Raw genomic sequence first — 57011 nt, 5'->3', positions numbered from 1 at the left:
ACTGCAGGTAGATGCCAAAGTTCGGATAGGTCAGGAACGCGGGTCCCTTGCGGCCCTGCGGCAGAACGAGTGCTGCCGGCAGATTGCCGAAGGACGTGACGCCGTCGCGCGGCGTGACGCCATAGGAAAACCATTCGCTGGCCGGGATCTCGTTGCCGAGGCCGCTCTTTTCGAAGGGCAGGCTTTCCGGTAGCGTCACTTCCTGGATCCAGGGCTGGCCGGGCGTGAAGCCCATGCTCTGAATGAATTTGGCCGCCGTCAGGATGGCGTCGGGACCGCTCGTCTTGACGTTGATATGGCCGCTGTTGTCGCCATCGACGCCGTGCGCGATGATGTCTTCCGGCAGCATCTGCACCTGGCCGATTTCGCCGGCCCATGCGCCGGTGTTGGTGGCCGGGTCGAGATCGCCGTGCTGGACCATCTCGATCAGCGCGATCAGCTGCGGCCGGAACAGGCCAGGACGGCGGCAGTCATGCGACAGCGTCACGAGCGCGTTGCGGGTGTTGAAATCGCCCTGAACGGCACCGAAATCGGTTTCCATCGCCCAGAATGCGGTGATGACTCCAGGTGCGACGCCGAATTCGGTCTGGGCGCGGCCGAAGACATCCGAAAGCTGCTTCATCTTCTGACGACCGATATCGAGGCGGCCCTGGCTGACGGTCCGCTGCGAGAATTCGAGGAAAGTCTGGCGGAAGACGCCCTGCGCGCGGTCGCGTGACAGAACCTTCTGGTCGATCTCGGCGCCTGCAAATGCCTGATCCGCGGCGGCAGCGGTAGCGCCGGCCTTGATCGCATCGGCCTTGACGCCTTCGAGGAAGGTCGCAAGATCGCCGCCGCAAGGCGCTGCCGGGATCGGCGGAGCAGTCGGCTGAGCGGCTGTCTGGGCAAGGGCGGTGGAAGAGAGGCAGGCGGCGAGAGCACAAGCCAAAGCTGCGCGGCGGACAAGTGTCGAAGACATCAGCGGTTTCCTAAAATCGATTTCTTCCGCGCGACATGGTCACTGGTGGACATGGGCGCAGACCCTCAGGTCGCGCCGGTTTTAGCGTAACGTCAGATACATTGCCAGAGAGCTTGTGCGGGTTAGCACATCAGTCGGCCGACGCAATAAACGTCTTCCACGCTTTGCTGTTTCCGGCAAAGACATTGATATCGGTTGCGCCCTTGACGCCCGGGACAACGCCTGTTGCCGTGTATTGCCAGAACGCCCACTTGCGGTCCGTATAGATCTTGGTCGGATGGGCGGCGACCGAGCGAACCCAGAAATGGTAGTTGGGGAAGGCGCCGACGAGGTTGTCGCGGTGGAAATCGACCGACGTGTAGATGATCGGCCGCTTGCCGTAATGGGCCTCGATCCTGTCCATGAAGCGTTTCATGCTGGCGCGTACAGTCACCGGATCTGGCTTCAGCTTGCAGGTGGGCGAGGCGTGGTTCCATTCCATGTCCAGCACCGGCGGCAGCATGTTTGCTTCCTTGGGAACATTGGCGATGAACCAGTCTGCCTGATCTTCCGGTGTCGAGCAGAAATAGTAGAAGTGATAGGCCGCGTGCGGAATGCCCGCATTTGCGGCGTTGCGCCAATGGGTGGTGAAGGCGGAATCGATGCGGTCCTTGCCCTCGGTGCCCTTGATGAAGACGAAGGCGACGCCGGATTTCTTCACCGTCTGCCAGTCGATGTCGGTGCCGTTCCATTTCGACAGGTCGATGCCGTGAACCTCGTGGCGACCCGGATGGTTGGCGCCGAAATCCTGCGGATCCGTGTCCTTGAACTTCATCTGCCGGACAGAGCCAGTATCGACCAGATCGTAGCTCGTGGACGTACAACCGGACATCAGAAGCGCGGCAGACAGGACGGCAGCAGAAAGAACGGTTGGAAGCCGGGGCATGAAGGTTCCGTGTTAGGGCAGAGACAAAGAGCCTTGTCCGCGATCGAGTGGGCAAAAGGGAGGCGTAGCGTCCCGTTTACCATAAGCTCGTAAAAATTCAGTTAGAAAGCAAGATCTGGAATCCGCTGAGTGATTATCCGCGGCGGCGAAGGATCGCCCGCCAGGCATAGCCGCTACCGATCACCTCGAACATCATGTCGGCCTTTGCCGGTGCGAGACGCTTTTCCAGCGCCTGTTCGAGAGTGGCGCGCGGGGTCACATGAAAGCGGGCGAGCCAGGATTTGAGCGCAGATCCCATGACGTTCGGCAGGTTTTCCTGCTGTCCGAAGTCGATGATATGCAGCGACCCTTGAGGCGACAGCGCCGCAAGGGCGGCGTCGATCGCCTTCTCCCAGTCTGGGATCATCGACAGGGCATAGGAAATGAGGATCCGGTCGAAACCGTTGACGCCGAACTCCTCCGCCGTGAATGTCGTGGCATCTGCGACCTTCAGAATAGGCTTTATTCCTGTGCCGCGGAAATTCGCGTCTGCCGTCTGGAGCATCTGCGCGGAGATATCGAGGCCGTAAAGTTTCGCGTTCGGGAAAAGCTTGTGGGCGAGGAGAAGGTTGCGACCGGTTCCGCAGCCGACTTCCAGCACGCTTCCGCCGACTGGCGGGGCAAGACCTGCGATCGTGCCATCGCGTCCCAGGAGATAGTATTTGCGGGTGAGGTCGTAGATATGCCGCTGGTAGCGGTACATCCGGTCCATCCTGCCGGCATGGCCGATCTCTTCACGATTGGCCGGTCCGAGGTTGCCTGCGTCGGTCTCTGCCATCAGTCGGCCTTCGCGTAGACATGGAAGCCGCCGTAGATGGCGGAGCGGTCCTGCAGGTTGAGGGCCTGCGAGCGCTCGTCGAGATAAGTCCAGCGCGCGGCAAGCGAGGGCGAGAGGCGCCCTTCGATGACGCTGCGCTCGGCGGCCGTCCGGAAGATCACCCGGGCGCCGACAGCGGCCGTCCGGTCGATCTCCGACCAGAGGTCGTTGATCTGCTGGTCGTTCATCCAGTCCTGCGCGTCCAGCAAGACGTAGCGATCGACGGAGCCCGCCGTCTTGCGCTTGAGGAGAGCGGTGAAACTCTCGTGGTGAACCGCGACCCGGTCTGTGGCGGCACGGATCGCCTTGTAGTTGCCGGCCTTGAGATAGGTGGGCAGCGTGCCTTCGTGGGCGGCGGGATAGCGGCGGACAAACGCCTGCCAGGCGAAATAATTGTCCTTCAGAGGAAAATGACAGGCGAGCTTTTCGAGACGCTCCCGCAGCACGGTCGCGATTGAGCCGTTATCGCCGCCGCCGGTCGCCATGCCGGCCAGCTCGTCATACTGCTGCGGCGGAATGCCAAGGCCGAACAGCGAACTCTTGTTCGAGGTGATCCAGCGGACCAGTTTTCTGTCGAACAGGGGCGCGATCTCTTCGTCGAAGAAGCGGCGCTGATCTCGGACCGATTTGGTCTGCGCCATCTTCGTCAGATCGACGCCATGCAGGCGCGCCAGAAGGTGTCCCGCGCCGATGAACCGGCCGAGGAGCCCGGTGCGGTAGATGTTGCGGTCGAACACGGAGATGCGGCGACGGCCGGTGATCGAGCGCTTCTGCCAGTAGCTGCGGGTTGCCCGATCCAGATTCGGCGCGATCAGTCTGTCGAAGGTGATGCTGTTCGATCGTGTACCCTGCGCCGAGAGAAACCTGACGACATCCATATGGCTCGGCAGATGACGGAATGCCGCGAGCTTCAGCCGGTTCAGCGCGACATGGTGGGGGTTAAGATCCACGGCATCGATGCTGCGCGGATTGCGGGAGAGGTAGGCCAGCATGTTGCAGCCACCGGAGCCGATGGTGACGATCGCATGCTCCGATGAGAGCTCCATTGCTTCCATGTCGACGTCTGGATCTTCCCAGATCTGCGGATAGACGAGACCGGAAAACAGGAGCCCGAACAGCCGTTCCGACAGCCCTTCGCGCGAAAATAGTTTGTGCTGGAGCAGCGCATCCTTGAGCTTCTGATTGCTGGTGAAACCGGTTTCCCTGACGACGTCGGCCATTGCGTCTCTCGCTGCGTGAATTATTTCGCGATCTGTAGAACGCAGGCCTAAACCCGGCATGCTACAGCTGGATGACGCGGGCTGTTGGTGAACAAGGACATTTGACATATGCGCCTGATGAAGCGGATTGTGACGGGAACTGCCGGGGCATTGGTACTTGGTATCGTCGGGGGACTGGCGTGGATCACCATTGCGCCGCCGCAACTGCTTCGGGTCGGAAGCGGCTATGCGGCAAAGATCGTCTGCTCCAACGTGTTTCTCGCCGGGCGGGAGGCGCAAGAGGTGCTGGCGACGGATGTGCAGGCGCCCGGCAATCCGCTGCTCCTGATGATGCGGGTGACCGTTGACCGCGATTCCGGCCGGGTCGACGCCGGGCTGCTTGGCTTCATCGGAACCAATCAGGCAACCTACAGGCCTGGCCTCGGCTGCACCGTTTCGCCGGATGGTTCGGCGTTGCCGCAAGTCGCGCTGCCGCCGCGATCATCACCTTCCGTCGATGAAGCTCCGGCCTGGCCGGTGGGGCAGGGGGTCGAACGCGATCCGCGCGTGATGGCGGTTCTAGAGGATAAGGCACTGACCGGGCCTGGCATGCGGGCGGTGGTGGTCGTCAAAAACGGGCGCATCGTCGGCGAGGCTTATGGAGAGGGCTTCTCGAAGGACACGCCGTTGCTGGGATGGTCGATGACGAAAACCGTCAATGCGGCGCTGATCGGCACATTGATGAACAGCGGCCGGATGTCGCTCGGAGATCGTGATCTTCTGCCCGCGTGGAGCAACGACAAACGACGCGAAATCACGCTTGCCAACCTTCTTGCCATGGAGAGCGGGCTTGGTTTCAACGAGAACTACGGTGCGGTCGCCGATGTCACACGGATGCTCTACCTCGAACCCGACATGGCCGCCTTCACGGAAACGATCCCGCTCGAGGCCGATCCCGGTTCGCGTTTCAGTTACTCGTCGGGCTCCAGCGTATTGCTGTCGAAGATCTGGATGGACAGGATCGGTGATCGCGCGACGGCTCTTGGCTATCCCTCTCGCGCATTGTTCGATCCGCTCGGCATGACAAGTGCCGTGATGGAGCCAGATGCGGCGGGGACGTTTGCCGGCAGTTCCTATCTCTATGCGACCGGGCGCGACTGGGCACGGTTCGGCCTGTTTCTGGCGCGCGACGGGGTGTGGAACGGGATGCGGCTGCTGCCGGAGGGGTTCGTGCACCTGATGCAGGAGCCGAATGCGCATTCAAACGGACGGTTTTCGAAGATGCAGACCTGGCTGCCGAAGCCCGACGACGTAGCCATGCCGGCAGATACGTTCTATCTGCAGGGCCATGATGGGCAGACAATCGCTGTCATGCCGTCGGCGGATCTCGTGGTGGTACGGCTTGGGCTGACGCCCCGGTCGCTGGGTTACGAACCGGGCTTGCTGTTTGGCGCAGTCGCGAAGGCGACGGGTGTCGTGGGGCTCTGATCGGCCTTCAGCACATGCAGCATGTCGCGACGCTTGGCGTCGTAGTAATAACCGCGGGCATAGAGGCGGATGGCGTTGTCGTTCTTGTTGTCGGCAACGAGCCAGGCGCCGCGGAGATATCGGATCGCGTATTTAAGATTGGTCTCGGCGTCCAGCAGGCCTTCCGGCTTGCCCTGATAGCCCATCGACTTCGCGGTCGAGTACTTGATCTGCATCAGGCCCCAGTAGCCATTCTTGTGGTAGGCCTTGGGATTGTATTTGCTTTCGCGATGGACGACGCGGTGCACCAGCGATTCCGGCACGCCGTAGAGACCGGCATAGCGCTTGATGAGCTTCTTGAGGTCTGCGGGCGCGTTCGACGCGGTATCCGGCATCGGCTCGCCGGGAGCCGGCGGAAAGTCCTTGATATTGCCCATGGCCGAGACCGCAGCCACAGCGCGGGGTGCGGCTGCATAGGCAAGCGTGGAGCTTGCGGCAGCCGGCGTTGCAGCACCAGCAATAGCGCTCGATGTAAGCGTGGCTGGACGCGGTGTCGGCACGACCGATTGCAGCGCCACCATATCCGGCGTCAGTTCTTCCTCGTCGAGCGCGATGGCCTGCGCCGCTGCCGGCTGGATCTGGCCAGACGCAACGGCGGTCGCGACCGGCGGCGACACGAGACGGCTCGACTTCTGGGTCATGACCGAACCGGCTGCCGGCTTGAGCGGCTGCGCCGAAGCAAGGCTCACGGGCTGGACCGCGGTTGCGATCGGCGGCGGCGTGAAGGCAACGATCGGCGCCATGGTCGGAGACGCCATGGCGGCATTCTGAGCCGATACGGTTTCTACGGTCGGCGGAACCGGAACGGCAATGCGACCGCTCTTGGCGATCTGCGCCATTGTCTGGCCGGGCGCCATTTGTTGAGATTGATCGGCGGCGGAAGAATTGTACTGGATGACGAGCTGACCGTCAGCTGACGTGGTCTGAGACGGCTGACCGGACGCGACTTTTGTATCGCGCTCAACGCTGGAGCATCCAGCCAGAACGGAAGACATCGCAAGCGCCACAGCAGCTCTACGGCTGACGAATCTGACCACCGTCATCAGGTTGCTCTCATTTGAAATGGTTACCGTACCCGCCAAAAAGTCACCGATTGTGGATTTCCATTAACGTATAAGGCGGCGCCCGGCAAGTCGAAGGACGCTTTCTGTTTCCTCAAGCAGCGATTCGCCGGAAACCAGCCGTCACAGCACGCCTGGCGATGAATACCGTGCCGGGCTTGTTCAAGGCTGGATTGCGCCTCGAAAATCGCTTTGTGCCCCGCAGCGCAAGGCTGGGGATGAGTGCCTGTGCCAACGCACTGCCAGCGATGGAGGCGAGAAAAATCGCCGTCAGCACTTCGGCCTGGAGCGAGAGCGACAGCGAAGGGCGCAGAAACTGTGCAGTCAGCGCGGCAAGAATGATCGCGTATCTGGGGGTGCGAACGCATCGAACGAAGACGTCTGCGAAGATCCGGTCAAACCGCCGCGTCGGCAGATTGTCATTGTCGGCGAGCGGCGCGCGGACCTGTGGGTCCTGGTAGCACCAGAGTACATAGACCATGGCGTAGGCGATGCCGACCCAGCCGATCGCGGTCATGGCCGATGGCGCGTAAAAACAGACAAGCAGTAGCGGCGCGAGGCCCGCGGTGAAGGCGAGACCCAGTCCCAAGGCCAATGCGGGGACCGTCACGACTGCGCTTAGACGGCCGCGCTGCTTGGAATAGAGCGCGACTGTCCTCGTCAGCGGGTTGGGAAGGATGACGAGGGCCACAGCGGTCGCGGCAAATGCGAACCATGTTTCGATCGTCATCACATTCCTCCGGAGCCCACGGCTCTCGTTTGTCGCTCAGCGCGACGCGTTATACGGTTTCGTAGGGCTGGCCGATATGGTCCATCACCTCGCCGAACCATTTTGCCGTCAGATCGAAATGTTTTCCACCCTTGATTCGGGGAAATTCGATGGTTCTCAGTTTTCCGCCTTGGTCTTCATCATGGCCGGTGACGCCGGACACCTTGTTGAGAGCGCTTTCGACCGCAAGATCGACCATGCCCTGGATGAGGCGAAGATCATCACCATTGGCCGGGGCGGAGCGGGCGAAATAGCCTGACTTCTGGACCATCGAGCGTTCGGCGCCGATCAGGCCCGCAAACTGGTTCTGGAACCAGCCGCCGACATTGATCGTGTCGAGCTTCACATGGCCGAACGCATCGCGCTTGACGGTGTCGCCGGCGGCTTCCCGTTCCGCGATGATCGTATTCATGCCGGCACCTTCCGAGACGAAGATCGTCACGGTGCCGCGTTCTTCCATCACGCGCTTCAGGCGTGCAGACTCTTGTTCGAGGTCGAACTCCAGTTCCGGCAAATAGAGGCCATCGATGCTTTTCAGCTCGGCGTTCATCATGAGGCCGTCGACATACTCGTTGCCGTGGCTCTGCTCGATATAGGCGCGCGCCGTTGCGGCCGTCAGCCAGCCGCAGTGGCGACCCATGACTTCGTGGATCACGAAGGTGCGGGGGGCGGCGGTCTGCTCGTTGCTGACATTGTCGAAGAAACGCGCGCCGACTTCGGCCGCCGTCCAGGCGCCGAGCGACTGGCGGATTGGCACGACGTCGTTATCGACGGTCTTCGGAAGACCGACGACGGTGAGGTCATAGCCATTGGCACCGAGGTAAGCCGCGAGATCGGCTGCCGTCGTGTTGGTGTCGTCGCCGCCGATCGTGTGAAGGATCGTCACGCCGTCCTTGGCGAGTCGTTCGGCTGCGACCTGCAGTGGGTTGTCGCCTTCCTTGACGAGGCCACGCTTGACGCAATCGGCGGCGTTGGTGAGCTTGACGCGGCTGTTGCCGATCGGCGAGCCGCCGTAACGATGAAGGAGAGGAGCCTTTTCACGCATCTCGGATGTGATCGCGATGCTGTCGCCCAAGAGCACGCCCTGGTAGCCGGAGCGGTAGGCAATGATGTCCAGATCAGGGGCAACATCCGAGTAGCGCTCGATCAATCCGCCGACGGCAGACGAGAGGCAGGGCGCAAGGCCACCGGCGGTCAGCAGTGCGACTTTCTGTTTGGACATCGATCCTCCTTGATGCGCTCAGGGCGCAAGAAACTGACAAAACGGGATGAATGGATGCGACACCAGCTAGAGCCTGTAAAGTGAATTTCTCAAGAAAATTCCGTCGCTTCGAGGTTTTTCCTGTCCGTTCCCCGATCTAATCGTTTCAAAGAAATCACCAGCCTCGCGGGCTGCCGTGGCACACGGCAGGACGGGTCGTTTTGGTCGGCGTTTCGACCCATTGGCCGTCAACGACTTTGTGCCGTTGCCGGACAGACCGGGCTTCAGCATGATTGTTCGAAAAACATGAACAGAGTTTAATCTTCAGCGGACCGTCCTCAGCTTGCCAAAACGTCGGTTATCTGGTCATTTAAGGGATGATTTTCGATTTCAATTGCCTCCAATTGTCCTCCCTGTGGGAAAGGTTGCTCGGTGCCGTCGGCGATGCCGCGGGCGGTGTGCTCAACCGAGTCGTCGATGCGATCCGCACCATGTTCGAGGGCGATCCGGAAACACGGCGCCAGGTTTCCTTCTCGGTGGCGATCATCGCCCTGTCTGCAAAGATGGCGAAGGCCGATGGCGTGGTCACCGAAGCCGAAGTGAGTGCCTTCCAGCAGATTTTCGATTTCCCGGCCGAGGAAGCGCGCAACGTTGCACGTCTCTATAACCTCGCACGCCAGGACATTGCCGGCTACGAGGCGTATGCCACGAAGCTTTCGGGGCTGTGCAGCAGCGGCGACATGGAAAACTGCCCGATGCTTGAGAGCGTCGTCGATGGTCTGTTTCATATCGCCAAGGCGGATGGTCTCGTGCATGAGAGCGAGCTGGCGTTTCTGGCGCGCATCGCCGAAATCTTCCGGATCGACGAGGAACATTTCCGCCGCATCATGGCCCGCCACGTGCATCTCGACGGTCGTGACCCGTATCTGGTGCTCGGCGTTTCGCGTGACGACGATTTCTCGGCAATCCGCAAACAGTACCGTCTGCTGGTTTCGGAGCATCATCCCGACCGGCTGATCGCACGCGGCGTGCCGGCAACACTGCATGCGGCTGCGACCGAACGGATGGCCGCGCTCAACGCGGCCTATGAAGCGATCGAGAAAGAGCGCCGCGCGGCATGACAATTCCGGCTTCCTTTGCCGCCGATCATGCCCGCGCCACGGTCGAGCCTTCGCCAAATCATGGGGAAAGGGCAGGCGGGCGCCAGCCGGACATGATCCTCCTGCATTATACCGGCATGCCTGATGCCGATCAGGCGCTGGCATGGCTTCGCAACGAGGCGAGCCAGGTCTCCAGTCACTATTTCATCCATGAAGACGGCCGGATCGTGCAGCTTGTTCCCGAGGCGCGGCGCGCTTGGCATGCGGGCAAAAGCAGCTGGGCCGGCGAAACGGACATCAATTCCTGCTCCATCGGGATAGAAATCGCCAATCCCGGACATCCCGGCGGACTTCCCCATTTTCCGGATATCCAGATCGATGCGGTCGTCGAATTGTGTCGAGACTGCGGCAATCGCTGGGGAATATCCCGCGAACGGGTCGTCGGACACTCGGATGTCGCCCCCATCCGCAAGCTCGACCCGGGCGAAAATTTCCCCTGGCAGAAATTGTATGTGGCGGGGATCGGTCACTGGGTCGAGCCAGGTCAGATCAGCGGCGGCCGGTTTTTCCAGCACGGCGAAAGTGGTCAGCCGATCGAGGCCCTGCAGTCGATGCTGTCGCTCTACGGATACGAGATTGAAATCACGGGCACATTCTGTGATCGCACGAAGGGCGTCGTCGAGGCTTTCCAACGGCATTTCAGGCCCGCGCTGGTCGATGGGATTGCCGATTTTTCGACGATCGACACGCTGCATCGGCTGCTCAAGGCACTGCCGAAATACAGCTAGGCGCAAGCTTCGCGAAACTGTCGGAAGCGTTTGCGGACAGGGCTTTTTTGCATTGCCACATGATCTCCTTATTGCGGCTTTCTAAAGAGTTGCTAACGCAGCGTCCCCAGACGGGGGCTGCCAAGATAAACCTACAGGTCTTGTAAAACCTCGCGTCGTCGTCCGGCGTCGCGACGAGGGATGTTTGCGCATCACGATATCCCGCGAGCCTGTTGTTCCGGAGATACTTTAGAATTGACTAAGATGACTTGTGCGGTCGCGGCAGGCATTGCCATGCTTTTCGCGGAATGTGGATCTGTGCGTGCCGAAGACGGCGGAGACGTGGTTCGGGTTTATGTCAAACCGCTGACCATTCCCTGGGAGACACGCGAAACCGGGTTTGCTGCCCCGACGGCCACCGAGAGGCAGATGGTTCGCCGGATGCATTATACGACGCTGATCGCCAAATATGCCGATCAATACGATGTGCCGTTCGACCTTGCTGAGGCTGTCGTGCAGATCGAAAGCAATTTTCGCCCGACCGTGAAGGGCAGTGCCGGCGAGATCGGCCTGATGCAGGTGAAGCCGGCGACCGCAAGGCTGATGGGCTACAAGGGCCCTGATTATGGCCTCTACGATCCGGAAACCAACATCCGCTACGGCATGAAGTATCTGGCGGGCGCCCACGATCTGGGTGGCGGCAAGATTTGCGGCACGATCCTTAAATACAATGCGGGCCACGCCGCCAAGCGTATGAACCCGACGTCCAAGCGCTACTGTCAGCGCGTCGAGGCGGTTCTTGAAGACAACAAGGACGATGTGATCGAAAAGACCTTCGCGTTCGATTTTCCACCGAAGGGGTATGCCGTTCTGGCGCCTCTGGTATTCTGATTCCGGAAACGGTTAGAACTGCCTGAAAAGAGCGGCAATTCGAGCTAGGGAATCGAAAGGACAGGGCATGGCGGCGCGGTTCAAATACATCATCATCGGAAGCGGCATGATGGGGGCGGCAGCGGCCCGGCATCTTTCCAAATGGACCGATGGTGTGGCGTTGATCGGGCCGGGCGAACCTGACGATTACCAGCGTCATGACGGCGTGTTCGCAAGCCATTACGACGAGGCGCGCATCACCCGGACGATCGATCAGGATCCAGTCTGGGCCCGCCTCGCCAATCGTTCGATTGAACGCTACGGCGAGATCGCGTCCGAAAGCGGTATCGATTTCTACTCGGAAGTGGGCTGTCTGATGGTCGGGCCTGGGCGCGCCGGGCAGCAGTCCTATGCGCCCGGGCGCGCCGGGCAGCCATCCTATGTCGGTCGCGTGCTCGATGCCGCCGGGCGGCTCGGGGTCGAGACCGAAACGCTGGGGCATGATGCGCTTTCGAGCCGGTTTCCGTATTTTGCCTTTCAGGATGGCGCCGAAGGCGTCTGGGAGGAGAAGCGGGCGGGGCACATCAATCCGCGCCGGCTGGTGAAGGCGCAATGCCTGCTTGCGGAGCGGCAGGGTGCCACGCTGATTGCCGAGACCGTTTCGGCTGTTCGTCAGGACGGGGCGATCGTGACCGTGACGACGGCGGAAGGGCGCAGTTACACGGCCGACAAGGTGCTTGTGGCGGCAGGCGGCTTTTCCATCAACGAGGCACTTGTCGGCGCTCGTCTCGATCTCTCAGTCTATGCAAGGACCATCGCGTTCTACGAGGTCGGCGAGGGGGCGATGGAGGAGCTGAAGGCCATGCCATCGCTGATCTGGAAATGGAACGAGGAGGATGACGGGATCTACCTTCTGCCTCCGGTCCGTTATCGTGATGGCAAAACCTATGTGAAGATCGGCGGCGATCCGGACGATCTTCTGCTGCCGTCAGAGCCCGAGATACGGGACTGGTTCAAGAGCGGCGGACGCGAGACGACCCGGCGCCACCTGACCGACGTGATGGAACGGCTGATGCCGAGGCTCGATCTGACGCGATCTTCCATGGCAGCCTGCGTCACGTCTTTCACGCCGAACAACTATCCGGCCATCGCCATGACGGCGTCCGACCGGATCGGTGTTCTGACCGGCGGTTGTGGCGCTGCCGCCAAGAGTTCCGACGAGATCGGCCGGCTCGGCGCCGAACTGATTTTCCACGGGTCGATCATCGACGATGGCTATCCGGTCGATTTCCATGCGGAATACCGGTAGGCCTATGGCCTTATCCGCGCATCTCGGCTAAGAGCCGCGCGACCAGTTGGCCGGGCAGCCGCACTTTACCAATGCCGAAAGGCGGTAGGGTGAGGAAAGTCCGGGCTCCACGGAAACACGGTGCCGGATAACGTCCGGCGGGGGCGACCCTAGGGACAGTGCCACAGAAAGGAAACCGCCCCGCTTTCTGATCGACCGGATGACGCATTGCGGCGAGGGTCGATGAGATAGCGGGGTAAGGGTGAAAGGGTGGGGTAAGAGCCCACCGCGCGACCGGTAACGGAAGCGGCATGGTAAACCCCACCGGGAGCAAGACCGAATAGGGATGACGCGGGACGTGCGCAAGTACGTCTACAGCCTGTTTCCGGGCCAGTCATCCGGGTGGGTTGCGCGAGGCGACGTGTAAACGGCGTCCCAGATGAATGGCTGCCACGTTCCGGTGTTCGCACCGGGGCCATACAGAACCCGGCTTACAGGCCAACTGGTCACTACTCTCTTCTGATTCGTCAATTGTGCCCGTCCCCGACGGGGCAATCTGACATGCAAATTGCCCGATTTCGGTGCCGCTTTTTATATGAGCAGGCTGGAAAGCGCCTTGCGTTTCCGGCTCTTAGCAACTGTCAAAATATCACTTGCGAAGGGTCGCAAAGGCAGTTTCTCCAAAGCGCTCAATAACCCTTTGTTAAACTTAACAGCTTATAAATAAATCCGAACATGGAGGAGCTTGCAGGGCCTCTCCCATTGACGCCCATATGGTCCCATGGTATCCCAAATTCGCACTGCACAAGGGCTTTTTGCCCATCAAATCAAGAGTTTCGATCTCACAATCGGGCAAGCATCTGCTTATCCGCACGGAGCTTCCTTGTTTGAATCTAAGCAGTCTGGCGGGAGGTTTCCCGTGTCTTTTGCGAACGGGGCGGGTGTTTGTTGCGATGAGCCGCTTCCTGTCGAATGCGACGAACAGGATCGATACGAAGGGGCGGGTCTCTGTGCCTGCCGGCTTTCGCGCGGTTCTTTCCGAGCGCGGAATTCAGGAGCTCTACTGCCTCCAGGATTTCATTTATCCGGCGATCAGCGTCGGCGGTCCGGATCTGCTCGATCGCTACGAGCGGCAGATTGCGTCCGTCGATCCGTTTTCACCGGACGCCAACAGGATGTCGCTGCTGATTCACGGCGGCGGTGTCTTCATGAGGCTCGATGCGGAAGGCCGGCTGATGGTCTCGGATTTCATCCGGGATTTCACGGGTATCAGCTCGGAAGTCACTTTCGTCGGGCGTTCGGATCATTTTCAGCTTTGGCAGCCGCAAGCATTTCACGAGGCGCAGGCGGCAGCACGGGAGGGACGTTTGAGTTCACGTCCCGCATAGTACAGGAGAGCGGGATGTCGGCGAATCCAGGCGAAGGTCAAACTGAGCCCGAAGGCGGACCGGTTCGCCATATTCCAGTTCTTCTGCACCAAGTGGTGGAGGCGCTTCAGCCTCTTCCTGGCAAGGTCATCCTTGATGGCACCTTCGGGGCGGGCGGTTATTCGTCCGCCCTGCTGGCTGCTGGTGCTGACGTCATTGGCCTTGATCGCGATCCTTCCGCAATCGCCAATGGGCAGGCTCTTGTTGCCGCGCATGCCGGTCGCCTCTCTCTCATTCATTCACAGTTCTCGCAGCTTGCCGATCATGCGCCGGAAGGCGGGCTCGATGGCGTCGTGCTCGATATCGGCGTGTCCTCGATGCAGATCGATGAGGCCGAGCGCGGCTTCTCGTTCCAGCGCAACGGTCCCCTCGACATGCGCATGTCGAGCAATGGCGTATCGGCGGCCGATGTCGTCAATCGCGCGAAGGTCGGCGATCTCATCCGCATCTTCGGCTTTCTCGGCGAGGAAAAACATTCCGGTCGTATCGCACGTGCCATCGAAAAGCGCCGCGTGACCGAGCCCTTCCGCACGACGCGCGATCTCGTCAACCTCATCGAGAGCGTCAATCCGCGTAAAGCCAAGGACAAGATCCATCCGTCGACGCGTGTTTTCCAGGCGCTGCGCATTTTCGTCAACGACGAACTCGGCGAGCTGGCACAGGCGCTGTTTGCCGCCGAGCAGGCCTTGAAGCCCGGTGGTCGGCTCGTGGTCGTCACCTTCCATTCGCTGGAAGACCGGATCGTCAAGCAGTTCTTTGCCGATCGCTCGTCCAAGACCTCCGGCTCCAGGCATCTGCCGATGGTCGCGGTGAAGGAAGCGATCTTCGATCCGCTCGGCAAGGCGATGGTAGCGGCAAGCGAGGAGGAGGCGGAGATCAATCCGCGCGCCCGTTCCGCCAAGCTGCGCGCCGGTATCCGCACCGAAGCAAAATCGCGTGGTTCCGACATGTCGATCTTCGACCTGCCGAGCCTCGCAAGCCTTTCGACATTGGGGGTCTGACGGATGTTGAGAAGCTTCGATCTCGTGCTGATCGGCGTCATGACGGCAACGGCTGTCGTGACCTATTCGATCAAGCATCGTGCCGATGAGAAACTTGAAGAGGTTCGGCGTCTCGAAACCGAGATCAGGCTCGAGAAAGATACGATCGATCTCTTGAGGGCTGACTGGGCGCTTCTGACTCAGCCAAACCGTCTTCACCGGCTGATCGGCGTCTATGGCACCGAGCTCGGCCTTGGCGCGACCGATACGACGCAACTCGCCATGCCCAAGGAATTGCCGATGATGAAGTCGCGTCTGCCGCAGCCCGAGACCACCATCGAGGACATCATTTCCGGCAAGGACAGTGAAGTCGCAGCGGCGCTGAAGGGCGTCGAGGCTGCAAAGTCCAGGCCTCCGTCCAAAATACCGGTGCCGAAAAACCGTGGTGCTTCTTCTCTTGATGTTCATTCAACCGGATCGGTGAGACGCTGATGTCCTTCCTGTCACGAATCATGGTTTTGAAGAGCAGGGCGCATTTTTCGGCCGGTGGCCGTGGCCGCCCAACGATGCGCGGCGCGTCCTTTGAAGGTACGCGCAAGCGCAAGTCCGCCCAGGCGAAAAACCGCGTCGGCCTCCTGATCGCCGGCTTTGTCGCGTTCTACGGCGTCATCGGCGGACGTCTCGTGCAATACGGCTTTGCGATGCCGGAGGTAACGTCGAGCATTCTGCCGGCAGACCGGTTCATGGCGTCGCGCCCGGATATTGTCGACCGCAACGGCGAGGTGCTGGCCACCGACATCCGCACCGTCTCGCTGTTTGCCGAGCCGCACAAGATCGTCGACGCCGACGAGGTGATCGAAAAGCTCGCGACCGTGCTGAACGATCTCGACGTGAAGGGCACCTATACGAAGCTTCGCTCCAATTCGCATTTCCAGTGGCTGCGCCGCCAGCTGACCCCGAAGCAGCAGAGCCAGATTCTGGCACTCGGCATCCCGGGTATCGGTTTCCGGCCTGAGAAGCGCCGTTTCTATCCCGGTGGCAGAACTGCTGCGCATCTCGTCGGTTACGTCAATATTGACAACCGCGGCGTCGCCGGAATGGAACGCTACATCGATTCCCAGGGTCTCGCGGACCTTGCGGCCGTCGGCATGACCTCCGATCAGCCGCTTGAGCCGGTCAAGTTGTCGATCGATCTGCGCGTGCAGGCAATCGTTCAGCAGGTCGTTGCCGAATCGATCGGCAAATACTCGGCGATCGGTGCAGGCGCCGTCGTCATCGACGTTCACACCGGTGAAATCCTCGGTATGGCATCCGCACCGGATTTCGATCCGAACGACCCGAACGGCGTGGACGCTGAAAAGGGCTGGATGAACCGCATGTCGAACAGCACGTTCGAAATGGGCTCCACCTTCAAATCCTTCACGCTCGCCATGGGTCTCGATGACGGCAAGATGAACCTGCAGAGCTCGTTCGATGCGCGCTTCCCGATCCGCATCGGCGGTTTCACCATCAAGGACTTCCATGGCAAGGGGCGCGTGTTGAGCGTTCCGGAAATCTTCCAGTATTCTTCGAACATCGGCACGGCGAAGATCGCCGACATGGTCGGCATTGCGGGACACAAGGACTTCCTGACGCGGCTTGGACTTCTCAGCCGGATGAAGACCGAACTGCCGGAAATCGCGATGCCAAGTCAGCCGCGTGAATGGAAGAAGATCAACTCCATCACCATCTCGTTCGGTCACGGCGTGTCGACGACGCCGCTACAGACGGCTGTTGCCGGTGCGGCACTGGTCAACGGCGGCAAGCTCGTTCCGCCGACATTCCTGCCCCGCACCCAGGCGCAGGCCGACGAGATCGCCACCCAGGTCATGAAGCCCACGACCAGCAAGGACATGCGCTTCCTGTTCGAATGGAACGGCATCAACGGATCGGGCCGCAATGCGCGCGTGGCCGGCTTCAATGTGGGCGGCAAGACCGGAACGGCGGACAAGGTCGTCAACGGCCGCTACGCCCACGACAAGAACTTCAACGCGTTTCTGTCTGCCTTCCCGATGGACAATCCGCGCTATGTCGTCCTGTCCTTCAGCGACGAGCCGAAGACCGACAAAGGCAATGGCGCCGCGCTTGCTGCAATGTCCGCAGCACCCATGGTCAAGGAGATCATCGCGCGGTCTGCTCCCATTCTCGGTGTAAAGCCAAAATTCGGCAATGACGGTTCTGCCCTGCTTGTGTCTTATTGAGGATCAAGAACGGGCCCTCGATTCGTGAGGGAGCCTGCTGTTAGATGGAAAGATTACCGATGAAACTGCGCGATCTTGCCGGAGACGATTTTCCGGAAGCGGCCGATATCCTGGCTGGACCAGCCGGTGATGTGGATATTCTCGGTCTTTCCTCGGACAGTCGGCAAATCGCCGAGGGCATGCTGTTCGCAGCTCTTGCTGGATCCAAGGCTGACGGGTCGCGCTTTGTCGACGATGCCGCCGCCAAGGGCGCGGTTGTCGCCATCGCGTCCCATCCGGCAGACAGCAGCATCCCGGTTGTGGTCGTGGACAATCCACGCCGCTTTCTAGCAATCGCTGCCGCTCGGCTGTATGGCGCTCAGCCGGAGACGATGGTTGCGGTAACAGGCACTGCCGGCAAGACTTCGGTTGCCTCTTTCACCCGGCAGATCTGGGCCTATGCCGGCCATGCGGCTGCACAGATCGGCACCACGGGCGTCGTCTCGCCTGATCGCAACGACTACGGCTCGCTGACCACGCCTGATCCCGTCGAGCTTCAGAAGCTGCTGGCGGAACTCGCGTCCGAAGGCGTCACCCACGCGGCGATGGAAGCGTCCAGCCACGGTCTCGACCAGAGCCGTCTCGACGGCGTCAAGCTGTCGGCTGTCGGTTTCACCAATCTTGGCCGCGACCATATGGACTACCATCCGACCGTCGAGAGCTACATGGCCGCCAAGATGCGGCTGTTCGATACGCTGGCACCTGCGGGCGCTCCGGCCGTGATCTTTGCCGACGACCGCTGGACTGAAACTGCGATCGAGGTGGCACTTGCTTCAGGCCTCAGCATCCGGACCGTCGGGCGCAAGGGCGGCTATCTCTGCCTGAAGCGTGTCGAACACTTCCGTCACAAGCAGACCGCGGAGATCCATGCGGACGGCAAGATCTATGAGGTCGATATCCCGCTCGCGGGCGACTTCCAGGTGGCCAATGCGCTGGTTGCCGCAGGACTTGCGATGTCGACCGGCGTTCCGGCCGCTGTCGCCATGGCAGCGCTTGAAAAGCTCGTCGGCGCGTCCGGCCGGCTCGAGCTTGTCGGCCAGACGAAGGATGGCGCGCTTGCCTATGTGGATTACGCCCACAAGCCCGATGCGCTCGAGAACGTTCTGAGCTCCGTGCGTCCGTTCACCACCGGCCGCGTGGTCGTTGTGTTCGGCTGCGGCGGAGATCGCGACAAGGGCAAGCGTCCGATCATGGGGGAGATTGCCACCCGCCTCGCGGACGTGGTGATCGTCACCGACGACAATCCTCGCTCCGAGGAGCCAGCCACGATCCGCTCCGAGATCATGGCGGCAGCGCCGGGCGCGGAAGAGATCGCCGACAGGGCAAAGGCAATCCGTCACGCGGTCGGACTGCTCAAAACTGGCGATACGCTGATCGTTGCCGGCAAGGGGCATGAGGAAGGACAGACGGTTGGGGCAACGACATTGCCGTTCTCCGATCATGTCGAAGTGCGCAAGGCATTGCAGGACCTGGCGGAGGGCGTAGCATCGTGAGCTTTCTTTGGACCTCGCAGGAAATGGCCACCGTCATGGACGGCCGGCCGATCGGGCAGATGCCGGAAGGCGTCACCGGTCTTTCGATCGACAGCCGCGGAATCACCGAGGGTGAAGCGTTTTTCGCCATCAAGGGTGACCGGGTCGACGGGCATGACTATGCCAGCATGGCGATTGCCAACGGTGCATCGCTGATCGTCGTTTCAGAAGCGAAGCTGCCGGCAATGGGCCGTCTGACGATCCCGATGATCGTCGTCGAGGACGTGCTGGCCGCACTCGTCAAGCTCGGGATCGCGGCACGTGACCGCAGTCGCGCCCGTATCGTTGCCGTGACCGGTTCGGTCGGCAAGACGACGACCAAGGAAATGCTGCGCCATGCGCTTGCCCCGTCCGGCAAGGTGCATGCGGCCGTGGCCTCGTTCAACAATCACTGGGGCGTCCCGCTGACGCTCGCACGCATGCCGTCCGATACGGATTTCGGCGTGTTCGAGATCGGCATGAACCATGCCGACGAGATCCGGCCGCTGGTCAAGATGGTGCGCCCGCATGTGGCGATCATCACGACGATCGCGGCTGCCCATCTCGGGCATTTCAACAGTCTCGAAGAGATCGCGGCTGCCAAAGCCGAGATCCTTGAGGGTATCGAGCCCGGCGGGGCTGCCATCCTCAACCACGACAATGCACAGTTTGCGCTGCTGGAACAGAAAGCCCACGAGTTGGGCGTCAGCCATGTCATGACCTTCGGCCAGCATGCAAAGGCCGACTATCGCCTTGCCGATTTCGAGGGCAATGCCGAGAGCTCCGTTATCTGGGCCGTTCTCAATGGCGAGACGAAGGAGTTTGTGATCGGCGCACCTGGCCGCCACATCGCCGAAAATGCCATGGCAGTTTTAGGAGCGGCGCTTCTCCTCGGTGCCGATATGGGCTCGGTGGGGCAGGCGCTGGCCGAACTCAAGGCCGTCAAGGGCAGGGGACAGCGCCATCGTCTCGGTATTGGCGAAGGCCATCTGACGCTGATCGACGAGAGCTACAACGCTAATCCTGCCTCGGTTCGGGCCGCGATCTCCCTGCTCGCAGCGACAGCACCGGAACTCACCGGTCGCCGTATTGCCGTCCTCGGCGACATGCTGGAAATGGGCGAGTTCTCGGCCCAGGTGCACGAAGAGCTGGGCGGGCCATTGCTCGCCTCCGGGATCGAGCACGTCTGGCTCGCCGGCAAGGAAATGGCCGCTCTGCGGGATGCGCTGCCTGATAGTGTCGACGTACAGTATTTCGAAACGACGGACGCACTGACTGAATACGTCGTGCGCTCCGTCATTCCCGGCGACGTGCTGATGGTGAAGTCGTCACTTGGGCTTGGTTTCGGCAAGATCGTTGCCGCGCTGCTTGACAACTACCCGGCTTTTTCCGACACGGACCGCCAACCTTAAGACGACGCGGCTTTTTTGAAAGGGCCCTTTATGCTGATCTGGCTCGTGGAACTGGCAGACAAGATTCAGTTCTTCAACCTGTTCCGATACATCACGTTCAGGACGGGAGCAGCGCTCTTCACCTCGGCGTTCATCGTCTTCATGTTCGGGCCACGGATGATCAATTCACTCCGAATCCGTCAGGGCAAGGGTCAGCCGATCCGCGCCGACGGACCGCAGACCCACTTCAAGAAGGCCGGTACGCCGACCATGGGCGGGCTGATGATTCTCGCCGGCATCGTCGGCGGATCGCTGCTCTGGGCCGATCTTTCCAACATCTACGTGGTCGCCACGCTGCTCGTGACGCTCGGATTCGGCGCGATCGGTTTTTATGACGACTATCTCAAGGTCACCAAGCAGACCGACAAGGGCTTTTCCGGCAAGGCGCGCCTCGGCATCGAGTTCCTGATCGCCGGCATCGCCGTGTTCTTCATGATGCGACTAGCGATGGTGACGGAGCCTGCGGGAAACCCGCATCTGGCAACCTCGGTCGCCTTTCCCTTCGCCAAGGATTTCCTGATCAATATCGGCTATTTCTTCATCCTGTTCGGTGGCTTCGTCATCGTCGGCGCCGGCAATGCGGTCAACCTGACTGACGGTCTCGACGGGTTGGCGATCGTGCCGGTCATGATTGCCGCCGCGTCGTTCGGGGTGATTGCCTATCTCGTCGGTAACGCCGTCTTTGCAGGCTATCTGCAGATCAATTTTGTCCCCGGAACCGGTGAGCTCGCCGTCATCATGGGCGCGGTGATCGGGGCTGGCCTCGGCTTTCTCTGGTTCAACGCCCCGCCGGCTGCGATCTTCATGGGCGATACCGGTTCGCTGGCACTCGGCGGCCTGATCGGTTCGGTTGCCGTCGCCACCAAGCACGAGATCGTCATGGCGATCATCGGCGGCCTGTTCGTGATGGAAACGATGTCCGTGATCATTCAGGTCGGCTTCTTCAAGATGACCGGCCGGCGTGTGTTCCTGATGGCGCCGATCCATCACCATTTCGAAAAGCTTGGCTGGACCGAAAGCCAGGTCGTGATCCGGTTCTGGATCATCGCCGTCGGCCTCGCGATGCTCGGCCTCTCGACCCTCAAGCTGCGGTGATCCGATGATCCCGGTCACGACGTTCAGCGGAAAACGTGTCGCACTATTCGGTCTCGGTGGTTCGGGGCTGGCGACCGCGCAGGCGCTGGTTGCCGGCGGTGCCACGGTTCTGGCCTGGGACGACAATCCTGACAGCGTCGCCAAGGCAAACGTTGCCGGCATCGAGACGGCGGACCTGAGAACCATCGACTGGAGCGCGCAGGCGGCCTTCGTCCTGTCTCCGGGTGTTCCGCTGACCCATCCAAAGCCGCATTGGAGCGCCGATCTGGCGCGTGCTGCCGGCGTCGAGATCATCGGCGATGTGGAGCTTTTCGTGCGCGAGCGCCGGGCGCATGCGCCGGATTGCCCGTTCATCGCCATCACCGGCACCAACGGCAAGTCGACCACGACGGCGCTGATTGCGCATATCCTGCGCTCAAGCGGGCGCGACACGCAGCTGGGCGGCAATATCGGGACGGCGATCCTGACGCTCGATCCGCCGAAGGCCGAACGGTATTACGTCGTCGAATGCTCGTCCTACCAGATCGATCTGGCCCCGACGCTCAATCCCACGGCCGGCATATTGCTCAACCTCACACCTGACCATCTCGATCGTCACGGCACGATGCAGCACTATGCCGACATCAAGGAGCGACTGGTTGCTGGGGCGAAGACCGCCGTCATCGGCGTCGACGACAGCTATTCGACACTGATCGCCGACCGGGTCGAGCGCACAGGCGTCAAGGTTCGGCGCATTTCCAAGCGTAATGCGGTCGCCGATGGTATCTATGCCGAGACAACCCGCCTCATCGAGATGAATGGCGGCGTTTCGTCTGCGCTCGTCGACCTCGATGGCATCCCGACGTTGAAGGGCAGCCACAACGCTCAGAATGCGGCGGCGGCGATTGCTGCCTGCCTGGCGGTCGGCGTCTCTGCCGATGACATCCGCGCCGGTCTGCGGTCATTCCCGGGCCTCAAGCACCGCATGCAGCCGGTCGGGAGACGGGACCATGTTGTTTTCGTCAATGATTCGAAGGCAACGAACGCCGAAGCCGCGGCCCCTGCGCTTTCCAGCTATGAGCGGATCTACTGGATTGCGGGCGGTCTTCCCAAGGAAGGCGGCATCGCAAGCCTCGCACCACTCTTCCAGAATATAACAAAAGTCTATTTGATCGGAGAAGCAGCACCGGCATTCGCAGCAACTCTTGGAGACACGGTCCCTTACGAAATTTCGGGCACGCTCGAACGGGCCGTTACCCATGCAGCCGCAGATGCGGCAGCCGACACTGTTTCGTCGGCAGTGATGTTGTCGCCGGCATGCGCCAGCTTTGATCAGTTTAAGAATTTCGAAGTGCGCGGCGATGCGTTTGTCGCACTCGTCGCAGCTCTCGACAGTGTGGACATGCTGGTCGATACCGGAAAAGGAAACTGAATATGGTAAGCCGCGCAGACCGTGGACCGCTCGCAGACTGGTTCTGGACGATCGACCGTTTTTTCCTGGCGGCCTTTATCATGCTGATGGGCATCGGGTTCATGTTGTCGTTTGCGGCATCGCCAGCCGTTGCCCAGCGCATCGGTCTCTCAGACTTCCACTTCGTCGAACGCCATGCGGTTTTCCTCATTCCGTCACTCGCCATCATGATTGGCCTGTCGTTCCTGACCCCGCGTCAGGTACGAAGAACCGCAATCGTGCTTCTTGCTCTTTCGCTGGCCGCGATGGTTCTGGCGTTGTTCTTCGGCGTCGAGGTCAAGGGGGCGCGGCGCTGGATCGGTGTCGGCGCGCTGTCCATCCAGCCGTCCGAATTCATGAAGCCCGCCTTCGTGGTGGTCTGCGCCTGGCTGTTTTCAGAGCACGCACGGCAGCCTGAAATTCCGGGCAATCTCTTCGCCATCATCCTGTTCGGCATCGTCGCGGCCCTTCTTGTCGCGCAGCCCGACCTTGGGCAGACGATCCTGACCAGCATCGTGTGGGGCGGCATGTTCTTCATGGCCGGAATGCCGTGGCTCTGGATCGTTCTGCTCGGCGGTGTCGGTGTCGGCGGTCTTCTTGCGGCCTATTACATGCTGCCGCACGTGACGGCCCGTTTCGACAAGTTCCTGACCGGCGAAGGCGACCGCTTCCAGGTGGAGACAGCGCATGAGGCGATCGTGCGCGGCAACTGGTTTGGCCAGGGCCCGGGCGAGGGCATCGTCAAGCGGATCCTGCCCGACAGTCACACCGACTTTGTGTTCTCCGTCGCGGCCGAGGAATTCGGCATCATCTTCTGCATGGCGCTTGTTGCAATCTTCGCCTTCATCGTGCTGCGCGGCCTCAAGCATGCCTTCAACGAGCGCAACGACTTCAACCGCTTTGCCGTCGCCGGCCTTGTGCTGCAGATCGGCATACAGTCGATGATCAATATCGGCGTCAATCTCGAGTTGATGCCGGCCAAGGGAATGACGCTTCCGTTGATCTCCTACGGCGGATCGTCGATGATCGCCATATGTGTGACAGCTGGTTTTATTCTGGCACTCACACGTCACCGGCCGGAACGGCGCGCGCAGGAACGCAGCTTGTTCCGCGTCGCGTCCGGAGTTCCCGCGGAGTAGGTATATGAGCAAGGGCATTATTCTGTTAGCCGCCGGGGGAACCGGCGGTCATCTTTTTCCTGCGGAAGCATTGGGTCACGAGCTGAAAGCACGGGGCTTTTCCGTGCATCTGGTGACCGACAGCCGCGCCGAGCGTTTTGCTGGCAAGTTTCCGGCTGATGAGATTCATGTCGTACCGTCGGCGACGTTCGGATCGAAAAATCCGATCGCGATGGCGCGGACTGCCTGGAAGCTCTGGACCGGTCTTCGCGCCGCGCGCAAGCTTATATCGCGTTTGCGGCCGATCGCGGTCGTCGGTTTCGGTGGCTATCCAACAGTCCCGCCACTGATGGCCTCGACCGGCATGGGTGTGCCGACGATCATCCACGAGCAAAATGCGGTGATGGGCCGCGCCAACAAGGCGCTGGCTTCGAGGGTGCAGGCGATCGCTGGCGGGTTTCTTCCCGAAACGACCGGGACATACGCGGCAAAGACCGTAACGACCGGCAATCCGGTGCGTCCCGCGGTTCTGGAAGCCGCAAACGTGCCCTACGTCGCGTCGCGGGGAACTGATCCGTTCCGGCTCGTCGTGTTCGGTGGTAGCCAGGGCGCTCAGTTCTTCTCGTCTGCCGTGCCCACAGCCTTGAGCCTTCTCGATCAATCCGAGCGGGACAGGCTGGTCGTGACACAGCAGGCACGCCCCGAGGATCAGGGCCGTGTCGGCTCGTGCTTCGGCAAGCTGAATTCGAAGGTAGAAATCTCGCCGTTCTTCCCCGACATGGCCGAGCGCCTTGCGGCGGCGCATCTCGTGGTGTGCCGCTCGGGTGCATCGACGGTATCGGAGATCTCGGTGATCGGGCGACCGTCCATTCTGGTGCCCTATCCCTATGCTCTGGATCACGACCAGGCGGCCAATGCGGCGGCGCTCGTTGCGACCGGCGGAGCCGAGGTCGTGGCGCAGTCCGAGCTTTCGCCGGAACGCCTCTCGGCGATGATATCGTCTGCCATGAATGAGCCGGAGCGGCTGGAAAAGACGGCGGCAGCCGCCAAGCGGGCAGGTCGGCCCAATGCGGCGATCGCACTCGCAGACCTCGTCACCGCGGTTGCTGAACGTAAAAATATTGCAGAATTCAAGGGAGTACGGGCATGAAGATGCCGAAGGCTATTGGCCTCGTTCATTTCATCGGCATCGGCGGGATCGGCATGAGCGGTATCGCCGAAGTGCTGCACAATCTCGGCCACAACGTTCAGGGCTCCGACCAGGCCGATAGCGCCAACGTGCAGCGCCTGCGCGACAAGGGTATCCCGGTTTTCGTCGGCCATACCGCCGAAAACCTCGGCGATGCGGAAGTCGTGGTCGTTTCGACAGCGATCAAGAAGAACAACCCGGAACTGGTTGCTGCGCGAGAAAAATCGCTGCCGATCGTCCGGCGCGCGGAAATGCTGGCGGAACTGATGCGCTTCCGCAATGCGATCGCGATCGGTGGCACGCACGGCAAGACCACCACGACTTCGATGGTCGCGGCGTTGCTCGAAGCCGGCAATCTCGATCCGACGGTCATCAACGGCGGCATCATCAATGCCTACGGCACCAACGCCCGCATGGGCGAGGGCGAGTGGATGGTGGTGGAAGCCGACGAATCGGACGGTACCTTCCTAAAACTGCCCGCTGACGTCGCGGTTGTGACCAATATCGATCCGGAGCATCTCGACCACTACGGCAATTTCGACGCGGTGCGGGCGGCCTTCCGGCAATTCGTCGAGAACGTGCCGTTCTACGGCTTCGGCATTCTCTGCCTCGATCACCCGGAAGTGCAGGCGCTGGTCGGCAAGATCGAGGACCGCAAGGTCGTCACCTATGGCGAGAACCCGCAGGCCGATGCGCGGTTTTCGAACATCCGCATGGAGGGCACCAAGTCGATCTTCGACGTGGAAATCCGTCGCCGTCGCACCGGCCGGATCTTCACCTTCAAGGATCTCGTGTTGCCGATGCCAGGCCGCCACAACATCTCCAACGCAACGGCTGCGATTGCCGTCGCAAACCGGCTCGGGATATCGGAAGAAAATATCCGCAAGGGTCTTGCGAATTTCTCGGGCGTCAAGCGCCGCTTCACGCTGACCGGCACTGTCGACGGCGTTTCCATCTTCGACGATTACGGTCACCATCCGGTCGAGATCAAGGCCGTGCTGAAGGCAGCACGCGAGGCATGCCAGGGGCGTGTCATCGCCGTCCACCAGCCGCACCGGTTCTCCCGGTTGTCGAGCCTGTTTGACGATTTTGCGAATTGTTTTAACGATGCCGACAGTATCATCCTTGCGCCGGTGTATGCCGCGGGGGAAGATCCGATCGAAGGGGTCAATTCAGAATCGCTGGTGTCGCGGATCAAATCGAGCGGCCACCGCGACGCGCGTTACATGACCTCTCCGAGCGAACTGGCTTCGATCGTCTCCGGCATTGCGAAGCCGGGGGATTTCGTGGTGCTTCTGGGGGCAGGCAACATCACGCAATGGGCTGCGTCGTTGCCGAAGGAACTTGAGAGATTTTCGGGACAGTAGAATGAAACAAGTGAATGGGGAAAAGCTGCTGACGTCACTCGGGGACGGCGTCAAGAACCTGCGTGGTCGTCTGACGCCGAATGCACCGATGGATCGGGTCACGTGGTTTCAGGCGGGCGGACTTGCCGAGCTGATGTTCCAGCCGCATGACGCCGAGGATCTCGCGACTTTCCTCAAGATGCTACCGCAAGAGGTCCCGTTGACCGTTGTCGGCGTCGGCTCCAATCTGTTGGTGCGCGATGGTGGTATTCCGGGCGTTGTGGTCCGTCTCTCTGCCAAGGGGTTCGGCCAGCTCGATCTCATGGGTGACAACCGGATCAAGGCCGGTGCGATCTGCCCGGACAAGCACCTCGCTGCGATGGCGATGGACAATGGTATCGGCGGGTTTGCCTTCTACTACGGCATACCGGGTTCGATTGGCGGGGCGCTGCGGATGAACGCCGGCGCCAATGGCGGGGAGACTGCCGAGCGGCTGGTCGAAGTCCATGCCGTCGATCGCGAGGGCAACGAGCATGTGCTTTCCAACGAGGACATGGGATACAGCTACCGCCATTCATCGGCTTCCAAGGACCTGATCTTCACCCATGCGGTGTTCGAAGGGTACCCGGAGGACCGTGCCAAGATCCGCGCCGACATGGACGCTGTTCGCCAGCACCGCGAGACCGTGCAGCCGGTCAAGGAAAAGACCGGCGGCTCTACCTTCAAGAACCCGGAAGGCCATTCCGCCTGGAGCCTTATCGACGAGGCCGGCGGCCGCGGTCTGATGAACGGTGGCGCCCAGATGTCGTCGCTGCATTGCAACTTCATGATCAATATTGGCCATGCCACCGGCTATGATCTCGAATATCTCGGCGAGATGGTGCGCCAGCGCGTGTTCGACAAATCCGGCATCAAGCTGGAATGGGAGATCAAGCGACTCGGTATCTTCATGCCGGGTAGGGAAGTGCGACCCTTCCAAGGTGCGACGACGGAGTAGCTATAACTAGTCCCTCTTCAAGGATGGGCGAATGACGCTGATACACAACGAGCGAACCAAACTTCTGGCGAATTCGCTGGACAGGCTTTCCACGGCTTGTGTGGCGGCAGGTTTCATAGCTCCGGCTGTCTCGCTTTCCAACGGAGCAGCGTCGGCTGGTATTTCGCTGTCTATCGCCCTTTCGACGCTGGCTTGGATTTCCGGCGGTTTGCTACTACATTGGGGTGCAAGACGTGCTCTTGGAGAGTTGATCTCATGAACGCACCCACTTTCTTCTTCCTGTATGTCCTGCCCTTTGTGATCGCTGGGGCGGGTTGGGTTGCCGTCTTGCTTGCGGAGCGAAGCAGCCGTCGCAAGCACCGGCTACATCCAGGAGAGTGACAGTTCACACAAAAAAGCCCGCGAAGTCATAGACTTCACGGGCTTTTTTGTCAGTTTTATTCCGCCGTGGCTCAGACTTCGTCCTTGCCCGACAGGAGGATGCAGACCAGCGTGATCACGGCAGCGATGCCGAGATAGTAGCCGACATAGGCCATGCCGTAATTGGCCTGGAGGTAGGTTGCGATATAGGGCGCAAGCGACGCGCCGAAGATGCCGGCAAGATTGAAGGTGATCGACGAGCCCGTATAGCGGACAGCGGTCGGGAAGGGCGCGGCCAGCGCCGTTCCGATCAGGCCGTAGGTCATGCCCATCAGCACCATCGCCAGTACGACGAACAGGAAGATCATGCCTTCGCCATTGGTCATCAGTGCTGGCAGGACAAACGAGAACAGCCCGATCAGCACCGTCGTCACGATCAGCATCTCGCGGCGTCCGTAGCGGTCACCCAGCTTGCCGACGATCGGAATAAAGATGCCGAACACGATCGAGCCGAGCAACTGCACCTCGAGCGCATCGAGGAACGGCATCTTCAGGATCTTGACGTTGTAGGACAGAAGATAGGCCGAGCCGATGTAGAACAGCACGAAGGTTGCAAGCGCCACGAAAGTGCCAAGCGCCAAGCTGCGCTTGTGCGTGCGGAACAGTTCCACGACCGGGATCTCGACCCGCTCCTGCTTGTCGATTGTCTTCTGGAAGGCTGGCGTCTCGGTGATCGAGAGGCGTACCCAGAGGCCAACGGCAATCAGCAGGATCGATGCAATGAACGGAATGCGCCAGCCCCAGGACAGAAGCGCTTCCTGCGACATGAAGTGCAGCAGGATCCAGAACACGCCCGAAGACAGGAACAGGCCGACAGGAGCGCCAAGCTGCGGGAACATGCCGTACCAGGTGCGCTTACCCGGAGGTGCGTTTTCAGTCGCGAGCAGAACGGCACCGCCCCATTCGCCGCCGAGGCCAAAGCCCTGGCCGAAACGGCAAAGCGCCAGAAGCAGCGGTGCTGCCACGCCGATCGTCTCATAGGTCGGCAGCAGGCCGATGATCACGGTGGAAATGCCCATGGTCAAAAGTGCGGCAACCAGCGTTGTCTTGCGTCCGATCCGGTCACCGAAATGGCCGAACACGACGGCACCGAGCGGGCGGGCAAAAAATGCGATCGAGAAGGTTGCGAACGAGGCAAGCAGTGCCGTCGTCGGATCGCTGTTGGGGAAGAACAGCGCCGGGAAGACGAGGACCGCAGCCGTCGCGTATACGTAGAAATCGAAGAACTCGATCGTCGTGCCGACCAGGCTGGCCGTCAGGACGCGTGCAGGAGAATTCATTGCAACATGCGCTAACGGCTCAGCTGACGGCGAAGCGGGAGGCGTCGCGTTTGTCATACTGATTCCAATTCAGGAGATTTAAATATGCGGCTCTCTAGGAGTACCGGCTGCGACATACAGCAGTTTTCTGACGAGTAAAACAAAAAACGCGCAATAAACGGCACGTTTTCACCCCTGATCCATTGCGATCTTGCCGCGCTCGAGCAGCTGTTCGAGCTCCATGTCCCGTGCGGTACCATGCGACCTCAAGTCCTGCATTAACCATTTCAAAATCTAATTTGTGCTTCAATTTCAGCCTGTTGGGTTCTCCCATTAAGGAAAGTAAACGATTTGTTAACCATTTTGGTGCACCAATAGCCTGGCGATCAGATCTGAGAAAGAATCGTTGGTCGTACAAGTTTGGCGCAAGCGATGTCGCTTAAGCCTAAAGCCCTTTTCCGGGAGTGGTTGATGAACGACATGCATGTGGCTGTATTGATGGGAGGGTTTTCCTCCGAGCGGCCGGTCAGCCTGTCTTCCGGCAACGCCTGTGCTGAGGCTTTGGAAGGCGAGGGTTACAAGGTGACGCGGGTTGATGTCGATCGTGATGTCGCAGCGGTTCTTGCCAGCCTGCGCCCGGATGTCGCCTTCAATGCGCTGCATGGTCCCTTCGGTGAAGATGGCACCATCCAGGGTGTGCTCGAATATCTTGAGATCCCTTATACGCATTCCGGCGTTCTTGCCTCCGCTCTCGCGATGGACAAGCAGCAGGCAAAGCACGTGGCCAAGGCTGCCGGTATTCCTGTTGCTGAAGCCAAGGTCATGGATCGCCATGAGTTTACCAACGAGCATCCGATCGCCACGCCTTACGTCGTCAAGCCGGTCCGCGAAGGCTCGTCCTTCGGCGTCGTCATCGTCAAGGAAGGCCAGTCTCACCCGCCGCAGATCATTACCTCGCCGGATTGGAAGTACGGCAGCCAGGTGATGGTCGAGCGTTATGTCTATGGCCGCGAGCTGACCTGCGGCGTCATGGGCGACGTGGCGCTGGGTGTGACGGAAGTCATCCCGAACGGCGACGCGTTCTATGACTACGATGCGAAATATGCGGTCGGTGGTTCGAGCCACGTCATTCCCGCACAAATTTCACCAAATATTTACCAAAAAATTCAATCCTTGGCGCTTGAGGCGCACCGGGCGATGGGGTGCCGTGGCGTCAGTCGTTCGGACTTTCGCTTCGACGACCGGTTTTCCGAAGACGGCGAAGTCATCTGGCTCGAAATCAACACCCAGCCCGGGATGACGCCGACCTCGCTTGTGCCTGAGATGGCTGTTCATGCCGGTCATACTTTTGGTGGTCTCGTCCGTTGGATGGTGGAGGACGCGTCGTGTTTGCGTTGAATAGCAAAAAAGCTGACGATCACGGCCGGGCAAACTATCTCGGCGCTGAAGAGCGTCGTGTACTGCCGCGTCCACTGCGCCGCGTCGTCCGCTTCGGCTTGAGCCTTGCGACGGGCCGCATCCATATCCCTGATCATACCGGCACGTTCGCGACTTTCGGTTTCTTCGCGGTTGTCGGCCTCTACGGAATGTCGCTTGGCGGTCATGCCCAGACGGTTGCTCAGGCGACGACAGCGGCCGTCGGTTTCGCCATCGAAGACGTTCGCGTCTCGGGCAATGACCAGACGTCGGAGATCGATATCCTTCAGCTTCTCGGTCTCGATGGCACGACCTCGCTGGTCGCTCTCGATGTCGATCAGGCGCGCCGCAAGCTGTCCGAGCTTCCCTGGGTTCGCTATGCCGAAGTCCGCAAAGTCTATCCGCGCACGATCGAAGTCATGCTCAAGGAGCGCGAAGCTTTCGGGATCTGGCAGAACGGTTCGGATCTCGCTCTGATCGAAAAGAACGGTTCCATCATCGCGCCGCTGCGGGACAGCAAGTTCGCTTCCCTGCCGCTGTTCGTGGGTCGTGAAGCAGACAAGGCCGCATCCGCTTTTGTCGATCAGATGGCTGCGTGGCCGGAGCTTCGCTCGCGGGTAAAGGCGTACGTCCGCGTCGCCGGTCGTCGCTGGGATTTGCACATCGACAACGGCGTTGTCCTGAAGCTGCCGGAAACCCAGGTCGAGACCGCGCTCAGCGTGCTGGCTCGTCTGGAAAAGGAAGAACGGATCCTGGAGCGTGACATCGCTGCCGTCGATCTTCGCCTGCACGACCGCACAACCGTTGAACTTACTTCTGCCGCCACCGAACGCCGCAACGAGGCAGTCGAGGCACGCACGAAGGCGTTGAAGAAGGCAGGAGAGACGTGAGTGTATTCGGTTCTTCCAATTACGGGCTTCCGCACATGAAGCCACTGTCTTCCAAGCGCAGCCACATCGTTTCGGTGCTCGACATCGGCTCGACCAAGGTCGTGTGCATGATCGCCCGGCTGACGCCAAAGCAGGAAAGCCAGATCCTGCCGGGTCGGACCCATCATGTCGAGATCATCGGCATCGGCCACCAGCGTTCGCGCGGCGTCAAGTCCGGCGTCATCGGCGATCTCGATGCGGCGGAAAGCGTCGTCCGTCTTGCGGTTGACGCTGCAGAGCGCATGGCCGGCCTCACGGTCGACAGCCTCATCGTCAATGTTTCTGCCGGTCGTCTGACCAGCGACGTCTATACGGCATCGATCGACCTCGGTGGACAGGAAGTCGAATCGGCCGATCTGAAGCGTGTTCTCGTCGCCGCCAGCCAGAAGTCGGCTCGCCAGGACCGCGCAATCCTTCACTCGCTGCCGACCGGCTTCACGCTGGATGGCGAAGTCGGGATCCGCGATCCGCTGGCGATGTACGGCGATATGCTGGGCGTCGATATGCATGTCGTCACCGCCGAGCGCGTGATGCTGCGTAACCTCGAGCTCTGCATCAACCGGGCGCATCTGTCCGTCGAGGGTATGGTGGCAACGCCTTATGCCAGCGGCCTTGCAGCCCTTGTCGACGACGAAGTCGAACTGGGCTGTGCAGCGATCGACATGGGCGGCGGCACGACAACAATTTCGGTGTTTGCCGAAGGCAAGCTCGTTCATACGGATGCGATCGGTCTCGGTGGCCATCACGTCACCACGGACCTTGCCCGCGGTCTTTCGACCCGGATCGAGGATGCCGAGCGGATGAAGGTCGTGCATGGCTCGGCCGTCTCCAACGGCGCAGACGACCGCGACATGATTTCGGTTCCACCGATCGGCGAGGACGACCGCGACCAGCCGACCCAGGTTCCACGCTCGCTCGTCACCCGAATCGTCAAGGCCCGCATCGAAGAAACGCTGGAACTGATTCGTGACCGGATCCAGAAATCGGGTTTCAGCCCGATCGTCGGCAAGCGCGTGGTTCTGACGGGCGGTGCCAGCCAGTTGACCGGCCTGTCGGAGACGGCCCGTCACATTCTGGCCCGCAATGTTCGTATTGGTCGTCCGATGGGCATTTCCGGCTTGCCGGCTGCCGCCAAGGGCCCGGCCTTTTCGACGGCCGTCGGACTGATGATCTACCCGCAGGTCGCGGACCTCGAAACACATGCATCCCAGAGCGGCCTGATCGGCTCGCTCGGAAATGGAAACGGCCGTCTCGCCCGCGTCGGGCAATGGCTCAAGGAAAGTTTTTGACCCGGGCTCTGCTCCCGGATCAGAGAAGTTGCAATGAATTGGCCAGCTCGGCAATGCGGCCACGAGAAGAAGGACAGGTACAATGACGATCAAGCTTCAAAAGCCTGATATTACCGAGCTGAAGCCTCGGATCACCGTTTTCGGCGTCGGCGGCGGCGGCGGCAATGCCGTCAACAACATGATCACCGCAGGGCTGGAAGGCGTCGATTTCGTCGTTGCCAATACCGATGCCCAGGCGCTGACCATGACCAAGGCCGAGCGGATCATCCAGATGGGTGTGCAGGTCACCGAAGGTCTCGGCGCAGGTTCGCAGCCGGAAGTCGGTCGCGCTGCCGCTGAGGAATGCCTCGACGAGATCATCGATCATCTCAACGGAACGCATATGTGCTTCGTCACCGCCGGCATGGGCGGCGGCACCGGCACCGGTGCTGCTCCAGTCGTTGCACAGGCTGCCCGCAACAAGGGTATCCTCACGGTTGGCGTCGTCACCAAGCCGTTCCACTTCGAAGGCGGTCGCCGCATGCGGCTTGCCGAACAGGGCATCCAGGAACTGCAGAAGTCGGTCGACACGCTGATCGTCATTCCGAACCAGAACCTATTCCGCATCGCCAACGACAAGACGACGTTTGCCGACGCCTTCGCCATGGCCGACCAGGTTCTCTATTCGGGCGTTGCCTGCATCACCGACCTGATGGTCAAGGAAGGCCTCATCAACCTCGACTTCGCGGACGTTCGTTCCGTGATGCGCGAAATGGGCCGTGCGATGATGGGCACCGGCGAAGCTTCGGGTTCGGGCCGTGCGATGCAGGCAGCGGAAGCTGCTATCGCCAACCCGCTGCTCGACGAGACTTCGATGAAGGGTGCACAGGGCCTGCTGATCTCCATCACCGGTGGTCGCGACCTCACACTGTTCGAAGTCGACGAAGCGGCAACCCGCATCCGCGAAGAAGTCGATCCGGACGCCAACATCATCCTCGGCGCAACCTTCGACGAAGCGCTGGAAGGCATCATCCGCGTTTCCGTGGTTGCCACCGGCATCGACCGCGCCCATGGCGAAATCGACCTGCGTGCCGCTGAAATGCGCGCAGCCCAGAAGCCGATTATCCGTCCTTCGGCGGCCGTTGCTCCGGCTCCGGCCGCACAGCAGCCTGTCATGATGCAGGCACCGGTTCAGGCCGCAGCGCCTGCGCCAATGGCTCCCAAGGCTGTCGATCCGATCGCCGAGACCATCCGCCAGGCCGAAGCCGACATGGAACGCGAACTGGCTATCCCGCAGCCGGTCATGCAGCAGCCTGCAGCGCCCGCGCCGCAGCCAGTCATGCAGCAGCAGCCGCCGGCCGAAGAGGCTTTCCGTCCGCAGAGCCGTCTGTTTGCACAGTCTGCACCGGTTGAAGCCGCTCCGCAGGTTTCGCGCCCGGCTCCGCAGATGACGCAGCAGCCAGCACCGCGCATGACACAGCCGGTTCAGCAGGAACCTGTCTACCGCGAGCCTGTCATGGAACCGGTCCGCATGCCGAAGGTCGAGGATTTCCCACCGGTTGTTAAGGCCGAGATGGATCACCGCACGCAGCCTGCCAGCCATGTGCAGGAAGAGCGCGGCCCGATGGGACTTCTGAAGCGAATCACCAATTCGCTGGGCCGTCGCGACGAAGAAGAGCATGTCGAACCAGCCGCCGCACCGGCTCCGGTTCAGCAGCAGCGCCGTCCGCTGTCGCCTGAGGCAAGCCTCTACGCACCGCGTCGTGGCAACCTCGACGATCACGGTCGTTCGGTTCCGCAGAGCTCGCAGCATGACGACGATCAGCTCGAAATTCCGGCATTCCTTCGCCGTCAGTCGAACTGATTTGTAGGAGCGTCGCAGCGTCAGCGCGCGGCGTTCAACAAATGTCTGCAGAGCCCGGGTCGTTGCACCCGGGCTTTGTGTATCCGGACGCCTGAGGCGTTAAGGATTTTGTCCTGGACCTCCGGAAAAGTTGCCTTAATTCAGATTGTTACCGTTAGACGTCCGCGTTTGTGCCTTGAGTCCTAACACCGCGTCATTCTGCGTGTTGGTGGCGTAACAATCCGATACGAACAGTGATTTGGAATGTTAAAGACGCCTGCGTATGTAAGACGATAAGTGATGCTGACATGAACGTTTGAGAGGCGTTGTCGCCGGTATCTAACCAAGCTCGATCCCAGACCAGGGGTCTTGAGAGAAGGCATTAGAATGACCATCGGATTGCTCGGTTTCCAGACCACCATCGCGGCCCCGGTTTCTTTGACCGGTATTGGCGTGCATTCGGGGTCTCCGGTCAGCGTCACATTCCAGCCTGCTGAAGCCAATTCCGGTATCATCTTCGCGCGTCAGTTTGATGACGGGTCTTCTGCCGAATACCGCGCCGTTTCCTCTCAGGTTGGACCGACCGATCTCTGCACGATCCTCGGTTCATCGCCTGCCACCTGGGTTGCCACGATCGAACACGTGATGGCAGCACTCTATGCGCTCGGGATCGACAACGTGACTGTCGATGTCGATGGCGCCGAAATGCCGATCATGGACGGCAGCTCCTATCCTTTCATCGATGCGATCGAACAGGTCGGCATCGTCAATCTCAATGTGAAGCGTCGCTACATCCGTGTCATCAAGCCGGTCCGAATCGAATCGGGCGCGTCCTGGTCCGAGTTCCGGCCGCATGATGGTACCCGCTTTGAAGTAGAGATCGATTTCGCATCTCCGCTGATCGGCCGTCAGAGCTGGAACGGTGAACTGACCGCAGCGCGGTTCAAGCAGGATCTTTCACGGGCTCGTACATTCGGCTTCATGCGTGACGTCGAGCGCCTTTGGGCTGCCGGTTACGCTCTCGGTTCGTCGCTTGAGAATTCCGTCGTCATTTCCGATGACGAAACGGTCGTGAACGTCGAGGGTCTTCGTTACCAGGACGAATTCGTTCGCCACAAGACGCTGGACGCGGTTGGCGATCTTGCGCTTGCCGGCGCTCAGTTCATCGGCTGCTACCGCTCCTATCGCGGCGGCCACAAGATGAACGCCAATGCGCTGAAAGCTCTGCTCAACGATCCGACGGCTTATGAAATCGTCGAAGCGCCATCGTCGCGGGTTGCGCGCGTGAGGGCCGGAGATTTCGTTCCGGTCAGCGTCAGTGAACTGGCGCCGTCTTTTGCTTGAATAACAACTCCAGTCGACTTGGCCGCTTCCGTTGGAAGCGGCTTTTCTTTTGAATAGCCATGTGTGCTGCGGTCGGTGCCACAAAAATGCGTTAATGGGTGAGCATTGCGTTGCTCTGCCAATACTTTTATGGCTAGAACGACCTGCTTTCGGGCAGCAGGGCAAAACGGGCGGGACATCGGGAATTGTCGAATGGCGTATGCGAAGGCTGTAGAAATGCGTAGAGCGGCAAGGATCGCACTTGTATCGTTGGTGTTTGCGGGTGCCGGTCTCGGCCTTACTGCATGCCAGTCGGACAAAGACATCGACATCACCAAGCTCGGTTTCGAAAGCGAGTCGCCCGAGGCCCTCTACAATCAGGGCCTTGCCAACATGAAGGCGGGCAATATCGTCGAAGCGAGCCGCAAGTTCGACGCCATCGAGAAGCAGAACCCGTTCACCGAGTGGGGCCGCAAGGCGCTCGTCATGAGCACGTTCAGCAAGTATCGCATGGGCCGCAACGACGAGGCCATCACCGTCGGTAACCGCTATCTCAACCAGTACCCGCGCTCCGCAGATTCGGCCTACGTGCAGTATCTGGTCGGCCTTGCCTATTCCAAGCAGGTCGCCGACGTCACGCAGGACCAGAAGGCCGCCAACAACACGATCGATGCGATGACCAAGGTCGTCCGTGATTATCCCGATTCGGAATATGTCGAGGACGCGCAGGCGAAGATCCGCTTTGCGCGTGACCAGCTTGCCGGCAAGGAAATGCAGGTCGGGCGATACTATCTCGAGCGCAAGGAATATCTTGCCGCCATCTCGCGCTTCCGCAGGGTCGTCGAGACCTTTTCCAATACCAACCAGGTTGAAGAAGCCCTCGCGCGTCTGACGGAAACCTATTACGCGATGGGCATCGTCGAAGAGGCGCAGACCGCCGCAGCCGTGCTTGGCCGCAACTATCCGGACAGCCAGTGGTACGCAGACTCCTACAAGCTGCTTCAGTCCGGCGGTGTTCAGCCGCGCGAGAACAAGGGCTCGTGGATTGCGCGTGCCGGCGCAAAGCTCGTCGGCGCCTGAGACCTTTCAACCAAGTGCCTGACAGGATAGGCGAGGCCGCATGCTGATCCAGCTTTCGATCCGCGACATCGTTCTGATCGAGAAGCTGGACCTTGCCTTCGAAGCGGGCCTTTCCGTGCTGACCGGCGAGACCGGTGCAGGCAAATCCATCCTTCTCGACAGTCTTTCTCTGGCGCTGGGCGGCCGCGGCGACGGTGGTCTCGTGCGCCATGGCGAGGACAAGGGGCAGGTGACGGCGGTCTTTGACGTGCCTGTCAACCATTCCGCCCGCAAGCTTCTGCGCGACAACGGCATAGACGACGACGGCGATCTGATCTTCCGCCGTATCCAGTCGGCCGACGGGCGCACCCGCGCCTCGATCAACGACCAGCCGGTCAGCGTGCAGATGATGCGCCAGGCGGGACAGGTTCTGGTCGAGATCCACGGCCAGCACGACGATCGCGCTCTGATCGATACCGGCGCCCACCGCACGCTTGTCGATGCGTTTGCAGGCCTCAACGATGAGGTTCTCTCGGTTTCCCACCTCTACAAATCCTGGCGGGATGCCGACCGGACCCTGAAGACGCATCGCGCCAAGGTGGAGGCCGCCGCACGCGAGGCCGATTATATCAGGGCCTCGGTCGAGGAACTGGAAGCCCTCTCTCCCCGCGACGGCGAGGAGGAGGAACTGGCCGAGCAGCGCTCGAAGATGCAGAAGTCCGAGCGCATTGCCGGTGATATTTCGGAAGCGTCGGAGTTTCTCAACGGCAACGGTTCGCCCGTGCCGTTGATCGCCTCCATGGTGCGCCGCCTCGAGCGCAAGAGCCACGAGGCGCCTGGCCTGCTGGAAGAGACCGTCGAGCTGCTGGATCAGGCGCTGAACCATCTGTCGAACGCACAGATGGAAGTCGAAACGGCGCTTCGCCGGACCGAGTTCGATCCGCGTGAATTGGAACGGGTCGAGGAACGACTGTTCGCCCTGCGCGCCGCCGGCCGCAAATATTCGGTCGCCGTCGTCGATCTTCCAGCGCTTGCCGAGAAGATGGTGGCTGACCTTGCCGATCTCGATGCCGGCGAGGAACGGCTGGGTGAGCTGGAAAAAATCGCGGCCGCTGCGAAAGAGGAATTCGATCGGGCGGCACTCGTTCTCTCTGACAAACGTAAAGCGGGCGCGGAGACGTTGGCCGAAGCGGTGATGCAGGAATTGCCGGCGCTGAAGCTGGAGCGGGCCCGCTTCATGGTCGAGGTGACCGCCAATCCGGAGGCTGCGGCAGCCGAGGGTATCGATACGGTCGAATTCCATGTTCAGACCAATCCGGGCACACGCCCCGGGCCGATCATGAAGGTCGCGTCCGGCGGCGAGCTGTCGCGCTTCCTGTTGGCGCTCAAGGTGGCGCTTGCCGATCGCGGCTCGGCACCGACGCTCGTCTTCGACGAAATCGACACCGGTGTCGGCGGCGCGGTGGCGGATGCGATCGGCCAGCGGCTGAAGCGTCTGTCCGGAACCGTTCAGGTGCTGTCGGTCACCCACGCGCCGCAGGTGGCGGCCCGTGCCGCGACGCATCTTCTGATCTCCAAGGGTCCGGCCGGCGACGGTTCGGACAAGATTGCCACACGGGTGGCGACGATGGCGCCTGAAAACCGCACCGAGGAAATTGCCCGCATGCTGGCCGGCGCTTCGGTAACGGACGAGGCGAGGGCGGCCGCCAGAAGCCTGCTTGCGGGCAAGAGCTAAACGTTTATCCGGCAGTCGCGGGAGCGTGCGGTCAGGCTCACCCGGACAGGGCGTTACGCAATCCCGTATCCCGAAACGATGCTGTATTTCGTGGCGTCCAGTCACAGGCGAGATGAGCGCTGCTTCTTCCAATCTTCTCAAATTGCACTAGAAATGCCGTTGAAGATGGAGATTCCCGCATGGCCGCCGACCAGACCCCGACCGAGACCCCTGTTGATGACTTGACCGAACAGGCAGCGGCCGACGAGCTGGAGCGACTGTCGCGTGAACTTTCCCATCACGACGAGCTCTACCATGCCAAGGACGCGCCGGAGATTTCCGATGCCGATTACGACGCGCTGAAAAAGCGTAACGCGGCGATCGAAGAGCGTTTCCCGCAACTGATCCGGGCCGATTCGCCGTCCATCAAGGTCGGTGCGGCACCTCTGCCGACCTTCGCACAGATCACCCATTCGCGACCGATGCTGTCGCTCGACAATGCCTTTGCCGACGGCGACGTCCGCGACTTCGTGAACTCCGTCTACCGCTTTTTGGGTCAGTTGCCGGATGGTTCGATTGCGTTCACGGCCGAGCCGAAGATTGATGGGTTGTCGATGTCGATCCGCTACGAGAACGGGATCCTCGTCAACGCCGCCACGCGCGGCGATGGCACGACGGGCGAAAACGTCACCGCCAATATCAAGACGATCAAGGAAATCCCGAACCGGCTGCCCAAGGGCGTTCCTGCCGTCGTCGAGGTTCGCGGCGAAGTCTATATGGGCAAGAGCGATTTCCTGGCGCTCAATGCTGAGATGGAAGCGAAGGGCAAGCAGCTTTACGTCAATCCGCGCAACACGGCGGCAGGGTCGCTGCGCCAGCTCGATGCCAAGGTGACGGCCAGCCGCAAGTTGAAATTCTTTGCCTATGCCTGGGGCGAGATTTCCGAGCCGAACGAGTTGCCGGGCACGCAATACGAGATGGTGCAGACCTTCAAGGACTGGGGTTTCCCGGTCAATCCGCTGATGAAGCGGCTGAATTCGCTCGAGGATATTCTCGGCCATTACCGCGAGATCGGCCTTGAGCGTCCCGAACTCGACTATGATATCGACGGTGTCGTCTACAAGGTCGACCGGCTCGATCTGCAGGCGCGCCTCGGTTTCCGCTCGCGCTCCCCGCGCTGGGCGACGGCCCACAAATTCCCCGCCGAGCAGGCGTTCACGACGGTCGAGAATATCGACATCCAGGTGGGCCGTACCGGTGCGTTGACACCGGTCGCGCGACTGACCCCGATCACCGTCGGCGGTGTCGTCGTCACCAATGCGACGCTGCATAACGAGGATTATATCAGGGGTATCGGCAATTCTGGCGAGCGGATCCGCGAGGACGATCACGACATCCGCATCGGCGACACCGTCATCGTGCAGCGTGCCGGCGACGTCATCCCGCAGGTTCTCGACGTGGTCATGGAAAAGCGGCCAGCGGATGCCAAGGCCTATGAGTTTCCGAAGAAATGCCCGGTCTGCGGCAGTCATGCGGTGCGCGAGAAGAACGAGAAGACCGGCAAGCTCGATTCGGTCACACGCTGCACCGGCGGCTTCGTCTGCCGTGCGCAGGCAACCGAACACCTGAAGCATTTCGTCTCGCGCAGTGCCTATGACATCGAAGGGCTGGGCGCAAAGCAGGTCGACTTCTTCTTCGAAGCGGAAGATCCGGCTTTGCAGATCCGCACTGCGCCCGACATTTTCACGCTGAAAAAGCGTCAGGAAACATCAAAACTGCTGAAGCTCGAAAACATCGACGGGTTCGGCAGGATCAGCGTCAGGAAGCTGTTCGACGCGATCGACGAGCGCCGCTCGATCGCGCTCAACCGCTTCATCTACGCGCTCGGCATCCGCCATGTGGGCGAGACGACGGCAAAGCTTCTGGCGCGTCACTACGGCACCTACGAGGCCTTTGCCGAGGCCATGAAGGAAGCGGCCAGTCTCTCCGGGGATGCCTGGGCTGACCTCAACAATATCGAAGGCATCGGCGAGATCGTCGCCCGCGCCATCGTCGAGTTCTTCAAGGAGCCCCGCAATCTCGATGTCGTGACGCGCCTCCTCACCGAAGTGACGCCGCAGGCGGCAGAACAGATCGCTGCGTCGAACAGCCCGGTTGCCGGCAAGACGGTCGTCTTCACCGGCTCGCTGGAGCGCTTTACCCGCGACGAGGCCAAGGCGCGTGCGGAAGGGCTCGGCGCCAAGGTGGCCGGTTCCGTTTCCAAGAAGACCGACTATGTCGTTGCCGGCCCCGGCGCCGGTTCCAAGCTCGACAAGGCAAGGGAACTCGGCGTCGAGGTGATGACGGAAGACGAGTGGCTGACGTTTATCGGTGGCTGATCATCAAGTCCTCAGCCGCGCCATCGCGTAGGCGTCGACATAGTGCCCGTCGCGAAAGGCGTCGTCCCTGAGATGCCCTTCGATAACAAAGCCGTTGCGCTCGTAGAGCCTGATGGCGTCGTGGTTGTCGGTAAAGACGTCGAGTTCCAGGCGGTGCAGGTTCAGCCAGTTGTCGGCAAAGTCGATCGCGGCCTTCATTAAGGCCGAGCCGACGCCGCGGCCGACGAAATCGTCGTGCACGCCCATGCCGATCGTCCCGACATGCCGGCGCCGGCCTTGCAGCGGACCGAGGAAGATGTCGCCGATGATGACGCCGTCCATGTCCGCCACGAGCTTCTTTGCGCCGGGCGCCGGGTTTTCCAGATATTGGCGGGTTTCCGCTACGGTCTGGAAAGGCAGCCTCAGGGTGCCGTAGCGATATCCGGGAAGATTGGCGAGGGCCGTGATGGCCGCCGCATCGTCAGGTGTCGACGACCTGATGACGTAGCCGTCCAATCGTTCGGCTCGGGGTGGTTTTTCCTGGATTTCGTCGCTTGATGTCATGATGGCTCTCCTTCAGGTATGACCGAGGCAGAGCGGACCAGCCGATCCCTGCCATCTTCGGCAGGGTGGTGGACGGATGATCGACTAACGCGCCAAACCCGCCACACGCCCTGCAAGGCGGATGGTCATGGTAAGACGGGTAAGGGCGATAGCGTTCATCATGGTCACATTGGGCCTGACAATCATGTGGAGGTCAAGATGCAGGCGGGGATCCGCTTTGCCGAATCGCTCCATCCGGCATAAAAGTCCGATGACCGAAGATTAGGACGCGACCTTGAAGACCATTGCGATCGATTTCGAAACCGCCAACGAACAGCGCGGCAGCGCCTGCTCGGTGGGCCTCGCGTGGATCGAGGACGGTCGTGTTGTGCGGGTCGAGGAACGGCTGATCCGGCCGCGCGAGATGCGGTTTTCGTCTTTCAACATCGCCATCCATGGGATCCGGCCCGACCATGTCGAGGATGCCGGCGAGTTTCCCGAAGTGATGGACGAGTTCATCGACGACTTTCGCGGCGCGACGATGATAGCCCATAATGCGGCCTTCGATTTCAGCGTCTGGCGCGCCTGTCTCGACCAGTACCGGCAGTCCTATCCGGAACTGTCCTATCTCTGCAGCGTCAAGATGGCCCAGAAAGTCTGGCCGCATCTGATCTCGCACAAGCTCAATATCCTCGCGCAGCACCTGGGGCTGAGCTTTCTGCATCACAATGCAGCCGAGGATGCCGCGGTCTGTGCCGAAGCCTCGATCGCGATTGCACGGTCGCTTGAGGTCATGCATATCCACGACATCCCGACCGCGATCGGCATGCGGGCAGGGCGGTTGTTTTCCGGTGGCTATGATGCCTGCACATTGCGCAAGCAGTGATCACTTGTAACCCCGCTGCCGAAGCTTATCTCTGATCACGTATCGTTGACTGGAGATTTTGCCACTATGACCCGTTCGAGCCGCCGCCTTGCCATTCTTGCGACCGCCGCTATCCTCGGCGGTCTTGCCGTTCCCGCTCTTGCCCAGGTGGTCGGCAAGGTCGGCGTCGACTGGATCGGCAACGACATCATCGTCGAGGCGGTGCAGGACCCGAAGGTGAAGGGCATTACCTGCCACGTCACCTATTTCGACCGCAGCGTCATCGACAGGCTGAAGAACGGCAAGTGGTTCGAGGATCCGTCCAACAATTCCATTGCCTGCCGCCAGACCGGACCGATCGAGATCGGCGACATCGAGCTGGATGAGGGTGGCGAGGAAGTGTTTCGTCAGGGCCGTTCGCTGATCTGGAAAGACCTGCTGGTCAAGCGTATCTACGACAAGCAGAATGACACCCTGATCTATCTCGCCCATTCGCGACAGGTTGTCGAAGGCTCGGCCAAGATGGCGATCTCCACCGTGCCGCTGTTCAACCAGCCGGTGACCTGGGTGAAGGGCAAGCCTTGATCCGTTTTACGTCCTGACATGAGAAAACCGGGCTCCTTTCGGAACCCGGTTTCAATGCCGAAAGCTTCAAAGCTGAGATCATCCGTAAGCGCTGGTTTCCTCGCACATTGACCAAGAGCGCTGTGCCGTTCCTACCGCTACGACTGTGACAGACGGCCAGGGTGCACCAGAAGCAGACCCCTGAAAATCCGCTAAGTGCGGATGTCCCAAACCGCCGCCTTTAGATCAATCCTTTCGTCTATCGATGTCTTTATCGAAGAATGTACGCACAGGATCACGTCTGGAGTTGTAAGCTCGCCCTTAATTAGGGCTAAGTAGGCGTTTTTTTGGACGCTATTGAGAGGTTCAGCCTGTTTGATAATCCAGGGTATGAACTCTTTTGCGCTCTGCTCCGCGTTTTTGCCCTCAGCCATCAGGACGCCCGACCTGAAGAATGTTTTCGCGGCAAGGTCGGCGATCATTGGGTCATCCAACAAAACCCGGGCGGTGTCAGTCAGACAGTTTGGCAAGGTAGATGTAATCACCCTCCTGAGAAGGTCAGGGGAGTTTTGCGCCAACTGCAGGTAGTCATTGGAAAAACCGTTGTCTGTTGTCTTCGAAGAAAGTGTCGAATACGCTCCGAAGATACCAGTGACCGCGAACGAGATAACGGCGGCGGCAAATATCAAACGCATGAAATCAGCCAGTTGTTTCCATGGAACCTAAGGGAAAGGACGAAGAGACGCCAAAAATACAATCCGCATCACATTCCACTGGGTTTCGACGGCCGCTTAGGGCCGACATCACACTTCAGCCGAGTGTTTGCTCCGAGTAACCCTGCGGCATCAGCTCGTGAACTCGGCGCTGGCTGCGGCCGTTGATTGATCAGGCGGCTTCGCGCGACAGTTCGTCGGCGATGACGGTGTCGAGGTTCAGGAAGCAGACCATGGTCTTTTCGAGAGCAACGATGCCGCGGCAGAAATCGCGCTGGGCTTCCGGAATGATTTCCGGTGCCGGCTGCAGATCTTCGCTTCTGATCGTCATCATGTCGGAGACCTGTTCGACCAGAAGGCCGACCAGCTTGCCGGCGATGTCGGTGACGATGATCGCCGAACGCTCGGACGGTTCGGTCATCTTCATGCCGAGGCGGCAGGCCATGTCGATGACAGGGATCACCGCGCCGCGCAGGTTGATGAGGCCAAGCACGTAAGGCGGAGTATGCGGCATCGGAGTGACCGGCGCCCAACCGCGAATTTCGCGGATCGCCATGATGTCGATGCAGAATTCCTGGTCTCCCAGATGGAAGGAGACGATTTCGAGATAGGCTCCCGACTGCTTGATGGCGTTACTCATGTCGATCATCCTGATGTCGTTTTTTTGAAGGTCTCACGTCCCCGTTAAACTTCCCCTAATCTTTGCCGCCACAACGCGCTTTTTGTTCTATTTCCAGGCCGGTCGACGATGCTATAGTGGGTCATGCAACCGATCGCTCCATCGCTTCGACTTCCGGTTTTTCTGATCGCCGCGCTTGCCGCGATGCTGATCGGCGTCCTCGCTTTTGTTGGTTGGGCGCAGCACGGTCCCTCCATCTTCCTCGCGATGGCCGAGGGAACGCTCTCCTGGTGCATGTGACGGCCACGTCTGTGAAAACGTGGTGGTGATTTGCAACAATCGTCGTCTGCGGCTATCAGCGGTCACGATCTCAACTGATGATGCAGCAGGCAAACTACGATGAAGACTTTCCGAATTGTACTTTGGCTCGCCGTCGTCATTCTGGCCGGTGTTCTGGCCTGGCTGACCCTGGAGGTCACGCGTTCGAAGCAGCAGGTTGCCGAAGGGCCGTTCGGTGTGCCGTTCGAGCTTGTGGCGCAGGACGGCAGCCCGATCACCGAAGCAGCGTTCCGCGACAAACCGACGGCCGTGTTCTTCGGCTTTACCCATTGCCCGGAAGTCTGCCCGACAACGCTGTTCGAGCTGAACACCTGGCTGCATCAGGTCGATCCCGATGGCACCAAGCTCAACGCTTACTTTGTGAGCGTCGACCCGGAGCGCGATACGCCCGAGCTTATGGGGCAATATGTCTCGAATGTCTCCGACCGTATCCGCGGTATTTCAGGCCCGCCTGCCAAGGTGATGGAGATGGTCAAAGGGTTTCGCGTGCTCGCCCGCAAGGTGCCGGTGGATGAGAAGAACCCTGGCGGCGATTACACGATGGACCATACGGCATCGATTTTCCTCCTGAAGGACGGCGGCCGTTTTGCCGGGACGATCGCTTACGGCGAGGATCCAGCTGCTGCTGCAAAGAAGCTCGAGAACCTGACCAAGGGATAAGTCGCTTGAGGCGGATGCCTTATCTGTGGCAAAGCTTGCCGCGAAGATTATGAAAGGCGACTTCCTTTGAGCGAAATCCGGCTTTACGTGACATCCACCGAAATCGGTTCGGCCGAGATCCTCGACCTCCTGTCGCTGGAGTTCGGCGAAGAGGACGTGGCGATTGCCACGACCGAGGTGGACGAGAAGAAGGATATCTGGGAAGCCTCCGTCTACATGATGGCGGACGACGAGGAGGTCTTCAGAGAACGCATCGCAAAGGCGATCAGCGAGGATTTCCCCGATCTTTCGATTGCGATGGAGGTTATCCCGGATGTCGACTGGATTGCCAAATCGCTCGAAGGGCTCAAGCCTGTCAGGGCAGGGCGGTTTCTGGTTCATGGCTCGCATGACCGCGACAAGGTCAAGATCAACGACATTGCCATCGAGATCGATGCTGGACAGGCATTCGGGACCGGCCATCATGGCACAACGGCGGGGTGCCTCGAGGTGATCGACACGGTCGTTCGAGCGACCGAGCCGAGAAATGCGCTCGATCTGGGAACGGGCAGCGGCGTTCTGGCGATTGCGGTGCGCAAGTTGCGCAACATCCCGGTTCTTGCAACGGACATCGATCCGGTCGCCGTTCGGGTTGCCAAGGAGAATGTTCGCCGCAACGGCATTGCCAGCGGACTGCGGCTGGAGACGGCACCGGGTTTCCACTCCTCGGCCTTTCGCCAGGACGGTCCGTTCGACCTCATCATCGCCAATATTCTGGCGCGGCCGTTGATCAAGATGGCGCCGCAGCTGGTGACGCATCTGACACCGGGCGGATCGGTGATCCTGTCCGGTATTCTAGCCGAGCAGCGCTGGAAGGTGATTTCCGCTTATGCAGGAGCCCGCTGCCGGCATGTGCGCACGATCTGGCGCAACGGCTGGGTGACCATGCATTTCGTGCGAGGCATGTGACGGGCCATGGGCTGGCCTGTCAGGTTCTGTAGGCTTGCCGGCACACCGAGTTGCGTGCCGGGTATCGCGTCGTCCTCAGATCAGAAGATGTAACGGGTCGCGCCCTGGCGCTGAAGTTCTTCGCGCGTCGTGCCGAGGCTCTTCAGCGTCGCATCATCAAGGCCAAGCATTGCGCCGTTGACGTAACGGGAGACCTGACGCTGACGGGCTTCGACCACGCGGTTCATTGCATTGCGGAGAAATGAGTTGGCCATCGTGTTCGTCCTTTTCAAAGTGATGACCCCAGAGGTCATCGAACATTGACGACACCTTAGATGATAAAAAATGAGGCAGGCAGTGGGTCTGCATCATGTGTGGCATGCGTCGGCTGCATGGATGGGTTCCTGACCCTGACTGCCCTGTCACGTATCTGCATAGTATACTGGCGGCGGCGCGGGGAAATGTTCTAACATGGCGGCCATCAGTCGGAATCAAACCAGCCGGAATTCACTCATGTTTCAATCGTTCGAGACCAAGTCCGCCCCGCAGTTCGGCCGCGAAAGGGTGACTGCCCTGCGCGACGGCTTTGCCGAACTCGGCATCGACGGGTTTCTCGTGCCCCGCGCCGACGAGTATCAGGGCGAGTATGTGCCTGAGTCGGCCGAGCGCCTGTCGTGGTTGACCGGCTTTACCGGATCTGCCGGCATGGCGCTCATCACGCAGCGTGAAGCGATCGTCTTCGTTGACGGGCGTTACGTGACGCAACTGGCCGAACAGGTTGACGGAACTGTGTTTTCCGGCGGCGATCTGGTCGGCGAGCCGCCGCATGCCTGGATTGCGAAACATGCGCCGAAAGGGTTCCGCCTCGGCATCGACCCTTGGCTGCATGCCGGTGCGGAAGTGCGCAGGCTGGAAAAGGCGCTTGCGGAGATCGGCGGCACGCTGGTTTCGCTGGCCCACAATCCGCTCGATGCGATCTGGAGCGATCGCCCTGCGGAACCGGTTGGCGCGTTGACCATCCAGAGAGAAGAGTTCGCCGGAAAGCCGGCCGGCGACAAGCTGAGCGAGATCGCGCGCCAGACCGAAGCGAAGGGACTGTCTGCGGTACTGATCACGGATCCGTCCTCCGTCGCCTGGATCTTCAATGTTCGCGGGGCTGACGTGCCGCACACGCCACACCCGCTCGCGCGCGCGATCGTCTTTTCAAACGGCAAGGCAGAACTCTTCATCGATGCGGCGAAGCTCGGGAGCGAAGAGGCGGCCTACCTGGACGCTCTCGCCCTCCGGCGGGATCCCTCCGAGTTCCTCGGCCGTCTTGCCGAGGTCTCCAAAAACGGCGCCCGCATCCTGATCGATCCGGATTTGACACCGCTCGCGCTGACGGCTGCAATCGTCGCAGCCGGCGGCGAGGTGGTCGAGGGGATCGATCCGGCGAAGCTGCCGCGCGCCTGCAAGAATTCGGCGGAACTCGATGGATCTGCCAAGGCGCATCTGCAGGATGGCGCGGCTGTCGTCGAGTTTCTGTGCTGGTTGGATGGCCAGACGCCGGGCTCAATCACCGAGATCGATGCGGTAAAGACGCTGGAAGCGACCCGGGCCCGCGTCGGCCAGAGCATGCAGAACCCGCTGAAGGACGTTTCCTTCGATACGATTTCCGGTGCCGGAGAGCATGCTGCGATCATGCATTACCGGGTGACGTCCGAAAGCAACCGGCAGATCCTGCCCGGCGAACTGTTCCTGATCGATTCGGGCGCGCAGTATGTCAACGGAACGACGGATATCACCCGCACGGTTGCGGTCGGCTCGGTTTCCGAGGATCGCAAGCGCTTCTTCACGCTGGTTCTGAAGGGCATGATCGCCATCAGCATGGCGAAGTTTCCGAAGGGAACGCGCGGCTGCGATCTCGATCCGCTCGCTCGGATCGCGCTGTGGAAGGCGGGGGCGGATTTCGCGCATGGCACGGGCCATGGCGTCGGCTCCTATCTCTCGGTTCATGAGGGGCCGCAGCGCATTTCGCGGATGTCGACGCAGGAGCTTCTGCCCGGCATGATCCTTTCGAACGAGCCCGGCTATTATCGCCCCGGCGCCTTCGGGATCCGGATCGAAAACCTGATCTTCGTGAACGATGCCGCACCTGTCGAGGATGGGGACATGCCGGTTCTGTCGTTCGAGACGCTGACCTGGTGCCCGATCGATCGCCGCCTTGTGGTCCCCTCGCTGATGACCTCGGAAGAACTGCAGTGGCTGAACGACTATCACGCAGAGGTTCGTGAGAAGCTGATGCCGCTGATCGACAAAGATTCGGTCAAGACCTGGCTCACTGCAGCGACGGCGCCGATCTCCGGCTGAGTCGGATTACATGCCGATACCGAAACCGTGCCGGGCGGCCATGACTGCCGCCCAGCCGACGACGAGGACCATGAGGCCCGGAAAACGCAGGCCGAACACCAGCGCCGCGATCATCGCAATGCGCACGTCCCAGCCGCTGTTGACGAAGGGTGGAGCGACGAGTGTCACCAGAACGGCGGCCGGCACGGCGTTGAGGGCCGATTCCACCCGTGGCGGTATGCGTTTCAGGCTGTTGACAAGGATGTAGCCGCCGAGCCGCGTGGCGTATGTCGCAATTGCCGCCATCAGGATCAGGGTGACGGTCTGGCTATCGACGGAGAAGGCGCTCATGCCGGTTTCCATCACGCAGCCTCCGTTTCAAGGGCCGGGTCTTTCACGTCGTGATCCGAGGCTCCGGGAGGAGGCAGGATGGCCGCGACAACGATCCCGAGCGCTGCCCCCACACTGATATGCCAGGGTGACCCGACGACCCAGTAGGCGACAACCGATCCGACTGCTCCGGCGACGAGGACGGGTAGAAAATTGTGCCGCTTGCGAAAGCCCATCACCAGACCGAGAAAGTAGACGGGCAGGAGGACATCGATGCCGATCGCCTTCGGGTCGCCGATCAGGCTGCCGAACAGTGCGCCGACAATGGTATTGCCGACCCATCCAATCCAGACCACGCCGCCCATGGCGATGTACCAGGCGAAGGTTACGGGGGTCTGTTCTTCACGTTTCTCCGTCTCGGCAAATTGCGGATCGGTCAGCAGGAAAAACGAAAGACAGCGCTTGAGGAGCGGGAAGCGCCCGAGGATCGGCGATACTGCCGCGGAATAGAGGACGTGGCGGAAATTGACGGCGAGCACCGAGAGCACGATCATCCAGGCCGCGACATGGTGGCCGAACAGTTCGATCCCGACCAACTGGCTCGCACCGCCGAAAACAAACGCGCTCATCAGCGCCGCTTCCGCCATGCTGAAACCGTTGTCGATGGCGATCGCTCCGAACAGGATGCCGAACGGGGCTGAGGAGAGGACGATGACGAAGCCCTTCTTCAATCCGTTCCTGATCTGGCCGCTTGTGGTGATCGGTTCGCTGAAACTCATGAGTCTTCCGATGCGTGCGCGTGCAATGCTTCGTTTATGCACGTGAGCGCCCGGTGACAATCGAATTGCGTTGATGCGTGTATCGATTTTGCTGAACGATCGGCGGCGCGGAGTGCGTCAGTCCGCGAGAATCTCGCTGCTCTTGATAATGCCGACGCCGTTGGCGCGCATCTCCTCGATGGCAGCCCTGACACCCTCGGGTGTTATGCCGCGGCTCGCATCCTCGATGAAGCGCACTTTGACGTCCGGCAGCATTTCGACAGCGTCCAAGGCTGAAGACTTCACGCAGTAGTCCGTGGCGAGACCGCAAACGTCAAGCTCCGTAATCTGCTGCGCCCGGAGGTAACCGGCAAGGCCGGTAAGGGCGGCCTGGTCGTTGTCGCGAAAGGCGGAATAGCTGTCGACCGCAGGGTTTTCGCCCTTCTGCTGGATATAATCGACTGCGCCGATATCGAGATCCGGGTGGAATTCCGCATCCGGTGTTTCCTGCACGCAGTGATCCGGCCACATGACCTGCGGCTGGCCCGAGAGCTCGCCCATGTCGAATGGTTTCTTGCCCGGATGCTGGGAGGCGAAGCTGCCGTGATTGGCGGGATGCCAGTCCTGCGAGGCGACGATCACATCGTAACCGCCGTCGGAAATGAGGCTGTTTGCGATCGGCACGATGTCGTCACCGTGGGCAACAGCGAGGTTGCCGCCAGGGCAGAAGCCATTCTGGATGTCGATCAGGAGCAGCGCTTTCATAGATCGTCCTCACGAGTGGTTCTTCCTTGTCACACGAAGATGCCAAGCATGGCGGCATCGATCAAGCCTCTTCTGCCCAACACGATCGTCGCTCCAAATCATTTGTGACGAAACGGTCGGCCTTGGTGGCAGGTTCTGCGGTCATCTGATCTCCGCGGTTTCTAGGATGTCTGAAGATGACTCGATCGCTGTTGCTGACGGATCTGAAATCTCAATCCGGTTTCGAGCCGAATGTTGAAACGTGATTCCTCGTCGGATGCGGACCACAACCCTATCTAGAGGTCATCTTCACGGAGTTTCTCCCATGTCACTGTCGTCTTCGCTAGAAACGCGGGCTGAAGGCCTGCCGCCGATCGGTTTTCCCGGTCTCGGCGCTCTCATCGTGCTTGTTGTCGGCACCGTTGCGCTCGGCCTCGCTTATGGTCCAGCCCAAGGTGCGCTCTTCCTCATCGGAGGCGGGCTTGGCATCGCGCTCTATCACGCGGCCTTCGGGTTCACGTCTGCCTGGCGTGTCTTCATTGCGGAGGGCCGGGGCCGGGGTCTTCGCGTTCAGATGATTCTTCTGGCGCTTGCCGTCATCCTGTTTTTCCCGGCTCTATCCAGTGGCGTGCTGTTCGGCACCGAGGTGCGTGGCAATATTTCGCCGGCCGGTATCGGCGTGATCGTCGGGGCCTTCATGTTCGGCATCGGGATGCAGCTTGGCGGCGGTTGTGCATCCGGCACGCTGTTTACCGCCGGTGGCGGCAATGCGCGCATGCTGGTGACCCTGTTCTTCTTCATCGTCGGTTCGGTTCTCGCCACCATCCACTTCGACTGGTGGGTCAGTCTTCCTTCGCTGCCGCCGACGTCTCTGTTCCAGACCTTCGGGGCATTTGGCGGCATTGCGGTATCGCTTGCCATATTTGCCGCGATCGCAGCGATCACTGTGATCGTCGAGAAGCGGCGCAACGGCGCACTTGAACAGGCACCACCTTCGCCACGGCATGGTCTTGCCCGCTATCTGCGTGGTCCGTGGCCGCTGGTGGCTGGCGCGATTGCACTCGTCATCCTCAATTTCGCGACGCTCGCAATCGCCGGCCGTCCCTGGGGGATCACGTCCGCCTTCGCGCTCTGGGGTGCGAAGGGCGCGCAGGCGATCGGCTTTGATCCGACAGCCTGGGCCTATTGGCAGCAGCCGGGGAATGCTAAGGCTCTGGCCGGAAGCGTGTTTGCCGATGTCACATCCGTCATGGATTTCGGCCTCATCGCGGGCGCCATGCTGGCGGCGGCGCTGGCTGGAAAGTTTGCTCCCAGCCTCGACATCCCGCTGCGTTCGATCCTTGCGGCCGTCGTTGGCGGCCTGCTGCTCGGCTACGGTGCGCGAATCGCCTATGGCTGCAATATCGGAGCCTATTTCTCCGGCATCGCGTCCGGCAGCCTGCATGGTTATCTCTGGGCAGTTGCGGCGTTTGCCGGAAATGTGCTGGGTGTGAAATTGCGGCCCTTCTTCTTCATGGAAGGTCGGTCCATTCGCCGGGCCGACGGTTGAGCCGTTCACCGCATCCCTTCAAAACTCCACGATCCATGGGCGCCTCCACAGAGGCGCCCATTTTTGCATGTGGGTTCAAACAGAGTGTCGCCACACTTTGGCTCTGGCTTGCCGCGTCTCACCCCCTCAAAATTGCGGGTGCGATTTCGTACCTCAAATGTCGCACCAGTTAAAAACCGGTGTAAGCCTTGAGTTTGTTAACTTTTGTCGCTAAACAGCAACAGTCGACGAGCTAGACACCGGACCTGCGGGCAGGGTCGAACACCCCTTTGCCGCATTTCTGCTTAACTTCCGGCGGTATGCGCTTTTAAGTGCACCACCGAAACCAAATCGGGGCGGCGTAAAGACATTGGTTACCATAATCGTTCATTCTCATATGCAGTCGATTGGCGGCGATGAGCAGATCCTGTCTGCTTTCTCAGTCCGCTTTGATCTTGCGGGCAAGACTGCGAAAGCAGGCCTTGCCGGTGTGAGTAACGGTTCGGGTAACGAGTAATGGCGCGTCAGTTGGAATCCAAAGCTTCGAAGCAGAACGGTCGCAAAGCGGCATCGAAAGCATCCTCGGCGCAGGCGCGCCGCAAGAAGTCCCGCTCACTCATGACGAATATGGCGCTTGGCGTCGGCTTTACCGTAGCGGCGCTGGTTGGTGCCTCGATGGTCACGGTCGCGACCTCGGTCAAGTCTGCCCCCAGCATCAGGTTCGAAACGGCCCTGCTTGCGCCACCAACGGCGCGCGAGCATCTCGTGGCTGCATCGGCGCGCACTGCGGACCGCAATCTCGATATTTCGAAATTCTCTCGCCTTCCAGGCAGCGCGCCGGCCGAGCCGAAGCGCGGTCGTCTGGAAGGAGCGCAGCTTGCTGCTCTCTCTTCCCAGCGTCCGGATGACGCAAGCGTTCGTCAGTCGATGCATCTCGCGATGGCAAAGGCTGCCCGTCACGCCGAAACCGAACAGCAGTTTGCGGCCCTTGGCAAGCTGCGGCCCGGCTCCGACCAGATCAAGTCCGCTCTCGGTTCTGCCATGGAAAGTCTTGTGGTCGTAGCGCCACGCGGTAGCGAAGCTCTGGGCGCAATGCCCGACATTCTCCAGGAAGTTCAGCCGGCGACAGAGGTGGCGGAACTCAACACGATGAAGCCGGTGGAACTGGCGTCGCTCGAAAGCGATCTGCCGGAAAGCATGTCGGAGGATACGGTGGCGATTGCCGAACAGGCGACGCCGCTACCTTCACCTGCGCCGACATCTCTCGCCCAGGCGCTGCCGAAAGCCGGACCACTGCCGGTCCTGCGTCCCGGTGCGGCCACCACCAGCGCTTCCATGGCCGTCGCTTCCGTCAAGCCTGAAAAGCCGAATGCACTTGCCGCAATCGCAGCCGTCGCACCGCAAAAGCCTGGCCGTGGCGACAACGATAACGACAAGCCAACCGTGCTTGCCTTTGCCAAGCCGAACAACCCGATGCGCGAAGAGCCTCTCGCTCCGTCGCAGGGTTCGCCGAAGTGGCCGGGCATTGGGACCAAGGTTGCGATCTACGACATCACCAACGGCGTGGTCATCATGCCGAACGGCAGCAAGCTCGAGGCCCATTCCGGCATCGGCAGCATGCGCGACAACCCGAAGTTCACGCATGTGAAGATGCGCGGCCCGACACCTCCGGGCACCTACAAGCTCTCGATGCGCGAATCGCTGTTCCACGGTGTTGCGGCAATCCGCCTGACGCCGACCGACGGCAAGGCGCCGCAGGGCCGCACGGGTCTTCTCGCCCACAGCTTCCTGCTTCGCGTTCGCGGCGACAGCCATGGTTGCGTGGCCTTCGCCGACTACGACAAGTTCCTCAAGGCCTTCCAGCGCGGCGAGATCACCCACATGATCATCGTGCCGAAGTGGGATGGCAAGCGCCCCGGCGCCGGCCCAAGCGGCGGCGGCATCATGGCAAAGCTGTTCGGCAACAAGGACGCCTGATCAAACTCAAGAAAAAACGGAGCCTTTTAGGCTCCGTTTTTCGTTGTCAGCCCAGTACCTGCCGCGTTGCGGCCAGAAAGATGCGGGCGCCGATCGCAATCAGATCATCCGGATAATCGTAAGTCGGGTTGTGCAGGGCAGGGTGGCTTTCGCCGGCGCCGAGAAACAGCATGGCCGATTTCGAGACCTTAGCGAAGCGACCGAAATCCTCCGAGGCGCGATAGGCTTGCCCAGCGACATGCGGCACGCTCTCGGCATCCATCGCGGCCCTCAGGATGTCGGCTGCAGCGGGGTGGTTGATGCAGTGGCCGAACACATCCTGATAGGACAAGGCCAGGGCCAGCCCATCCGCCGCAGCCGCGTCTCTCGCCATTGTCTCTGCATGTTCGACAAGAGCGGACATCTGATCATCCGTCGAGGTGCGCAGCGTCACCCAGATCTCGCCATGCGCCGGTGAAATGCCCGCCGCGAGTTCACCGATCGTCACGTGGGTCACGGTCGCTCGCACGAGGTCGTCGTTTTCGACAGAGCCTGCCGAAATACCGCTCAGGGCTGGCAGCAGCCTGGCCACGGCCGAAACCGGCGAGATCCCGGTCTCTGGCCATGCCGCGTGGGCAGTCTTGCCGGTCAGGATGATTTTCATGCCGCGCGACGCGCAATTGGTCGGGCCGTCCTTCAGATGAACGTGGCCGAGCGGGATGCCCGGCATGTTGTGCAGGGACAGGCTGATATCGGGCGTCAGGTCCCGAAACTTGTCGTCGGCAAGGACCGCTGCCGCCCCGGCGCCGGTTTCCTCCGCCGGCTGGAACAGGAGAACGACACGACCCTTCGCTGGCCGCCGACGTCCGAGCGCGCGGCCGACCGCCGCAAGCGTTGCCATATGCCCGTCATGGCCGCACATATGGCTTTTTCCCGATACCTTCGACTTGTGCTCGGGGTCGCCGAGTTCCTCGATCGGAAGAGCATCGAGTTCCGCGCGCAGCATCACCGTCATTCCGGGCACGCCACTGTCGTAGACGACCGCGACGCCGGTGCCGCCAATACCTTCGACCACCGCGTCCGGACCGGTCTCCGACAGGAACCGCATCACCTCGCGCGCCGTCTCCGCTTCCTCACCGGAGACATCAGGCATGGTATGAAGCCGGCGGCGCCATGCGGTGAGTTCGACGACGTCGCTGTTGCTGAGGGAGATGTCATTCATCGAATTCTAAAGCCCTCATCATGGTCACGACCCTCGTTTGCGAGTGAGTAGACGTCTCGTCAGCCCGCCTTCTCCACGAACCCGTCCAGCACCCGCTTTTGCCCTGCCTTGTCGAACTCGATCGTCAGCTTGTTGCCTTCGATCGCGGTGACGTTGCCGTTGCCGAACTTGATGTGGAAGACGCGGTCGCCGACTGTGAATTTCGAGGGCGTGTCGGTTGTCGACTTGGCGACCAGCTCGCCGTCGATCGTGCGGCCGCGGGGGCCGCTTTCGCCGTAGCCGATCCGTTCCACCGCGTGGCCGGAGCGGCTGCCCCAGTTGTCGCGGGTGGCGTCTGTCTTGTTGGCCTGGGCGCGTTTCCAGCCTGGCGTCGAATAGGAATTGCCGGCGAAGGCATCCGCCTTGTCGAAGCGCGACTGGCCGTAGCCGCCGCGGCCGCCATAGCCACCGAAGCTTGAGGATTCCGATGCCGCGACATCGACATGGCTCGGCGGCAGTTCATCAAGAAAGCGCGAGGGCATTGTGGATTGCCACAGGCCGTGAATACGCCGGTTCGAGACGAACCAGATATGGCAGCGGCGTTTCGCGCGGGTGATGCCGACATAGGCGAGGCGGCGTTCCTCCTCCAGCCCGGAGCGGCCGCCTTCATCCAGCGCGCGCTGATGCGGAAACAGGCCTTCCTCCCAGCCGGGCAGGAACACGGTCTCGAATTCCAGACCCTTGGCCGAGTGGAGCGTCATGATCGAGACGGCATCGAGGTTCTCGTTGGTCTCGGCATCCATGACGAGCGAGACGTGCTCTAGGAAGCCGCGCATGCTCTCGAACTGCTCCATCGAGCGGATCAGTTCCTTCAGGTTTTCCAGCCGGCCCGGTGCTTCGGCGGTCTTGTCGTTCTTCCACATGTCGGTATAGCCCGACTCTTCGAGGATCTGCTCGGCCAGTTCCGTATGGGGCACGGTTTCGAGACGTCCCTGCCAGTTGCGAAAATTCTGCACGACGTCGAACAGGGCCTTGCGGGCCTTCGGCTTCAGCTCGTCGGTCTCGATCATTTCGCTTGCGGCCTGAAGCATGGGCACATCGCGGGCGCGGGCGCTGTCATGCAGGTAGCGGATCGTGGTGTCGCCGAGGCCGCGCTTCGGCGTGTTGACGATACGCTCGAAGGCCAGGTCGTCGGCCGGCTGGCAGACCATGCGGAAATAGGCCATCGCATCGCGGATCTCGAGCCGCTCATAAAAGCGCGGGCCGCCGATGACGCGGTAGTTGAGGCCGAGCGTCACGAACCGGTCTTCGAATTCGCGCATCTGGAACGAGGCGCGCACCAGGATCGCCATGTCGTTCAGCGCATGTTTCTTGGAATCGCTGCGACCATCACCGCGCTGCAGCCGCTCGATCTCTTCGCCAACGGCGCGGGCTTCCTCTTCGCTATCCCAGGCGGCGTGGACGATCACCTTTTCATCTTCGGGATCGACACGGTCGGTGAACAGCGTCTTGCCGAGACGCCCTTCGTTATGGGCGATCAGATGGCCGGCAGCGCCGAGGATATGTTCTGTCGAGCGGTAGTTGCGCTCAAGCTTGATGACCTTGGCGCCCGGGAAATCCTTGTCGAAGCGAAGGATGTTTTCCACTTCGGCGCCGCGCCAACCATAGATCGACTGGTCGTCGTCGCCGACGCAGCAGACGTTCTGCGGCACGTCCTTCGGACGCTGAGCGAGCAGACGCAGCCACATATACTGGGCCGTATTGGTGTCCTGATACTCGTCGACGAGGATATAGCGGAACCGCTGGTGATACTCCTTGAGCAGATCCGGTGCCTTGCGGAACAGGGCGATCGGGTGCAGCAGAAGGTCGCCGAAATCGCAGGCGTTGAGTGTGCGCAGGCGGGCCTGATAGGCGGCATAGAGTTCGCGGCCCTTGCCGTTGGCAAAGGCCCGGGCGTCGCCTTCCGGAATGTCGGGCGGCAACAGGCCCTTGTTCTTCCAGCCAT

51 protein-coding genes and 1 other RNA gene (2 of these 52 only partly in view) are annotated in these 57011 nt (G+C 60.8%); 35 read left to right on the top strand and 17 right to left on the bottom strand.

Going from position 1 to position 57011, the window contains the following annotated elements; all coding sequences use genetic code 11:
- The 4 genes from IFT66_RS06605 to IFT66_RS06590 all read right to left on the bottom strand — a co-directional run.
- A protein-coding gene (locus IFT66_RS06605) for a lytic murein transglycosylase (protein ID WP_113110674.1) crosses the window boundary here: on the bottom strand, nt 1-958 show its 5' portion. It extends 272 nt beyond the left edge of the window; only the first 958 of its 1230 coding nucleotides appear in the window; its start codon is at nt 956-958; its stop codon lies off the left edge, out of view.
- A gap of 130 nt (nt 959-1088) precedes the next feature.
- Nucleotides 1089-1883 carry a glycoside hydrolase family 25 protein gene (locus IFT66_RS06600; RefSeq protein WP_113167058.1) on the bottom strand — a complete coding sequence of 265 codons (795 nt, stop codon included), beginning with the start codon at nt 1881-1883 and terminating at the stop codon, nt 1089-1091.
- A gap of 133 nt (nt 1884-2016) precedes the next feature.
- Complete coding sequence (locus IFT66_RS06595; protein WP_249406350.1) at nt 2017-2700, bottom strand: class I SAM-dependent methyltransferase; 684 nt, start codon at nt 2698-2700, stop codon at nt 2017-2019.
- Nucleotides 2700-3959, bottom strand: coding sequence for a DUF3419 family protein (locus IFT66_RS06590; RefSeq protein ID WP_192077036.1), 1260 nt, complete (start codon nt 3957-3959; stop codon nt 2700-2702). Before IFT66_RS06590 ends, IFT66_RS06595 begins: the two co-directional genes overlap by 1 nt.
- A gap of 108 nt (nt 3960-4067) precedes the next feature.
- Here IFT66_RS06590 and IFT66_RS06585 point away from each other — a divergent pair, with 108 nt between their 5' ends.
- Complete coding sequence (locus IFT66_RS06585; protein WP_192077035.1) at nt 4068-5426, top strand: serine hydrolase domain-containing protein; 1359 nt, start codon at nt 4068-4070, stop codon at nt 5424-5426.
- Here IFT66_RS06585 and IFT66_RS06580 read toward each other — a convergent pair.
- The 3 genes from IFT66_RS06580 to IFT66_RS06570 form a co-directional block, all read right to left on the bottom strand.
- Nucleotides 5366-6508: a transglycosylase SLT domain-containing protein gene (locus IFT66_RS06580; protein ID WP_249406349.1), complete on the bottom strand. Its 1143-nt coding sequence runs from the start codon at nt 6506-6508 to the stop codon at nt 5366-5368. The genes IFT66_RS06585 and IFT66_RS06580 overlap by 61 nt on opposite strands.
- Nucleotides 6509-6620: 112 nt before the next feature.
- Entirely contained in the window at nt 6621-7256 is a 636-nt protein-coding gene (locus IFT66_RS06575; RefSeq protein ID WP_192077034.1) for a hypothetical protein, read from the bottom strand.
- 49 nt (nt 7257-7305) lie between these two features.
- Complete coding sequence (locus IFT66_RS06570) at nt 7306-8517, bottom strand: pyrophosphate--fructose-6-phosphate 1-phosphotransferase (RefSeq protein WP_192077033.1); 1212 nt, start codon at nt 8515-8517, stop codon at nt 7306-7308.
- Between the two features lie 356 nt (nt 8518-8873).
- Here IFT66_RS06570 and IFT66_RS06565 point away from each other — a divergent pair, with 356 nt between their 5' ends.
- From IFT66_RS06565 to IFT66_RS06480, 18 genes are all read left to right on the top strand, one after another.
- The gene (locus IFT66_RS06565; protein ID WP_062456142.1) at nt 8874-9617 is read left to right on the top strand and encodes a J domain-containing protein; all 744 of its coding nucleotides are present in this window, start codon (nt 8874-8876) and stop codon (nt 9615-9617) included.
- Nucleotides 9614-10384: an N-acetylmuramoyl-L-alanine amidase gene (locus IFT66_RS06560; protein WP_192077032.1), complete on the top strand. Its 771-nt coding sequence runs from the start codon at nt 9614-9616 to the stop codon at nt 10382-10384. Before IFT66_RS06565 ends, IFT66_RS06560 begins: the two co-directional genes overlap by 4 nt.
- Nucleotides 10385-10627: 243 nt before the next feature.
- Nucleotides 10628-11254: a lytic transglycosylase domain-containing protein gene (locus IFT66_RS06555; protein ID WP_192077160.1), complete on the top strand. Its 627-nt coding sequence runs from the start codon at nt 10628-10630 to the stop codon at nt 11252-11254.
- A gap of 67 nt (nt 11255-11321) precedes the next feature.
- On the top strand, nt 11322-12542 hold the full coding sequence (locus tag IFT66_RS06550; RefSeq protein WP_192077031.1) for an NAD(P)/FAD-dependent oxidoreductase: 1221 nt from the start codon (nt 11322-11324) through the stop codon (nt 12540-12542).
- Between the two features lie 42 nt (nt 12543-12584).
- An RNA gene (gene rnpB, locus IFT66_RS06545) (RNase P RNA component class A) lies at nt 12585-13031 on the top strand.
- Nucleotides 13032-13474: 443 nt separating this feature from the next.
- On the top strand, nt 13475-13909 hold the full coding sequence (gene mraZ, locus IFT66_RS06540) for a division/cell wall cluster transcriptional repressor MraZ (RefSeq protein ID WP_062457964.1): 435 nt from the start codon (nt 13475-13477) through the stop codon (nt 13907-13909).
- A 14-nt stretch (nt 13910-13923) separates the two neighbouring features.
- Complete coding sequence (gene rsmH, locus IFT66_RS06535) at nt 13924-14949, top strand: 16S rRNA (cytosine(1402)-N(4))-methyltransferase RsmH (protein ID WP_062456153.1); 1026 nt, start codon at nt 13924-13926, stop codon at nt 14947-14949.
- Between the two features lie 3 nt (nt 14950-14952).
- Entirely contained in the window at nt 14953-15420 is a 468-nt protein-coding gene (ftsL, locus tag IFT66_RS06530) for a cell division protein FtsL (protein ID WP_062581108.1), read from the top strand.
- The gene (locus IFT66_RS06525) at nt 15420-17168 is read left to right on the top strand and encodes a peptidoglycan D,D-transpeptidase FtsI family protein (RefSeq protein WP_062456158.1); all 1749 of its coding nucleotides are present in this window, start codon (nt 15420-15422) and stop codon (nt 17166-17168) included. Before ftsL ends, IFT66_RS06525 begins: the two co-directional genes overlap by 1 nt.
- Before the next feature lie 59 nt (nt 17169-17227).
- Entirely contained in the window at nt 17228-18700 is a 1473-nt protein-coding gene (locus IFT66_RS06520; protein ID WP_062456161.1) for a UDP-N-acetylmuramoyl-L-alanyl-D-glutamate--2,6-diaminopimelate ligase, read from the top strand.
- Nucleotides 18697-20130 (top strand): UDP-N-acetylmuramoylalanyl-D-glutamyl-2,6-diaminopimelate--D-alanyl-D-alanine ligase, encoded by a 1434-nt coding sequence (locus IFT66_RS06515; RefSeq protein ID WP_113110665.1) that lies wholly within the window; start codon nt 18697-18699, stop codon nt 20128-20130. Before IFT66_RS06520 ends, IFT66_RS06515 begins: the two co-directional genes overlap by 4 nt.
- Nucleotides 20131-20160: 30 nt before the next feature.
- Nucleotides 20161-21264 carry a phospho-N-acetylmuramoyl-pentapeptide-transferase gene (mraY, locus tag IFT66_RS06510; RefSeq protein ID WP_062456167.1) on the top strand — a complete coding sequence of 368 codons (1104 nt, stop codon included), beginning with the start codon at nt 20161-20163 and terminating at the stop codon, nt 21262-21264.
- A gap of 4 nt (nt 21265-21268) precedes the next feature.
- The gene (murD, locus tag IFT66_RS06505; RefSeq protein ID WP_092660614.1) at nt 21269-22675 is read left to right on the top strand and encodes a UDP-N-acetylmuramoyl-L-alanine--D-glutamate ligase; all 1407 of its coding nucleotides are present in this window, start codon (nt 21269-21271) and stop codon (nt 22673-22675) included.
- Between the two features lie 2 nt (nt 22676-22677).
- Nucleotides 22678-23832, top strand: coding sequence for a putative lipid II flippase FtsW (gene ftsW, locus IFT66_RS06500; RefSeq protein WP_062456173.1), 1155 nt, complete (start codon nt 22678-22680; stop codon nt 23830-23832).
- Nucleotides 23833-23836: 4 nt separating this feature from the next.
- Complete coding sequence (murG, locus tag IFT66_RS06495) at nt 23837-24961, top strand: undecaprenyldiphospho-muramoylpentapeptide beta-N-acetylglucosaminyltransferase (RefSeq protein ID WP_192077030.1); 1125 nt, start codon at nt 23837-23839, stop codon at nt 24959-24961.
- Complete coding sequence (gene murC, locus IFT66_RS06490) at nt 24958-26367, top strand: UDP-N-acetylmuramate--L-alanine ligase (RefSeq protein WP_062456179.1); 1410 nt, start codon at nt 24958-24960, stop codon at nt 26365-26367. Before murG ends, murC begins: the two co-directional genes overlap by 4 nt.
- A gap of 1 nt (nt 26368) precedes the next feature.
- Nucleotides 26369-27343, top strand: a complete 975-nt coding sequence (gene murB, locus IFT66_RS06485) for a UDP-N-acetylmuramate dehydrogenase (protein ID WP_113110663.1) — start codon at nt 26369-26371, stop codon at nt 27341-27343.
- 31 nt (nt 27344-27374) lie between these two features.
- On the top strand, nt 27375-27602 hold the full coding sequence (locus tag IFT66_RS06480; RefSeq protein ID WP_113167596.1) for a hypothetical protein: 228 nt from the start codon (nt 27375-27377) through the stop codon (nt 27600-27602).
- A gap of 193 nt (nt 27603-27795) precedes the next feature.
- Here the strand turns inward: IFT66_RS06480 and IFT66_RS06475 are convergent, their stop codons facing one another.
- Nucleotides 27796-29100 carry an MFS transporter gene (locus tag IFT66_RS06475; protein ID WP_062456185.1) on the bottom strand — a complete coding sequence of 435 codons (1305 nt, stop codon included), beginning with the start codon at nt 29098-29100 and terminating at the stop codon, nt 27796-27798.
- 393 nt (nt 29101-29493) lie between these two features.
- Here IFT66_RS06475 and IFT66_RS06470 point away from each other — a divergent pair, with 393 nt between their 5' ends.
- The 8 genes from IFT66_RS06470 to ligA all read left to right on the top strand — a co-directional run bounded on the left by IFT66_RS06470 (nt 29494) and on the right by ligA (nt 40952).
- Complete coding sequence (locus IFT66_RS06470) at nt 29494-30420, top strand: D-alanine--D-alanine ligase (protein ID WP_192077029.1); 927 nt, start codon at nt 29494-29496, stop codon at nt 30418-30420.
- Nucleotides 30408-31328, top strand: a complete 921-nt coding sequence (locus IFT66_RS06465) for a cell division protein FtsQ/DivIB (RefSeq protein WP_062456190.1) — start codon at nt 30408-30410, stop codon at nt 31326-31328. Before IFT66_RS06470 ends, IFT66_RS06465 begins: the two co-directional genes overlap by 13 nt.
- A complete protein-coding gene (gene ftsA, locus IFT66_RS06460) occupies nt 31325-32656 on the top strand; it encodes a cell division protein FtsA (RefSeq protein WP_062581091.1) in 1332 nt (443 codons plus the stop codon). Before IFT66_RS06465 ends, ftsA begins: the two co-directional genes overlap by 4 nt.
- A gap of 82 nt (nt 32657-32738) precedes the next feature.
- The gene (ftsZ, locus tag IFT66_RS06455; RefSeq protein ID WP_113110661.1) at nt 32739-34499 is read left to right on the top strand and encodes a cell division protein FtsZ; all 1761 of its coding nucleotides are present in this window, start codon (nt 32739-32741) and stop codon (nt 34497-34499) included.
- A gap of 366 nt (nt 34500-34865) precedes the next feature.
- Nucleotides 34866-35822, top strand: coding sequence for a UDP-3-O-acyl-N-acetylglucosamine deacetylase (lpxC, locus tag IFT66_RS06450; RefSeq protein ID WP_192077028.1), 957 nt, complete (start codon nt 34866-34868; stop codon nt 35820-35822).
- Between the two features lie 192 nt (nt 35823-36014).
- Nucleotides 36015-36881 carry an outer membrane protein assembly factor BamD gene (locus IFT66_RS06445; RefSeq protein ID WP_062456202.1) on the top strand — a complete coding sequence of 289 codons (867 nt, stop codon included), beginning with the start codon at nt 36015-36017 and terminating at the stop codon, nt 36879-36881.
- A 40-nt stretch (nt 36882-36921) separates the two neighbouring features.
- Entirely contained in the window at nt 36922-38595 is a 1674-nt protein-coding gene (recN, locus tag IFT66_RS06440; RefSeq protein WP_192077027.1) for a DNA repair protein RecN, read from the top strand.
- A gap of 179 nt (nt 38596-38774) precedes the next feature.
- The gene (gene ligA / locus IFT66_RS06435; RefSeq protein WP_192077026.1) at nt 38775-40952 is read left to right on the top strand and encodes an NAD-dependent DNA ligase LigA; all 2178 of its coding nucleotides are present in this window, start codon (nt 38775-38777) and stop codon (nt 40950-40952) included.
- 3 nt (nt 40953-40955) lie between these two features.
- On the opposite strand, the gene IFT66_RS06430 is transcribed toward ligA, so the two are convergent.
- The gene (locus IFT66_RS06430; RefSeq protein WP_192077025.1) at nt 40956-41495 is read right to left on the bottom strand and encodes a GNAT family N-acetyltransferase; all 540 of its coding nucleotides are present in this window, start codon (nt 41493-41495) and stop codon (nt 40956-40958) included.
- Between the two features lie 274 nt (nt 41496-41769).
- Between IFT66_RS06430 and IFT66_RS06425 the strand changes: the two genes are divergently transcribed.
- Together IFT66_RS06425 and IFT66_RS06420 are read left to right on the top strand one after the other, a co-directional pair.
- Nucleotides 41770-42360 (top strand): 3'-5' exonuclease, encoded by a 591-nt coding sequence (locus IFT66_RS06425; protein ID WP_192077024.1) that lies wholly within the window; start codon nt 41770-41772, stop codon nt 42358-42360.
- Nucleotides 42361-42426: 66 nt separating this feature from the next.
- Nucleotides 42427-42924, top strand: coding sequence for a CreA family protein (locus tag IFT66_RS06420; protein WP_192077023.1), 498 nt, complete (start codon nt 42427-42429; stop codon nt 42922-42924).
- Between the two features lie 191 nt (nt 42925-43115).
- Here the strand turns inward: IFT66_RS06420 and IFT66_RS06415 are convergent, their stop codons facing one another.
- The gene (locus tag IFT66_RS06415; RefSeq protein ID WP_192077022.1) at nt 43116-43598 is read right to left on the bottom strand and encodes a hypothetical protein; all 483 of its coding nucleotides are present in this window, start codon (nt 43596-43598) and stop codon (nt 43116-43118) included.
- 190 nt (nt 43599-43788) lie between these two features.
- Nucleotides 43789-44256, bottom strand: a complete 468-nt coding sequence (locus IFT66_RS06410; protein WP_062457968.1) for a chemotaxis protein CheW — start codon at nt 44254-44256, stop codon at nt 43789-43791.
- A gap of 123 nt (nt 44257-44379) precedes the next feature.
- Between IFT66_RS06410 and IFT66_RS06405 the strand changes: the two genes are divergently transcribed.
- From IFT66_RS06405 to IFT66_RS06395, 3 genes are all read left to right on the top strand, one after another.
- Nucleotides 44380-44535, top strand: a complete 156-nt coding sequence (locus tag IFT66_RS06405) for a hypothetical protein (protein WP_192077021.1) — start codon at nt 44380-44382, stop codon at nt 44533-44535.
- Between the two features lie 99 nt (nt 44536-44634).
- A complete protein-coding gene (locus tag IFT66_RS06400) occupies nt 44635-45234 on the top strand; it encodes an SCO family protein (RefSeq protein WP_062456221.1) in 600 nt (199 codons plus the stop codon).
- 66 nt (nt 45235-45300) lie between these two features.
- Complete coding sequence (locus IFT66_RS06395; RefSeq protein ID WP_062456224.1) at nt 45301-46182, top strand: 50S ribosomal protein L11 methyltransferase; 882 nt, start codon at nt 45301-45303, stop codon at nt 46180-46182.
- An 80-nt stretch (nt 46183-46262) separates the two neighbouring features.
- Here IFT66_RS06395 and IFT66_RS06390 read toward each other — a convergent pair whose 3' ends face one another.
- Nucleotides 46263-46436 carry a hypothetical protein gene (locus IFT66_RS06390; RefSeq protein WP_062456227.1) on the bottom strand — a complete coding sequence of 58 codons (174 nt, stop codon included), beginning with the start codon at nt 46434-46436 and terminating at the stop codon, nt 46263-46265.
- A gap of 238 nt (nt 46437-46674) precedes the next feature.
- On the opposite strand from IFT66_RS06390, the gene IFT66_RS06385 reads away from it, so the two are divergent.
- Nucleotides 46675-48510, top strand: coding sequence for an aminopeptidase P family protein (locus tag IFT66_RS06385; RefSeq protein WP_192077020.1), 1836 nt, complete (start codon nt 46675-46677; stop codon nt 48508-48510).
- A 6-nt stretch (nt 48511-48516) separates the two neighbouring features.
- Here the strand turns inward: IFT66_RS06385 and IFT66_RS06380 are convergent, their stop codons facing one another.
- The 3 genes from IFT66_RS06380 to pncA all read right to left on the bottom strand — a co-directional run bounded on the left by IFT66_RS06380 (nt 48517) and on the right by pncA (nt 50342).
- The gene (locus tag IFT66_RS06380; RefSeq protein WP_062457971.1) at nt 48517-48840 is read right to left on the bottom strand and encodes an AzlD family protein; all 324 of its coding nucleotides are present in this window, start codon (nt 48838-48840) and stop codon (nt 48517-48519) included.
- Between the two features lie 11 nt (nt 48841-48851).
- Nucleotides 48852-49598 carry an AzlC family ABC transporter permease gene (locus IFT66_RS06375; RefSeq protein WP_174196527.1) on the bottom strand — a complete coding sequence of 249 codons (747 nt, stop codon included), beginning with the start codon at nt 49596-49598 and terminating at the stop codon, nt 48852-48854.
- Nucleotides 49599-49715: 117 nt separating this feature from the next.
- On the bottom strand, nt 49716-50342 hold the full coding sequence (pncA, locus tag IFT66_RS06370; protein ID WP_192077019.1) for a bifunctional nicotinamidase/pyrazinamidase: 627 nt from the start codon (nt 50340-50342) through the stop codon (nt 49716-49718).
- Nucleotides 50343-50646: 304 nt separating this feature from the next.
- On the opposite strand from pncA, the gene IFT66_RS06365 reads away from it, so the two are divergent.
- Both IFT66_RS06365 and IFT66_RS06360 read left to right on the top strand, forming a co-directional pair.
- A complete protein-coding gene (locus IFT66_RS06365; RefSeq protein WP_192077018.1) occupies nt 50647-51870 on the top strand; it encodes a YeeE/YedE family protein in 1224 nt (407 codons plus the stop codon).
- Between the two features lie 507 nt (nt 51871-52377).
- Nucleotides 52378-53826, top strand: coding sequence for a DUF2778 domain-containing protein (locus IFT66_RS06360; RefSeq protein ID WP_162237991.1), 1449 nt, complete (start codon nt 52378-52380; stop codon nt 53824-53826).
- A 46-nt stretch (nt 53827-53872) separates the two neighbouring features.
- Here the strand turns inward: IFT66_RS06360 and IFT66_RS06355 are convergent, their stop codons facing one another.
- Complete coding sequence (locus IFT66_RS06355) at nt 53873-55018, bottom strand: amidohydrolase (RefSeq protein ID WP_192077159.1); 1146 nt, start codon at nt 55016-55018, stop codon at nt 53873-53875.
- A gap of 68 nt (nt 55019-55086) precedes the next feature.
- On the bottom strand, nt 55087-57011 hold the 3' portion of the coding sequence (locus IFT66_RS06350) for an ATP-dependent helicase (RefSeq protein WP_192077017.1). 652 nt of this gene lie beyond the right edge of the window; 1925 of the gene's 2577 nt are visible here — the last part of the coding sequence; the start codon falls outside the window, past its right edge; it ends in the stop codon at nt 55087-55089.

Origin of the sequence: Rhizobium sp. CFBP 13726 (assembly GCF_014841925.1) — a bacterium.
Classification (GTDB): domain Bacteria; phylum Pseudomonadota; class Alphaproteobacteria; order Rhizobiales; family Rhizobiaceae; genus Neorhizobium; species Neorhizobium soli.
The sequence above is the reverse complement of the archived record's forward strand: the minus strand, read 5'-3'. Positions and strand labels throughout refer to the sequence as shown.

Excerpts from the sequence above, each read along its gene's own strand:
- IFT66_RS06520 (WP_062456161.1), top strand. The coding sequence starts at position 17,228 with ATGAAACTGCGCGATCTTGCCGGAGACGATTTTCCGGAAGCGGCCGAT.
- IFT66_RS06385 (WP_192077020.1), top strand. The coding sequence starts at position 46,675 with ATGTTTCAATCGTTCGAGACCAAGTCCGCCCCGCAGTTCGGCCGCGAA.
- IFT66_RS06525 (WP_062456158.1), top strand. The coding sequence starts at position 15,420 with ATGTCCTTCCTGTCACGAATCATGGTTTTGAAGAGCAGGGCGCATTTT.
- IFT66_RS06590 (WP_192077036.1), bottom strand. The coding sequence starts at position 3,959 with ATGGCCGACGTCGTCAGGGAAACCGGTTTCACCAGCAATCAGAAGCTC.
- mraY (WP_062456167.1), top strand. The coding sequence starts at position 20,161 with ATGCTGATCTGGCTCGTGGAACTGGCAGACAAGATTCAGTTCTTCAAC.
- murC (WP_062456179.1), top strand. The coding sequence starts at position 24,958 with ATGAAGATGCCGAAGGCTATTGGCCTCGTTCATTTCATCGGCATCGGC.
- IFT66_RS06470 (WP_192077029.1), top strand. The coding sequence starts at position 29,494 with ATGAACGACATGCATGTGGCTGTATTGATGGGAGGGTTTTCCTCCGAG.
- IFT66_RS06430 (WP_192077025.1), bottom strand. The coding sequence starts at position 41,495 with ATGACATCAAGCGACGAAATCCAGGAAAAACCACCCCGAGCCGAACGA.
- IFT66_RS06365 (WP_192077018.1), top strand. The coding sequence starts at position 50,647 with ATGTCACTGTCGTCTTCGCTAGAAACGCGGGCTGAAGGCCTGCCGCCG.
- murG (WP_192077030.1), top strand. The coding sequence starts at position 23,837 with ATGAGCAAGGGCATTATTCTGTTAGCCGCCGGGGGAACCGGCGGTCAT.
- IFT66_RS06415 (WP_192077022.1), bottom strand. The coding sequence starts at position 43,598 with ATGCGTTTGATATTTGCCGCCGCCGTTATCTCGTTCGCGGTCACTGGT.
- IFT66_RS06420 (WP_192077023.1), top strand. The coding sequence starts at position 42,427 with ATGACCCGTTCGAGCCGCCGCCTTGCCATTCTTGCGACCGCCGCTATC.
- IFT66_RS06375 (WP_174196527.1), bottom strand. The coding sequence starts at position 49,598 with ATGAGTTTCAGCGAACCGATCACCACAAGCGGCCAGATCAGGAACGGA.
- IFT66_RS06585 (WP_192077035.1), top strand. The coding sequence starts at position 4,068 with ATGCGCCTGATGAAGCGGATTGTGACGGGAACTGCCGGGGCATTGGTA.
- murD (WP_092660614.1), top strand. The coding sequence starts at position 21,269 with ATGATCCCGGTCACGACGTTCAGCGGAAAACGTGTCGCACTATTCGGT.
- IFT66_RS06405 (WP_192077021.1), top strand. The coding sequence starts at position 44,380 with ATGCAACCGATCGCTCCATCGCTTCGACTTCCGGTTTTTCTGATCGCC.
- IFT66_RS06565 (WP_062456142.1), top strand. The coding sequence starts at position 8,874 with ATGATTTTCGATTTCAATTGCCTCCAATTGTCCTCCCTGTGGGAAAGG.
- IFT66_RS06445 (WP_062456202.1), top strand. The coding sequence starts at position 36,015 with ATGGCGTATGCGAAGGCTGTAGAAATGCGTAGAGCGGCAAGGATCGCA.
- IFT66_RS06595 (WP_249406350.1), bottom strand. The coding sequence starts at position 2,700 with ATGGCAGAGACCGACGCAGGCAACCTCGGACCGGCCAATCGTGAAGAG.
- IFT66_RS06555 (WP_192077160.1), top strand. The coding sequence starts at position 10,628 with ATGACTTGTGCGGTCGCGGCAGGCATTGCCATGCTTTTCGCGGAATGT.
- IFT66_RS06580 (WP_249406349.1), bottom strand. The coding sequence starts at position 6,508 with ATGACGGTGGTCAGATTCGTCAGCCGTAGAGCTGCTGTGGCGCTTGCG.
- rsmH (WP_062456153.1), top strand. The coding sequence starts at position 13,924 with ATGTCGGCGAATCCAGGCGAAGGTCAAACTGAGCCCGAAGGCGGACCG.
- IFT66_RS06380 (WP_062457971.1), bottom strand. The coding sequence starts at position 48,840 with ATGAGCGCCTTCTCCGTCGATAGCCAGACCGTCACCCTGATCCTGATG.
- lpxC (WP_192077028.1), top strand. The coding sequence starts at position 34,866 with ATGACCATCGGATTGCTCGGTTTCCAGACCACCATCGCGGCCCCGGTT.
- IFT66_RS06480 (WP_113167596.1), top strand. The coding sequence starts at position 27,375 with ATGACGCTGATACACAACGAGCGAACCAAACTTCTGGCGAATTCGCTG.
- IFT66_RS06600 (WP_113167058.1), bottom strand. The coding sequence starts at position 1,883 with ATGCCCCGGCTTCCAACCGTTCTTTCTGCTGCCGTCCTGTCTGCCGCG.
- ligA (WP_192077026.1), top strand. The coding sequence starts at position 38,775 with ATGGCCGCCGACCAGACCCCGACCGAGACCCCTGTTGATGACTTGACC.
- ftsL (WP_062581108.1), top strand. The coding sequence starts at position 14,953 with ATGTTGAGAAGCTTCGATCTCGTGCTGATCGGCGTCATGACGGCAACG.
- IFT66_RS06560 (WP_192077032.1), top strand. The coding sequence starts at position 9,614 with ATGACAATTCCGGCTTCCTTTGCCGCCGATCATGCCCGCGCCACGGTC.
- IFT66_RS06550 (WP_192077031.1), top strand. The coding sequence starts at position 11,322 with ATGGCGGCGCGGTTCAAATACATCATCATCGGAAGCGGCATGATGGGG.
- IFT66_RS06400 (WP_062456221.1), top strand. The coding sequence starts at position 44,635 with ATGAAGACTTTCCGAATTGTACTTTGGCTCGCCGTCGTCATTCTGGCC.
- murB (WP_113110663.1), top strand. The coding sequence starts at position 26,369 with ATGAAACAAGTGAATGGGGAAAAGCTGCTGACGTCACTCGGGGACGGC.
- ftsW (WP_062456173.1), top strand. The coding sequence starts at position 22,678 with ATGGTAAGCCGCGCAGACCGTGGACCGCTCGCAGACTGGTTCTGGACG.
- IFT66_RS06475 (WP_062456185.1), bottom strand. The coding sequence starts at position 29,100 with ATGACAAACGCGACGCCTCCCGCTTCGCCGTCAGCTGAGCCGTTAGCG.
- recN (WP_192077027.1), top strand. The coding sequence starts at position 36,922 with ATGCTGATCCAGCTTTCGATCCGCGACATCGTTCTGATCGAGAAGCTG.
- mraZ (WP_062457964.1), top strand. The coding sequence starts at position 13,475 with ATGAGCCGCTTCCTGTCGAATGCGACGAACAGGATCGATACGAAGGGG.
- IFT66_RS06390 (WP_062456227.1), bottom strand. The coding sequence starts at position 46,436 with ATGGCCAACTCATTTCTCCGCAATGCAATGAACCGCGTGGTCGAAGCC.
- IFT66_RS06410 (WP_062457968.1), bottom strand. The coding sequence starts at position 44,256 with ATGAGTAACGCCATCAAGCAGTCGGGAGCCTATCTCGAAATCGTCTCC.
- IFT66_RS06570 (WP_192077033.1), bottom strand. The coding sequence starts at position 8,517 with ATGTCCAAACAGAAAGTCGCACTGCTGACCGCCGGTGGCCTTGCGCCC.
- ftsZ (WP_113110661.1), top strand. The coding sequence starts at position 32,739 with ATGACGATCAAGCTTCAAAAGCCTGATATTACCGAGCTGAAGCCTCGG.
- pncA (WP_192077019.1), bottom strand. The coding sequence starts at position 50,342 with ATGAAAGCGCTGCTCCTGATCGACATCCAGAATGGCTTCTGCCCTGGC.
- IFT66_RS06575 (WP_192077034.1), bottom strand. The coding sequence starts at position 7,256 with ATGACGATCGAAACATGGTTCGCATTTGCCGCGACCGCTGTGGCCCTC.